53 protein-coding genes and 3 pseudogenes (1 of these 56 running past the window's edge) are annotated in these 57,671 nt (G+C 44.7%); 6 read left to right on the forward strand and 50 right to left on the reverse strand.

The annotated features are described in order from the left end of the window. The 13 genes from AN618_RS01885 to murJ all read right to left on the reverse strand — a co-directional run. Positions 1-799 (reverse strand): E3 binding domain-containing protein (locus AN618_RS01885; protein WP_187694861.1); only part of this gene is annotated, 799 nt, incomplete at its 3' end. A gap of 32 nt (positions 800-831) precedes the next feature. Then, complete coding sequence (locus tag AN618_RS01890) at positions 832-1,809, reverse strand: alpha-ketoacid dehydrogenase subunit beta (protein ID WP_066351392.1); 978 nt, start codon at positions 1,807-1,809, stop codon at positions 832-834. Between the two features lie 31 nt (positions 1,810-1,840). After that, positions 1,841-2,800 carry a pyruvate dehydrogenase (acetyl-transferring) E1 component subunit alpha gene (gene pdhA / locus AN618_RS01895; protein ID WP_066351393.1) on the reverse strand — a complete coding sequence of 320 codons (960 nt, stop codon included), beginning with the start codon at positions 2,798-2,800 and terminating at the stop codon, positions 1,841-1,843. An 88-nt stretch (positions 2,801-2,888) separates the two neighbouring features. Beyond that, complete coding sequence (locus tag AN618_RS01900; RefSeq protein ID WP_066351394.1) at positions 2,889-4,181, reverse strand: NAD(P)H-dependent oxidoreductase; 1,293 nt, start codon at positions 4,179-4,181, stop codon at positions 2,889-2,891. A gap of 23 nt (positions 4,182-4,204) precedes the next feature. After that, the gene (locus AN618_RS01905; RefSeq protein WP_066351395.1) at positions 4,205-4,576 is read right to left on the reverse strand and encodes a PTS glucitol/sorbitol transporter subunit IIA; all 372 of its coding nucleotides are present in this window, start codon (positions 4,574-4,576) and stop codon (positions 4,205-4,207) included. Between the two features lie 75 nt (positions 4,577-4,651). Continuing rightward, positions 4,652-5,650: a PTS glucitol/sorbitol transporter subunit IIB gene (gene srlE / locus AN618_RS01910; RefSeq protein WP_066351396.1), complete on the reverse strand. Its 999-nt coding sequence runs from the start codon at positions 5,648-5,650 to the stop codon at positions 4,652-4,654. Positions 5,651-5,663: 13 nt separating this feature from the next. After that, positions 5,664-6,188 (reverse strand): PTS glucitol/sorbitol transporter subunit IIC, encoded by a 525-nt coding sequence (gene srlA / locus AN618_RS01915; RefSeq protein WP_066351398.1) that lies wholly within the window; start codon positions 6,186-6,188, stop codon positions 5,664-5,666. 73 nt (positions 6,189-6,261) lie between these two features. Then, positions 6,262-6,654 (reverse strand): transcriptional regulator GutM, encoded by a 393-nt coding sequence (locus AN618_RS01920; protein WP_083514989.1) that lies wholly within the window; start codon positions 6,652-6,654, stop codon positions 6,262-6,264. A gap of 94 nt (positions 6,655-6,748) precedes the next feature. Beyond that, positions 6,749-7,720: a sugar-binding transcriptional regulator gene (locus AN618_RS01925; RefSeq protein ID WP_245628347.1), complete on the reverse strand. Its 972-nt coding sequence runs from the start codon at positions 7,718-7,720 to the stop codon at positions 6,749-6,751. Positions 7,721-7,757: 37 nt separating this feature from the next. Then, positions 7,758-9,173, reverse strand: coding sequence for an ATP-binding protein (locus AN618_RS01930; protein WP_066351407.1), 1,416 nt, complete (start codon positions 9,171-9,173; stop codon positions 7,758-7,760). A 168-nt stretch (positions 9,174-9,341) separates the two neighbouring features. Next, the gene (locus tag AN618_RS01935; protein ID WP_066351409.1) at positions 9,342-9,569 is read right to left on the reverse strand and encodes an amidohydrolase family protein; all 228 of its coding nucleotides are present in this window, start codon (positions 9,567-9,569) and stop codon (positions 9,342-9,344) included. A gap of 29 nt (positions 9,570-9,598) precedes the next feature. Then, positions 9,599-11,146: an ATP-binding protein gene (locus AN618_RS01940; protein WP_083514990.1), complete on the reverse strand. Its 1,548-nt coding sequence runs from the start codon at positions 11,144-11,146 to the stop codon at positions 9,599-9,601. Positions 11,147-11,195: 49 nt separating this feature from the next. Continuing rightward, positions 11,196-12,755 carry a murein biosynthesis integral membrane protein MurJ gene (gene murJ / locus AN618_RS01945; protein ID WP_066351411.1) on the reverse strand — a complete coding sequence of 520 codons (1,560 nt, stop codon included), beginning with the start codon at positions 12,753-12,755 and terminating at the stop codon, positions 11,196-11,198. 226 nt (positions 12,756-12,981) lie between these two features. Here murJ and AN618_RS01950 point away from each other — a divergent pair, with 226 nt between their 5' ends. The 4 genes and pseudogenes from AN618_RS01950 (at position 12,982) to AN618_RS01960 (ending at position 17,761) form a co-directional block, all read left to right on the forward strand. Continuing rightward, a complete protein-coding gene (locus tag AN618_RS01950) occupies positions 12,982-14,469 on the forward strand; it encodes an AAA family ATPase (RefSeq protein WP_066351413.1) in 1,488 nt (495 codons plus the stop codon). Positions 14,470-14,650: 181 nt separating this feature from the next. Further along, positions 14,651-15,835: pseudogene (locus AN618_RS01955) on the forward strand (ATP-binding protein); the annotation flags it as partial. A gap of 128 nt (positions 15,836-15,963) precedes the next feature. Continuing rightward, complete coding sequence (locus tag AN618_RS14125; RefSeq protein ID WP_425402667.1) at positions 15,964-16,053, forward strand: hypothetical protein; 90 nt, start codon at positions 15,964-15,966, stop codon at positions 16,051-16,053. A gap of 37 nt (positions 16,054-16,090) precedes the next feature. Further along, positions 16,091-17,761, forward strand: coding sequence for an AAA family ATPase (locus AN618_RS01960; protein WP_066351417.1), 1,671 nt, complete (start codon positions 16,091-16,093; stop codon positions 17,759-17,761). 36 nt (positions 17,762-17,797) lie between these two features. On the opposite strand, the gene AN618_RS01965 is transcribed toward AN618_RS01960, so the two are convergent. The 28 genes and pseudogenes from AN618_RS01965 to AN618_RS02100 all read right to left on the reverse strand — a co-directional run bounded on the left by AN618_RS01965 (position 17,798) and on the right by AN618_RS02100 (position 52,147). Next, the gene (locus AN618_RS01965; RefSeq protein WP_066351419.1) at positions 17,798-18,067 is read right to left on the reverse strand and encodes a hypothetical protein; all 270 of its coding nucleotides are present in this window, start codon (positions 18,065-18,067) and stop codon (positions 17,798-17,800) included. Continuing rightward, complete coding sequence (locus AN618_RS01970) at positions 18,039-18,431, reverse strand: hypothetical protein (protein ID WP_066351423.1); 393 nt, start codon at positions 18,429-18,431, stop codon at positions 18,039-18,041. Before AN618_RS01970 ends, AN618_RS01965 begins: the two co-directional genes overlap by 29 nt. A gap of 25 nt (positions 18,432-18,456) precedes the next feature. Then, positions 18,457-18,720: a DUF3467 domain-containing protein gene (locus AN618_RS01975; RefSeq protein WP_066351425.1), complete on the reverse strand. Its 264-nt coding sequence runs from the start codon at positions 18,718-18,720 to the stop codon at positions 18,457-18,459. Between the two features lie 52 nt (positions 18,721-18,772). Continuing rightward, positions 18,773-19,204 (reverse strand): annotated as a pseudogene (locus AN618_RS13940) (polysaccharide biosynthesis protein); the annotation flags it as partial. A 7-nt stretch (positions 19,205-19,211) separates the two neighbouring features. After that, positions 19,212-20,111 (reverse strand): LCP family protein, encoded by a 900-nt coding sequence (locus AN618_RS01985; protein ID WP_066351434.1) that lies wholly within the window; start codon positions 20,109-20,111, stop codon positions 19,212-19,214. A gap of 18 nt (positions 20,112-20,129) precedes the next feature. After that, the gene (gene fcl, locus AN618_RS01990; protein WP_066351648.1) at positions 20,130-21,062 is read right to left on the reverse strand and encodes a GDP-L-fucose synthase; all 933 of its coding nucleotides are present in this window, start codon (positions 21,060-21,062) and stop codon (positions 20,130-20,132) included. Beyond that, complete coding sequence (gene gmd, locus AN618_RS01995; protein ID WP_066351436.1) at positions 21,055-22,107, reverse strand: GDP-mannose 4,6-dehydratase; 1,053 nt, start codon at positions 22,105-22,107, stop codon at positions 21,055-21,057. The genes fcl and gmd overlap by 8 nt, the downstream gene beginning before the upstream one ends. A 17-nt stretch (positions 22,108-22,124) precedes the next feature. Continuing rightward, positions 22,125-22,871 (reverse strand): WecB/TagA/CpsF family glycosyltransferase, encoded by a 747-nt coding sequence (locus AN618_RS02000; protein WP_222926234.1) that lies wholly within the window; start codon positions 22,869-22,871, stop codon positions 22,125-22,127. Beyond that, positions 22,871-24,065: pseudogene (locus tag AN618_RS02005) on the reverse strand (glycosyltransferase family 4 protein). Before AN618_RS02005 ends, AN618_RS02000 begins: the two are co-directional and overlap by 1 nt. Further along, positions 24,065-24,964 carry a glycosyltransferase family 2 protein gene (locus tag AN618_RS02010; protein ID WP_066351438.1) on the reverse strand — a complete coding sequence of 300 codons (900 nt, stop codon included), beginning with the start codon at positions 24,962-24,964 and terminating at the stop codon, positions 24,065-24,067. The pseudogene AN618_RS02005 and the gene AN618_RS02010 overlap by 1 nt, the downstream one beginning before the upstream one ends. A gap of 88 nt (positions 24,965-25,052) precedes the next feature. After that, positions 25,053-25,970, reverse strand: coding sequence for a glycosyltransferase family 2 protein (locus tag AN618_RS02015; RefSeq protein ID WP_066351440.1), 918 nt, complete (start codon positions 25,968-25,970; stop codon positions 25,053-25,055). A 106-nt stretch (positions 25,971-26,076) separates the two neighbouring features. Beyond that, positions 26,077-27,357, reverse strand: a complete 1,281-nt coding sequence (locus tag AN618_RS02020; protein WP_066351443.1) for an O-antigen ligase family protein — start codon at positions 27,355-27,357, stop codon at positions 26,077-26,079. A 337-nt stretch (positions 27,358-27,694) separates the two neighbouring features. After that, positions 27,695-29,053, reverse strand: a complete 1,359-nt coding sequence (locus AN618_RS02025; protein WP_066351445.1) for a UDP-glucose dehydrogenase family protein — start codon at positions 29,051-29,053, stop codon at positions 27,695-27,697. An 81-nt stretch (positions 29,054-29,134) separates the two neighbouring features. Continuing rightward, entirely contained in the window at positions 29,135-30,685 is a 1,551-nt protein-coding gene (gene wbaP / locus AN618_RS02030; protein WP_066351447.1) for an undecaprenyl-phosphate galactose phosphotransferase WbaP, read from the reverse strand. A 12-nt stretch (positions 30,686-30,697) separates the two neighbouring features. Next, positions 30,698-31,405, reverse strand: coding sequence for a CpsD/CapB family tyrosine-protein kinase (locus AN618_RS02035; RefSeq protein ID WP_066351450.1), 708 nt, complete (start codon positions 31,403-31,405; stop codon positions 30,698-30,700). Next, the gene (locus AN618_RS02040) at positions 31,405-32,118 is read right to left on the reverse strand and encodes a YveK family protein (RefSeq protein WP_083514993.1); all 714 of its coding nucleotides are present in this window, start codon (positions 32,116-32,118) and stop codon (positions 31,405-31,407) included. The genes AN618_RS02035 and AN618_RS02040 overlap by 1 nt, the downstream gene beginning before the upstream one ends. Positions 32,119-32,158: 40 nt before the next feature. After that, positions 32,159-32,956, reverse strand: coding sequence for a tyrosine-protein phosphatase (locus tag AN618_RS02045; protein ID WP_066351453.1), 798 nt, complete (start codon positions 32,954-32,956; stop codon positions 32,159-32,161). Positions 32,957-33,205: 249 nt separating this feature from the next. Beyond that, positions 33,206-34,606, reverse strand: a complete 1,401-nt coding sequence (locus AN618_RS02050; protein ID WP_066351455.1) for a sugar transferase — start codon at positions 34,604-34,606, stop codon at positions 33,206-33,208. 90 nt (positions 34,607-34,696) lie between these two features. Beyond that, on the reverse strand, positions 34,697-35,833 hold the full coding sequence (locus AN618_RS02055) for a glycosyltransferase family 4 protein (RefSeq protein WP_066351457.1): 1,137 nt from the start codon (positions 35,831-35,833) through the stop codon (positions 34,697-34,699). A gap of 269 nt (positions 35,834-36,102) precedes the next feature. After that, positions 36,103-37,278 (reverse strand): glycosyltransferase, encoded by a 1,176-nt coding sequence (locus tag AN618_RS02060; protein ID WP_066351459.1) that lies wholly within the window; start codon positions 37,276-37,278, stop codon positions 36,103-36,105. Next, the gene (locus AN618_RS02065) at positions 37,275-38,402 is read right to left on the reverse strand and encodes a glycosyltransferase family 4 protein (RefSeq protein WP_066351460.1); all 1,128 of its coding nucleotides are present in this window, start codon (positions 38,400-38,402) and stop codon (positions 37,275-37,277) included. Before AN618_RS02065 ends, AN618_RS02060 begins: the two co-directional genes overlap by 4 nt. 202 nt (positions 38,403-38,604) lie before the next feature. Next, positions 38,605-39,861, reverse strand: coding sequence for a glycosyltransferase family 4 protein (locus tag AN618_RS02070; protein ID WP_066351463.1), 1,257 nt, complete (start codon positions 39,859-39,861; stop codon positions 38,605-38,607). A 30-nt stretch (positions 39,862-39,891) separates the two neighbouring features. Further along, complete coding sequence (locus AN618_RS02075; protein WP_066351466.1) at positions 39,892-40,674, reverse strand: ABC transporter ATP-binding protein; 783 nt, start codon at positions 40,672-40,674, stop codon at positions 39,892-39,894. Then, complete coding sequence (locus AN618_RS02080; RefSeq protein ID WP_066351469.1) at positions 40,675-41,451, reverse strand: ABC transporter permease; 777 nt, start codon at positions 41,449-41,451, stop codon at positions 40,675-40,677. A gap of 61 nt (positions 41,452-41,512) precedes the next feature. After that, complete coding sequence (locus AN618_RS02085) at positions 41,513-44,473, reverse strand: O-antigen ligase family protein (protein WP_066351471.1); 2,961 nt, start codon at positions 44,471-44,473, stop codon at positions 41,513-41,515. A 278-nt stretch (positions 44,474-44,751) separates the two neighbouring features. Further along, positions 44,752-50,406, reverse strand: coding sequence for a S8 family serine peptidase (locus AN618_RS02090; protein ID WP_066351474.1), 5,655 nt, complete (start codon positions 50,404-50,406; stop codon positions 44,752-44,754). 255 nt (positions 50,407-50,661) lie between these two features. After that, positions 50,662-50,988, reverse strand: a complete 327-nt coding sequence (locus AN618_RS02095; protein ID WP_066351478.1) for a hypothetical protein — start codon at positions 50,986-50,988, stop codon at positions 50,662-50,664. Continuing rightward, a complete protein-coding gene (locus AN618_RS02100; protein WP_066351480.1) occupies positions 50,975-52,147 on the reverse strand; it encodes a S8 family peptidase in 1,173 nt (390 codons plus the stop codon). The genes AN618_RS02095 and AN618_RS02100 overlap by 14 nt, the downstream gene beginning before the upstream one ends. A 110-nt stretch (positions 52,148-52,257) precedes the next feature. Between AN618_RS02100 and AN618_RS02105 the strand changes: the two genes are divergently transcribed. Then, entirely contained in the window at positions 52,258-52,641 is a 384-nt protein-coding gene (locus tag AN618_RS02105; RefSeq protein WP_066351482.1) for an SAM-dependent methyltransferase, read from the forward strand. Between the two features lie 159 nt (positions 52,642-52,800). Here the strand turns inward: AN618_RS02105 and AN618_RS13000 are convergent, their stop codons facing one another. The 9 genes from AN618_RS13000 to AN618_RS02145 all read right to left on the reverse strand — a co-directional run bounded on the left by AN618_RS13000 (position 52,801) and on the right by AN618_RS02145 (position 57,450). After that, positions 52,801-52,941, reverse strand: coding sequence for a hypothetical protein (locus tag AN618_RS13000; RefSeq protein WP_157081598.1), 141 nt, complete (start codon positions 52,939-52,941; stop codon positions 52,801-52,803). Between the two features lie 23 nt (positions 52,942-52,964). Then, the gene (hepT, locus tag AN618_RS02110) at positions 52,965-53,399 is read right to left on the reverse strand and encodes a type VII toxin-antitoxin system HepT family RNase toxin (protein ID WP_066351484.1); all 435 of its coding nucleotides are present in this window, start codon (positions 53,397-53,399) and stop codon (positions 52,965-52,967) included. A 15-nt stretch (positions 53,400-53,414) separates the two neighbouring features. Then, a complete protein-coding gene (locus AN618_RS02115; RefSeq protein ID WP_066351488.1) occupies positions 53,415-53,858 on the reverse strand; it encodes a nucleotidyltransferase domain-containing protein in 444 nt (147 codons plus the stop codon). Positions 53,859-53,884: 26 nt separating this feature from the next. After that, on the reverse strand, positions 53,885-54,796 hold the full coding sequence (gene galU, locus AN618_RS02120) for a UTP--glucose-1-phosphate uridylyltransferase GalU (RefSeq protein WP_066351491.1): 912 nt from the start codon (positions 54,794-54,796) through the stop codon (positions 53,885-53,887). Between the two features lie 16 nt (positions 54,797-54,812). Then, complete coding sequence (locus tag AN618_RS02125) at positions 54,813-55,178, reverse strand: nucleotidyltransferase domain-containing protein (protein WP_157081599.1); 366 nt, start codon at positions 55,176-55,178, stop codon at positions 54,813-54,815. Next, positions 55,126-55,497: a HEPN domain-containing protein gene (locus tag AN618_RS02130; RefSeq protein WP_222926240.1), complete on the reverse strand. Its 372-nt coding sequence runs from the start codon at positions 55,495-55,497 to the stop codon at positions 55,126-55,128. Before AN618_RS02130 ends, AN618_RS02125 begins: the two co-directional genes overlap by 53 nt. A gap of 147 nt (positions 55,498-55,644) precedes the next feature. After that, positions 55,645-56,808: a tRNA pseudouridine(13) synthase TruD gene (gene truD / locus AN618_RS02135; RefSeq protein ID WP_066351500.1), complete on the reverse strand. Its 1,164-nt coding sequence runs from the start codon at positions 56,806-56,808 to the stop codon at positions 55,645-55,647. A gap of 12 nt (positions 56,809-56,820) precedes the next feature. Further along, positions 56,821-57,117 (reverse strand): HepT-like ribonuclease domain-containing protein, encoded by a 297-nt coding sequence (locus AN618_RS02140; RefSeq protein ID WP_222926262.1) that lies wholly within the window; start codon positions 57,115-57,117, stop codon positions 56,821-56,823. Positions 57,118-57,162: 45 nt separating this feature from the next. Then, positions 57,163-57,450: a nucleotidyltransferase family protein gene (locus tag AN618_RS02145; RefSeq protein WP_066351503.1), complete on the reverse strand. Its 288-nt coding sequence runs from the start codon at positions 57,448-57,450 to the stop codon at positions 57,163-57,165. A 156-nt stretch (positions 57,451-57,606) separates the two neighbouring features. Between AN618_RS02145 and AN618_RS02150 the strand changes: the two genes are divergently transcribed. After that, positions 57,607-57,671, forward strand: partial view of a nucleotidyltransferase domain-containing protein gene (locus AN618_RS02150; protein ID WP_066351506.1) — the beginning only. 364 nt of this gene lie beyond the right edge of the window; 65 of the gene's 429 nt are visible here — the first part of the coding sequence; it begins with the start codon at positions 57,607-57,609; its stop codon lies beyond the right edge, outside the window.

Below are 57,671 nucleotides of genomic sequence, written 5' to 3' on the forward strand. Positions count from 1 at the left end.
TCATTTCCTGCACTTTCGGGGCGAGCTTCTCCCGGAGTTCCAGAACTTTACTCATATCAACTTCCAGTGTGAGGTAAAAGTGCGGAATTTCTTTCTTTGACTTCGTCATCTTCTCGGAAATCGCCTTCCTCATTCCGGTCCACGGGATCACGCTGTATTCCTGCTTTGCGCTGGAGGCGGCTTCAACAGCTTCCATGACATCCCGCTTCGTAATCCTTCCCCCTTCGGGCTTTTCTATTAGCGAAAGGTCGATACCCTTTTCCTGCGCGATCTTTTTTGCAACGGGCGTCGCCCGAACCTTTCTGGACTCTACAAATGCGAGCACATCTTTTTCAACGATGCGGCCGTCGGGCCCTGTGGGAGTCACCATCCTCAGGTCCACTCCGTGCTCCCGGGCCACCCTTTTTGCCGCCGGCGATGCCTTTATTTTCCCGGCCATTTCATCATCTCTGGCATCGGTTTCATCCAGCACCGGCTGATCTTCCGTTCCAGATACATCTGCCCGGGCTTTTAGCAGGGCATTCGGCCCGCCAGCTTCTCCTAGTTCTGGGAGGGGTTCGTCCTTTTCCGCTATTACGGCTATCTCTTTCCCTACCTCCACCACCGAGCCTTCAGGGGCCAGGATCTTCCTCAATATCCCGGATGCGGGCGCTTCCTCCTCCAGATTTACCTTGTCGGTCTCTATTTCCAGAAGGGGTTCGCCCTGCCTGACTTCCTCCCCTTCTTTCTTCAGCCACCTTAATATGGTGCCTTCAGTCATCGTAAGTCCCAGTTTCGGCATCCGAACTATTTGGCCCATTTTCTCACTCCCTTAAATTTTTTGCCCGCAACTTATCGCAATAAGTCTTTGACGGCTTTTACGATATCTTCCACCTGAGGTACCGCATGCCTTTCAAGATTGGGATTATAGGGTATGGGGATATCTAGACCCCCTAACCTCTTCACCGGAGCATCCAGATAATCGAACGCCTCGCTCCCGACTATTCCTGCGGCTATTTCCGCTCCCCATCCGAAGCTCACCGGGTCGTCCTCCACTATCAGGACCCTCCCGGTCTTCTTGACGGAATCGATGATGGTCTTCATGTCCAGAGGCTTCAACGTCCTGGGATCTACGACCTCCACGTCTATTCCTTCCTTTTCCAGTTCCTTTGCAGCCTCCAGTGCCCTCAAGACCATTATGGAGCCCGCCACGACGGTGACGTCATTCCCTTTCCTCTTTACGTCGGCCTTGCCCAGGGGAAGTACATATTCATCGTCGGGCACTTCTCCCTTTACCCTGTAGAGCAGTTTGTGCTCGGCAAAGAGCACCGGGTTGTCGTCTCTTATCGCAGCCTTTATGAGCCCCTTTACGTCGTACGGAGTGGAGGGCATCACCACTTTGAGCCCCGGGAAATGGGCGAAAACCCCCGGGAAGCTCTGGGAATGCTGGGCCGCCGCACCGGTGCCGCATCCCATCGGCGCCCGGACCACCATCGGCACCTTCGCCTTGCCGCCGAACATGTACCTTATTTTGGCCCCCTGGTTTATGAGCTGGTCCATGGCCAGGGTCAGAAAGTCGAAAAACATTATCTCAACTACCGGCCTCATGCCGGCGACGGCGGCTCCCACCGCTATCCCCGTAATCGCCTGTTCTGAAATCGGGGTATCTATTATCCTCTCCTCTCCGAACTCTTGGACTAAACCCTTCGTAACCCCAAAAGCCCCTCCATATATGCCGATATCTTCGCCGAGTAGGAAGACTTTCTCGTCTCTCAACAGCTCCTCCCTCAAGCCTTCCCGCAGAGCTTCTATATATAACTTTTCAGCCATGGTTATTTCCCCCTTTTATTGAAGAAAATCTCTATGCATATACGCCATCGGCGATATCTTCTACGGAAGGTTCCGGGCTATTTTTGGCATACTCTATAGCTTCTTGAATCTCCCCTTCGACTTCTTTTTCGATTTTGTCCAGCTCTTCTTCGGTGGCGACTCCCTCTTCTACAAGTTTTGCCCTGTACCGCTTTATCGGGCACTTCTTCTTCCATTCTTCTATCTCTTCCTTGGTCCTGTAAACGTTGGCATCGCTCTTGGAGTGCCCCAGCCAGCGGTAGGTCTTGGCTTCAATAAGCGAGGGCCCTTCTCCCCTTCTTGCTCTGTCCACTGCTTTTTTCACCGCAAAGTAAACCGCCTCCACGTCATTTCCGTCGACTATCTCGCCGGGCATGTTGTACGCCGCGGCCCTGTCCGCTACGTTTTCCGCCGCGGTGGACTTTTTGAAAGCCACGGACATGCCATACTGGTTGTTTTCGCAAACGTAGACCACCGGCAGTTTCCACAAAGACGCTATGTTTAACGATTCGTGGAAGACCCCCTGGTTGTTCGCCCCGTCACCGAAAAAGCAAAGGGTAACCTTGCCGTCCTTTTTCATCTTGGACGCCAGGGCGGCGCCCGTGGCTATGGGTATGCCGCCGCCTACTATGCCGTTAGCCCCGAGGTTGCCCGTCTCGATATCGGCGATGTGCATCGACCCTCCTCTGCCCCTGCAGTAGCCCGTCTCCTTGCCCAGAAGCTCTGCAAACATCTGGGGGAGCTTCCCGCCCTTCGCTATGCAGTGGCCGTGTCCCCTGTGGGTGCTGGTAATCATATCGTCCTTTTCCAGGGCCGCAATCGCACCAACGGCAGTGGCTTCCTCGCCTACCGAGAGGTGGCAGGTGCCCCATATCATGTTGGCCTTGAAGAGCTTATCCACTTCAAGCTCGAAGCACCTTATCTCGTACATTTTCCTGTACATCCAAAGCTTTTTCTCCGCAGTCAATTCCATAGCCATATCACCTCTGATTTTTAATCTAAAATTTACCCGATCAAAAATAGATGTGGAGCAATTTTCATGCCATTTTACATAGCTGACCTTAACCTATCAACTTTTCCTGCAGCCTCCTAAGCTGCAAAATCAGTGAACTTTCATCTAACTTTACCGCATCGTAGGTTATCACTTCGCCCTTTTTCACATCTTTTGTCATAACTACATTTTTATTAACAAGTCCTATAGGTAAAGCTCGTTCTTTTTTAGCATTCTCGTATGTGTCTATAATTCCGTAAACCGTAAAGCCGCCTATGCCGTCCAGGTGCTCTCCAGCTTTCAAATCCTTTTTGGCCACCGCTATGGTCTCGGACACCGGCGCCCCTTTGGGAGCTATGGTAGGCTCTTTGTAAATATAGGCCCTTGCTGCAGAAAGCGGAGTCTCTATGCTGGCCAGGTGATAAGGACGGTAAAAGACGTAATTGGGTCCCGGCCCCATGGAAAGGTAGGCCATCTCTTCCCTTATCGCTTCGAGCTTTGTTGTAACTATGACGAAAACGCCCGGCGCCACGCCGTTTACGTATTCCACCACTCTGTAACTATCCAGGATGCCGCCTTCTTCCTTCAACCTGAATATCTCCGGCAGCTCCTTAACCGTCGCCGAAGGCCCTATTAGTCCCCTCCTTGTGGGAAGAAAGCCCGTTGCGTTGGAGACGGCGGTGAGCTCCACCATGGTCTTGGTGCCGTCTTTGAAGGATGCCAGCATCTTCGGGTTCATCTTCTTCTTTTGGGCCTCTTCCCTTACGGATTCGGGATTGGCTTCCAAATCCACAGGGTTGTTCTTCCCCTTGCCGGCGACCAGCACCTCAAAGCCCATGGCGTCGGCAAAATCGTAAAGCTCCTTTATCGCCCCGGGTTCGTCACCGGCAGATACAGTATATACCACGCCGGCGCTGTCCGCCATCTTCTTCAAGATCGGCCCCACGGTGACATCCGTCTCCACGTTCAGCATGACAATGTGCTTCCCGTTATATATGGACTCCAGGGCAATCTTGGCCCCCACTTCTGGTATTCCGGTAGCATCGATCACCACATCTATCGGTATGCTTTTAGTTACCGCGCTGAAATCCTCGGTCACCGCATACTTCCCCCTGCGGACGATTTCCTCCACTTCCGAAGGGGTCCTTGCCGTCAAAATGTCGTCCGGCGAAACACCTGCCAAAATATACGCCTTTTTTGCCTCATCCAGCCGGATGTCGCAGACCGCCGCAACCCTCATTCCCTTCATGCAGAAAACCTGGCTCACAAGGCCTATCCCCATCTGCCCTGCGCCTATCAGGCCCAGGTTTATCTTTTTTCCACTCTTTTCAAGCTCGAGAAGTTTTGAATTCAGATTTAACATCTTAATCTTGCCCCTTTCCTTTGTTAATCTTCTTGCCCTTTTACTATATAAAACTCCTCGCCCACCTTCAAATCCGGCAGGGCCTTCTCTTCCAGGTGGATATTGCCGGGCAGTTCCGCTTCTGCTTTCCCGTCGAATTTCAGGCACACGTGCCCGATGTTCTTCAAATTTTTGTTGGCCACCTCGCCAACGGCCGTTATTCTGTATCCCGACGCCCCTATAAAGAGGAGGTCCCCCGGCATCACTTCGCCTTGAAACTTCCCGCCCCGGTGAACCACCGAAATTTCTTTCAGCTCTTCCGGGGCGCTTTCGTCAAACAGGATTATCATGTTCTGATTTTTAAACTCCTCCACCATGTCCCCTATTGAAACGATGGTAGCTTCAAACTTTTTCATAAAAGTCCTCCTTCATCGAAGTTGTCTTTCCAAAGGTTATGGCGCCGCAAGGCGCCATAAACCAAATCACATTATTTAACCGTAAAGGCCGAAACTGAAAAGATACGCGATCAACACCGCCAGGGGACCCGTTATTAGGCGCGATATCAATATCGCGCCCACGCCTATCTCGACGGTCTCCGGCTCCGCCTCCCCGAGGCTGAGGCCCACGGGGATGAAGTCGCAACCCACCTGAGGATTTATGGCAAAGAGCGCCGGCAACGCGTACTGCGGCGGCACGTTGCCCTTGCCTATTTCCACGCCGACCAGCACGCCGACGACCTGCGCTATTACGGCTCCCGGCCCCAAGAGAGGTGAGAGCACCGGAAGCGCGCATATGACGGAGATCAGTAAAAGTCCCGGGAGAGTGCCGGCAAGAGGCGAGATGACGTTGGCTATCCAGTTTCCTATGCCGGACTTCAGTATTATACCGATGAGCGTCGCCACAAATGCCATAAACGGCAGGATATTTTTTACAATCTGGTCAATGGTTTCCCGGCCGGCCTGGTACATTATGCCCACGACTCCGCCCATCCCGCGGCCGATTCTCTCGATAAATCCCATGGGTTTTTTCGCGGCGCCGCCTACGTTTTGCGGTTTCTCCGCGGCGGCCTTTTCCGGTTCACCGTCGTTTCCTCGCACTACCGCATATTGCACCTCATTGCCTTCAGCCAAAGTTATGTTCTCCGGTTTTACTCCGGAGACGTATATGTCAGCTGTGATGTACTGCGCCAAGGGCCCCGCCTGTCCCACAGGAGTGAGATTTATAGTGGGTATCCTCTTTTTCGGGTAAACGCCGCACCTTGCGGTGCCTCCGCAGTCTATAACCACGCAGCAGATCTCCCTTTCGGGGACGGATGACTTAAAGCCGTCCACAGCTACCCCACCGGTGAGCTCTGCTATCTTCTGCGCTACGGGGTCGATACCTCCGCCGGTTATCGAAACTATTTTGTCCCGGCCTTCTTCGGGCTTTATTATAAGCGGACCACCCCAGCCGCCGGGACCCTTTTCCACCTTTACAGCCCTGTAATCCATACTCGCAAACCCCCTATACAAGTTCTCTCTGCCTCATCATTCTCAGGGTAAGCCTTTCCGTCACCAGACCGCGTATGAATATAACTATGACGCCCACTATAAAGTACCTGACGGCCAGATCTCCTAAGGGCAGTCCGAGCTGCTGAATCCCCTGCGCTATGCCCATGTATACGAAAAGTTCTGCCGGGTTCGCATGCGGGAAAAGCCCGGTTATGGGGTGCACGAAGGAAACCGCGGCGTCGTAAAACGCGGGCTTGTACTTTTCGGGCAGGAACCTGCCGAAAGTGTAAGCCATGGGGTTGGTGAGGAAAAACACGGCCATCACCGGCATTACGGTATAGCGAAGCAGAGTGTATTTACCTAAATTTTGAGCAATGCGGTTTATCCTCTCCTGGCCTACGAATTTTATAAATGCGTTTACTGCGGTCATCAAGGTTATCAAGGTAGGTAAAATGCCACCCGCAAGGTTCAAAAACACCTTTCCGCCTTCCTGAAATAGGCCGATGAAACCCTGGGCAAAATTCGCCAAAACGTCCATTCAACTTCACCTCCAAAAAAATTCTTACGGCCGTTTTCGCTTAACTTTTAAAAGTTTGGATATCACCCCCAATTCAGTTTTTTTCCTTTAGCATTTCGAGTGCATTTTCCAGGGCTTTTTTCAAACTGCCGCTTTTTTCGGAACTCAAATAATAAGAAACCTCCTGCAAATACAGTCCTTTTATCTCATCAAATTCCCTGAACCTGGCAAAAACGGTCATGCCGCTCATCCTGTAGGCCTCGACTATTTTCCCATCGTCGTCTACTGCAATCAAAACTATGCTACCAGGCGAAAATCTCCCCTTTGAACTCCCTAGGCCCACCCGACCCTTCTTCTTCAGTTCCCTTATTTTATTTTGCAGATTTCGCACTTGAAAATACGTCAAGACTCCCTGCAAAACCCATAGTATGGCGATGATTCCTAAAATTTTGAGCGTCATCAAATCCTCTCCTGAACATTTGTTCATTTTAATAACATATGTTCTTTAATAAAAAAATAGCATATTTAATTTATTATGTCAATAGTTGTGAAATTAATAACAATTTAAAAAGGTCCTGAACTCAGGACCTTATATATTCCGCCACCAGAGAATAAGCAGTCTTTTCATCTGTAATCAGTACATCAAGGTATCTACCCTTCAAAGCGGCCAGTATGGCTCTTTGCTTTTCCTCACCGCCGGCTATCCCCACCACCAGTGGAATCTTTTTTATACCTTCCAAAGTTATGGCAATCACCCTGTCATTTACCTCAGGGCAACAAGGATTTCCATCTTCATCGAAAAACCGTGAGCACATATCGCCGCAGGCCCCCGCTTGCCGGAGAATCTCCAGCTCCCTTTCCGAGAAATAACCCGTTTCAAGCATGGTAGAATTCGGAGCGAAAGGCGAACCTATCCCTATCAGTGCGATATCCACCTTCTCCGCCATTTCCAGAACCTTTTTTATATTCCTGTCGGAAAGGAGCGTATTTTTGACCTCGACGCTTTCTACCAAGGCTGGCGCGTGTAAGAGCTGCCACTTTCCGCTAAAGCATTTGGCCAGATTCATCACTATCTGGTTTGAGTGAAGGTCCATCCTTGTCTGTCCGACACCACCCACCAGGGGTATAAAAGTGACATCCATCTTCGGGGCGTTTTTTATGTACTCTGGCACATAGGCGAGAGTGGTCCCCCAAGAAACGCCCACCAGGTTTTTTTCTCTTATCGTTCTCAAGAGGAAATCGGCCGCCGCTTCGGCCAGGTACCTTTTCAGTCTTTCTCCTTCGTCAAAAGGAGTTACAATAGCTTCTTTCAAGCCGAAGCGCTTTTCCAGGATGTCTTCGAGCTTTGCGAAGCTCCCCTCGTAATTTATCTTTATCTCGACTATCCCTTCCTCCCGGGCCTTCTGCAGGAGCCTGGAAACCGAAGGCCTCGAGATGCCTAGCTTATCGGCAATCTCCTGCTGGGTCTTATTTTCATCGTAATACATGTGGGCTATCTTAATTAAAAGCCGCCTGTCCCTCGATATATTCAAACGCGCCACCCTCTTTATCATCGGTTCATAAAATAAGAAAATGTTCAATTTATTATAACTATTTATCGTTGTCCCTGTCAATTGCTTCGGTTTCGTCAAATTGTTGAATTAGCAGGACATTATTATTATGCTTTGCAAAATTTATCACATCATCCGCAAAACCACTTTTTGAAAACAGCACATAGTACTTATCATCGCAATCAAACAATGCACTCTTTTCTATTAAATCGTTCAAAACAGTTATATCGACCTTCCTATTTTGCCACTTGCACTCGCCGAATATCGCGCTATTCTTTCTTAATGCCACAATATCGATTTCTTCTTCTCGTTTCTTATAAGGATTGTTCCCCCACCACTTGCCTATCTTTTCAAAAATAAAGGGCAGTTTCTTGTTTTTATTTAAAATTTTAAGGTAATCTATGCATATTTCCTCATAAACTTCTCCAATAAATTCATTCATAAAAGGTTTAATCTTATTTTCCAGAACTTCGTCAATCAATCCTTGTTCGATTAAAGCTTTGTTGCTAAAGACAAATCTATACCAAAACCTAAAGAAATTATCTTTAATTTTATAAATGCTCTTCCTGCTCCTTTCCCTCAAATCAACAGGAGTTATTTTTTCCACGATCTTTAAGTCTATTAATGTAGAAATGTATTTCGAACATTTATCAGTTTCTACTCCCACTTTTGTAGATATCTCGTTCAATTTGCTGCTCCCACCGGCTATTGCTTCAATTATCGAATTATACAAAGCAGGTTCCCGCACTTCCTGCCTCAACAGCAATTTCGGTTCTTCATAAAGGTATGATGCTTTGTCCAAAATTTTAGTTTTAATATTTTCGTATACACCTTTTGAGCCGTCAAAGTTAGCCAAATACTGAGGGACTCCTCCTAAAACTCCGTACGCAACCACTTGATTTTCAAAATCGTAATCAGGAAAAAATTTTCTAGCATCAAAAAAATTAAATGGTTCTACTACAAGCTGTGCAGTTCTTCTTCCATAAAGCGGACTTTTATAGCTCAAAACTTCTTTTTCAATAAAACTAACGGAAGAGCCGCAGACAATCAAAAAAAGCTTAGTATCCTTTAGATGATGGTCTATTAAATTTTGCAAAAGTGATGGAATACTTTTATTCGAATTAACAATATAAGGAAATTCATCAATCACAACAACCAGCCGTTTGTCCTTTGCCTGCTTTGCTAAAAATAGAAACGCCTTTTCCCACGACTCGAATCTACTCACTAATCCGCCAAGTCCAAAATAGGACAATATTTTATCCGAAAAAGACTCAAGAGCGATTTTATCATTGTATTCTTCAGCGACAAAAAATATAGACGGCTTATCTTTACAGAATTCCATCAACAGTGTCGTCTTTCCCACACGCCTTCTCCCGTATATAACAACAAAATGAAATCGGTCTTCAGCATAAAGTTTATTTAATGTACCCAGCTCGTATTCCCTGCCGACAAACATAACGTTTTCCTCCCAAATTACTAACTCACAAGTTACTAACTTATAAGTTACTTACTTTGGAGTTAGTAATATTTTCTCATATTATACCACAAAGATAAACTTTTATGCAAATAATTAAAAGGGCAGATCCCCTACTCTGCCCTTACTCGCAATCCAAAATCTCTTAAATTAGTTTTCCTTGACAATTTGACCTTCTTTAACGACCAGCCGTATTTCGCGTACAGCTTTAATATCCTCAAGGGGATTGCCGGCGACTACGACCACGTCGGCTAGCTTACCCGGCTCCAGGGTACCAACCTTGTCGGCAATACCGAGGAGCTCGGCGCTGACGCGTGTTGCGGCTTCCAGGGCCTGCATTGGGCTCATGCCGTGCTTTCGCAGTTGTTTTTTTAACATGAAAAAAAGCTGCTTTTTCGACGGGCATTTTATATTTTAACCTTCTCCACATCAAACCCAACAATATTCCTTTTTTCCTTGCTGAATTCCACACCTATAAGGTAAACTTCGTTAAACTTTGCGACATATTTTTCATAATATCTTTTGTTCTTAAGCTGTTCAATAGCCCTGCCTTCCGGAACATATTCCACCACTTTGAATTCAAATATATATACCCTGCCACCCAAAAACACGCTCATATCAATTTTGCCATAGTTGGTGGCATCTTCTGCAATTACCTTAAAGCCTAGAGAAGAAAAGTAACAGTAAAATATGCTCGCATAATAACCTTCATATCCGGCCAGGTCGTTCTTTCTATACCACTCAGCGGGTATTGAAGCAAAAAAGGAATGAAATGCTTCTTTCATCTTTTCAAAATCGTTTTCCAGAACCGCCTTATAAATCAACGTCCTGTTTATTTCTTTCTTCCTGTAATCTTCTACAAGATAGTTCAACAAATAATTGGACAAACTGTACTTTACTTCCAAATTGGGGAAGCCCAATTTGTACCTTATCAGGCCTTCCCTGCCTTCCTTGCTTTTTATAGTAAGGTATCCCGCTTGAAACAAAAGATTCTCGACGTAAATGTGATCTAAATCAAAACTCCCGATAAGCTCTTCCCCTACCTCTAAATCTTCAATGGATGGTATGTAGTATTTATTCTCAACCATAAGCTTTATCAAAAAAGTAGGCGTCCCCGTCTCGAACCAAAAGGCCCGGAAATCTTTTTCACTGAGGAACAAGAGTACATCAAAAGGGTTATACACGGGCTCTCCAACCCAGCTGTAGCCGTTGTACCACTCCATTAATTTTGTAAGGTCAATCCCCTCTAATCTATCCCAGAAAACCTTTTCCAGTTCTTCCTGAGTATACCCGCAAATCACCGCGTACTCGGGGTTTAGCGTAATGTCCTGCAAATTATTTAAACCGCTGAAAAGGGAGACCTTTGAAAACTTGCTGACGCCCGTGATAAAAACAAACTTTAAATACTGGTCCGCATCTTTTATGACCGAATAAAAATTTTTAAGTTCCTCTCTTATCTCTATCGCCAGGTCTCTATCGGTTATCCGATCCAAAAGGGGCTTGTCGTACTCGTCAACAAGGACAACCACCGGGGCATTATACTTTTCGTATATCTTTTGTATCAACTCAAAAAATCTTCCAGTAATCGTCTCAAATTCTAACTGAATGCCGTATTCTCTGCTATTTCTTTCCAGTATTTCTCTCTCAATAGTCTTTAACTCATCAAGGTTTCTAACAGCTCCGCTGCCGAAGTTAATACTGATCACAGGATATTTTTTATCCCAATCCCAGTTATTTTCCAAATACAGTCCTTTGAAATATTCCTTTTTCCCTAAAAATGCCCACTTTAAAGTGTCGACAAATAAACTCTTGCCAAACCTTCTTGGCCGGGATAAAAAATAATACTTGCCGTTGTCGAGTAGCTTTTTGACAAAATAGGTTTTATCCACATAATAATAGGGTTCTTCCCTCATGACTTTAAAACTCTGGATACCTATCGGCAATTTCTTATACACTCTTTTCACCTGCTCTTCAATACTCCAAACTCCTTTTTGGTTTATTATATCATTTAAAAATACCGCTCATCAAATTGTTGAATGTAGAAAAAAGCCACCTTGCCTCTTCCACTTTTAAAAGATAAATCAGCGCAAAATAAAATAACGCGCCAAAGGTGATCATGAGCCCTAATGCCACAAGACTCAATAATTTCCCCGCACTTTCAATATAACCGGCAAAATTCCTATATAGCAAAAGCACCAAAAGCCCCATCGCTGCCGACGAAAGGGCGCTTTTTGCGAAAACCCCGGCAAGCTTTTTGCCCCCTAGCCCCCCTAACTTCTTCCTGAGGTTAAAAATAAGAAGCACCGTGGTCAAAGCCGCCGACAGGCTCGTCGCCAGGGCAAGGCCGCCATGCCCCATCTGCCTCACCAGTATCAGGTTCATCGCTATGTTGAACGCCACGGTCATCATGCCGTTCACCATCGGCGTCCTGGTATCCTGAAGCGAATAAAAGGCCCTATTCAATACGTCCCTCGCTCCGTAAAACACCATCCCGAGCGAATAGTACACCAGCGCCGACGCCGTCATAGCCGTCGCCCTTCTTGTAAACTCTCCCCTTTCGAAAAGCAAGGAAACTATCGGGAAACTTAATACCAGAGCTCCAGCAGTTATAGGGAGGATGATGAGCATAATGACATTTAATGATCTAACGAGCTTGTCCTTGAAACCTGCCAGGTCCTCCTCTGCCTTGAGCCGGGAAAGAAGGGGATATATCACCACCGAGATGGACATGCTGAATAGGCCGTAGACAAAGCCGTTCAGCCTGTTTGCAAAATTTAAAGCCGAGATGCTGCCTTCCGGAAGGCTTGATGCCAGCATCCTGTCTATCGTAGTGTTGAGCTGCTGCACCGCCGTCCCCATCATGACGGGTACGGAAAGAGACGCTACTTTTATCAGGTCCGGGTCATTAAGGACGAAGATTTTTTCAAACCTGTATCCTTTTTTGGCAGCCCCGAATAAAAGTATCAAAAGCTGCGAGAGGGCCCCTAAAAGCGTGGCAATCACGAGTCCGTAAGGCCTTGCGCTGCCCAAAAAAATCATCGCAAATATCAAAATGAAGTTGTACGGTATCCCTATGAACGCCGGAATTGCAAATTCACCGTTAGACTGCAAAAAGCCCTGAAAAATATTGCTCAGGCCTATGAATAATACCATCGGGAAGGCTATCCTGGTAAAAGAAACCGCAAGTCTTAAAGTTTCGCCCTCGAAGCCCATGGCGATAAACGAAACTATCGGCCTTGTAAAAATCAGGCCGAGAAAAGTGAAAGCCAAGCTTACAACGAGCACCGCATTTACTACTTTATTCGTAAATTTGACCGCCTCTTCTTCGCCTTGGCCAATCTTAATCTTCGAATAAAGGGGTATGTAGGTGGTGGCTAAAGCCGCGGTCACTGTCGCAAAGAGCACCTGGGGTATAGTCTGTGAAACCAGGTAGGCGTCGGTGATGTAAGTCGCACCGTAGGTGCTCCCGAGGACTATTTCCCGCAAAAAGCCGGTGATTTTGCTAAGAAGGGTTATCACCATTACTACGACGGCTGCTTTTTTGTAGCTTATCTTATCCTGCACAGCAAAACCCCCCAATGTAAAACCACTACTTACACATATATACTCTTGTTGCTTCGCGCACTTTGACTTTACCCTTAGTTATTATATCACAAAGCGTTCTAAGGTTGTCCACATAATAAAGGGTTTACTCCCTTTTCGGCAGGAGAACAGCGCAATTCAGATTGGGGCCGATTAGTTTTTGTGATATAATATTCTTAATCTTATCCTGACTTACAGGGGTGATATCTTGCTTTTGCCATCCGGGATAGAAGACTTCAAAGATATTATAGAAGGCAATTACTACTATATAGATAAGACAGGGCTCATAGGCGACCTTTTGCGCGACGGCGCAAACGCCATCCTCATCACCCGCCCCAGAAGGTTCGGAAAAAGCCTCAACTTCTCTATGCTCAAATACTTCTTCTCCAACGAAAAGGATTATTCATACCTCTTCAAAGGGCTAAAAATCGAAAACGACGAAGTTGCGAGAAAGCACCAAAACAAATACCCGGTCATACATATAACCTTCAAGGATGCAAAATTTCAGGATTGGAACATGGAATTTGAAATGTTGAAAAAGATAATAAGCAGGACTTACACGGAGAAAAAATACCTCCTGGAAAGCGACAAAGTGGAAAGATGGGATAAAAACTTTATTGAAAAAATCATCGAAGGAAAAGGGGAATATGTGGACTACGCCGAGTCGTTGCAAAGGCTAATAAGAATGCTTGAAGACCATCATGGGGAGAAAGTAATCCTTCTCATAGACGAATACGATGTGCCGATAGAGAGCGGATACGTGAACGGATATTACGAAAAAGTCGTGGACTTCATGAGGTGCATGCTCACCGCAGCCCTCAAGGGAAATAGCTCCCTCTTCAAGGGACTCCTTACAGGAGTTTACAGAGTCGCAAAGGAGGACATCTTCTCCGGTCTCAATAACCTTGTGGTCTACACCATCCTCGACGACTTCTACTCCCATTACTTCGGCTTCACCGAGGAAGAAGTAAAGAAAATGCTCTCCGACTTTAACATGGAGGATAAATACGAAGAAATAAAGGAATGGTATGACGGCTACTTCTTCGGAAGCGCAAAGAGCATCTACAACCCCTGGAGCGTTATTGAATTCGTGCGCCGCAAGGTCGCACAAGCCTACTGGATTAACACCTCCGGAAACGACCTCATCAGGGAACTTATTCTAAAGAGCCCTTCCCACGTAAAGCAAAAGATAGAAAAACTACTATCGGGCGAGGGCCTAACGGAGATGATAGAATCCACCTGTGCTTTGAGGGATTTGAAATACGAAAACGGCTCGATAAACGAGAGCGCCATGTGGGGCTTATTCCTGTTCGGCGGGTATTTAACTCCAAAAAGCAAGAAAATAGACAGCACCTTCGGGCAGTGGGTGTGCGAGCTTTATCCACCCAACAAAGAAGTGCTGGCCTTTTACAGGACGACTATAATAAACTGGCTCAAAGGCCTCGGTTTTGAATATGGAAAGATAGAGCAAATGTTAGAGTATCTTTTTGAAAAGAAAGGTGAAGCATTTGAAAGGGAGTTCAACGAAATTCTCCTGAAGGTGTCAGAAGATGACCCCGAAAAGGATGCGCAAAAGGCGCTTGACCAGATAGAAAATAAAAAATACGAGACAGATTTAAGGGGCAGGGGAATCAGAGATATCGTGAAAGTAGGCATAGCCTTTAAAGGAAAAAGCTGCTCCTGCAGGATGGCATGAAAAAAGCTCTACCACCAAGCTTTATCCCATGCCGGGCGCACATAAAGAAAGCCACGCATAATTGCGTGGCTGTTTGTTATCCTTCCTTATATAGTTAACGATTATTATACTTTACATTATTATAATTTTGGGTATAATAATTAATAGCAACATTGCAACATTATTCCTTGAGGTGAACAAAATGTTTGTCGGCAGGAAACAGGAGCTGGAAATTTTAGAAAAAGAATACCAGAGGCGCGGGGCTTCTTTCGTAATTATCTACGGGCGAAGGAGAATTGGAAAGACTTCTCTTATCAAGGAATTCATAAAAAACAAACCCGCTTTGTATTTTCTAGCAACGGAGGAAATAGAAGATGAGAATATGAAAAACTTTCAAGACAAAATCACATCTCATTTTAACCTGGAGTTATTTAAGGACGTTTATCTGAAAAACTGGGAAAAAATTTTCCAATTAATCCCTGAGACGAAGGAAAAATTTATAATCGTGATAGATGAATTTCAATACCTCACCATGACAAACAAAGCTGTCCCCAGCATCTTTCAGAAAATATGGGACGAACTTTTGTGCAATAAAAACATTATGCTCATACTCTGCGGATCTTACGTAAACATGATGGAGAATCTTGCCCTCTCCTACAGCAGCCCCCTTTTTGGCAGGAGAACAGCGCAAATCAGATTAGGCCCTCTTAATTTTTTTGAGGCCAAATTGATGTATAACGACGAGAACACAGAAAAAAACATAATACGCTACAGCATCACCGGCGGTGTGCCCAAGTATATAGAGATGTTTGATTACAAAACTCCCGACATATATAAGGCCATAGCCGAAAATATCCTGAAAAAAGGAAGTTTCCTCTACGAAGAGGCGGAATTCCTGCTGGAAAAAGAAGTTGAAAAGAATATAACTTATTTTTCAATATTAAAGGCAATAGCAATGGGCAACCACAAATTGGGCAAAATAGCCTCGACACTTTCCATGCCCGTATCTTCAGCAATAAAATACTTAGATACTTTGCAAAAAATGGATATAGTGGAAAGGACAGTTCCTGTGACAGAAGAAAACCCGGAAAAAAGCAAAAAAGGCCTTTATTTTATAAAAGACAATTTTTTAGACTTCTGGTTTAAATTCGTCTTCCCTTATAAGTCATATCTAGAACTAGACAAAGTAGAATACGTGTTAGACATAATAAAAAACAGGCTCATTGAGAGCCACGTTTCCTATACATTCGAGCAGGTCTGCCGCCAATTTGTCTCTTATAAATTCCCTATAACATTTCCCCTTATAGGAAAATGGTGGGACAGCTCGGACGAAATCGATATAGTTGGCCTAAACCACGAAGAAGAAATCTGCCTTTTCGGCGAATGCAAATTTTCCAACAACCCCATCGGCTTGGAATTGCTTTTCGAACTAAAAGAAAAGGCAAAAAAGGTAAATATTAATACAAACTACAAACCCTACTACGTCTTTTTTTCAAAAAATGGATTCACAAAAGAATTGATAGACTATGCAAGAGAGAAAAAAGAAGTATTTTTATTTACTGTAGAAGATATAAGTTGAATCTTCCCGGTAAACTTCTGATATAATATTCTTAATCTTATCCTGACTTACAGGGGTGATATTTTGCTTTTGCCATCGGGAATAGAGGACTTCAAAGACATCATTGAGGGCAACTACTACTACATCGATAAAACAGGGCTCATAGGGGACCTTTTGCGTGACGGCGCAAATGTCATTCTCATAACCCGGCCAAGAAGGTTCGGAAAAAGCCTCAATTTCTCCATGATTAAATATTTCTTCTCAAAGGAAAGAGATTACTCATACCTTTTCAAAGGACTTAAAATTGAAAAGGACCCCCTTGCATTGGAATACATGAACAAATACCCGGTAATACATATTACCTTCAAGGATGCAAAGACAAGTTCGTGGGAAGAAACCTACGATGTATTAAAAAGCATTATATCAAAAGAATACGACAAGCACTCATATCTTTTGGAATCGGAAAAACTTAGGGAACACCATAAAAAATACATAGTAAAAATTTTGGAAAGGCGGGGCGAACCGGTAGATTACAGGGAAAGCCTCTATAACCTCACATACTTTCTCGAAACCCACTTTGGAAAAAAAGTAATTCTTCTCATAGACGAATACGATGTGCCCATAGAAAGCGGATACGTAAACGGATACTACGAAAAGGTAGTGGACTTCATGAGAGGAATGCTCACAGCTGCCCTCAAGGGAAACACCTCCTTATTCAAAGGGCTCTTGACTGGAGTATACAGAGTAGCAAAGGAGGACATCTTCTCCGGCCTAAACAATCTCGTGATCTACACCATCCTGGACGACTTTTACTCCCATTACTTCGGCTTTACTACGGAAGAAGTAAAGAAGATGCTCTTTGACTTTAACATGGAGGATAGATACGAAGAGATAAAGGAATGGTATGACGGCTACTCCTTCGGAAGCGCAAAGAGCATATACAACCCATGGAGCGTTATTGAATTCGTGCGCCGCAAGGTCGCACAAGCCTACTGGATCAACACCTCCGGAAACGACCTCATCAGGGAACTTATTCTAAAGAGCCCTTCCCACGTAAAGCAAAAGATAGAAAAATTGCTGTCAGGCGAAGGCTTAACGGAGATGATAGAATCCACATGTGCATTGAGGGACCTAAGATACGAAAACGGCTCGATAAACGAAAGCGCCATGTGGGGCTTATTCCTGTTCGGCGGGTATCTGACCCCGAAGAGCAAGAAAATAGACAGCACCTTCGGGCAGTGGGTGTGCGAGCTTTTCCCGCCCAACAAAGAAGTGCTGGCCTTTTACAGGACGACTATAATAAACTGGCTCAAAGGATTTGGTTTTGAATATGGAAAGATAGGGCAATTGTTGGAATACCTTTTTCAAAGGGATGGCAAAACTTTCGAGAGGGAATTTAGCGATATTCTCACAAAAGTTGCGAGTTATCACATGTTTGGCGATGAAGCCGAAAGGGTATATCAGGCCTTTGTCCTCGGGATGCTCAGCGTGCTTACCGAGCGTTTCGAGGTAAAATCCGAAAGGGAAAGTGGTTTTGGCAGGTATGATGTGGTCATAATCGATAGAAAAGCTCCAAGGGCCATCATAATGGAGTTTAAGGTATCGGAAGGCGACCCTGCAAATGACGCGCAAAAGGCCTTGGAGCAGATAGAAAGCAGAAAATACGAGGCGGATTTGAGGGACAGGGGAATAGAAAACATCGTGAAAGCAGGAATAGCGTTCAAAGGAAAAAGTTGCTCCTACAGGATAGCATGAAAAAAGCCCGCCATTAAAGGCGGGGCTCGGCTATTTTTAATTAATTATTTTGGAGTCAACATAATCAAAATCTACCTCAAAAGGTAATATTTTCTTTAAAAATTCTTTATCGCGTTTGCTGTAATCCAAAATTGACGCGCCTATAATTGTATCAGCAAGTTCATCGATAAAAATATACACACCATAATATATTTCTTCAGAGGTTGCAGGATCAGGTTTATCGATAAATATATTTAGTATATCGTATTTTCTGTCGTAATCATATGCTAAAGCCTCTTTAGGAATTCTTACTTTTGTACATATCATAAATTACACCACCAATTAATTTAATTTCACTTGCTTTTCTCAAAATGTAATTAGTAACGACCTCGCCTTTATTTTCCGAGGTAAATTCAACTATAGTTTTCATAATATACAAACGCTGGATTTGAGAATTCTTAAATAATCCTATGTAATCCTGTCTTGTTTCATCTACTATAAGTTCTGAACTCCCATCTTTCACAGGTTTGACATTTTTCAATATGAAAACCGGTTTCTCTATATTCAATCGAATATCATCAGGTGTAGCTTCGCTATGCTTGCTAATATGATTACTCCATGTATCGCTCTTTAATATTATTTGTCTATCCAAAGGATCGTATGTAGAAAAAATAATATTTCCATCATTCATAGTATTTTGTCCCTCTCACAAAATCTCATATTTCCTTTCTGTTTTGATCTTCACTTGGCGGAAGTTTTATTTCCCCAAAAATTTCCTCATAATGCTTTATATTCCGCATCAACAGATTAGCAAATTCTTTTGCATGTTGCGGACTCATGATAATTTTTACATCTATATCTTCATCGGTAATTTCCGGAATTCTTTTCTTCTTTTCTCCAAAGGAAATCCTTATATCATAAAAGCCAAGTTCAATTTGAGCTAAATTTGCATAATAACTTCTTTTAATTTCGTAATCCATAATCAAACTCCTTCGTAGTACTATATTATATCAAAAACTTCATTAAAAATCTTCAAGGCAATATCGTAATCTTTTTCCCATCCTGCATGAAAAGCTTCGCGTCAAACTTCGAGAACATCATTTTCACTTCAGGGTCGGAGGGCATGAAGGTGTTTATTAGGTGTTCCAATTCCTCTTTATATTCTGAAAAACTTTTATCAGCTCTTGCAAGATATATCTTTTCAAACTCCGTTCTGACTACATCTTCTTTTTCATAAAACAACTCTTCATGGAGCTTTTCCCCTGGCCTTAAGCCTATGAACTCTATCTTTATGTCCTTTTCCGGCTCAAGGCCGCTAAGCCTTATCATCTCTCTTGCAAGTTCGAGTATTTTAACCGGCTCTCCCATGTCTAAAACAAATATCTCGCCGCCTTTTGCCATAGCTCCCGCCTGAATTACAAGCTGTACAGCTTCAGGTATTGTCATGAAGTAGCGGGTCACTTCCGAATTGTTATGACCCAATCATCTTTCGTATTTCCTTTAAGTGCTCTTCATCCAATATCCAGTAGCTAATCCCATTGATATATTGACCCTTCCCCTTAAGGAGGACACTTTCCAGCTTTAACTTTTCGAGTTGCTCTGAGTTCTTTAAAAAAGCTATAATTTCGCTTAGAGAAAAATTGGTAGTTAAAACTTTCGGATTTTCAACTATATAATCCAACAGCTCAGTATAAGCATGTTCTTGCTTTATTTCAGAAAATACACTCTGTAAAAACTTTTGCTGCCTTTTTATCCGCTCTATATCGCTGTCCCTAGCATGGACATACCGGAAAGCCTCCTCGCCGGTAAGCTTTACATGACCAGTAGGTATTGGCTTTCCAATATTGAATCTGTTGTTTATATCTTCTTCCACATCAAGGGTAACGCCCCCCAGCCGGTCCACCAACTGCACAAAAGCCGAGTAGTTCAACACCACAACCCTGTCGATTTTTATATCGAGAAGTTTTTCTATCGTTTTTTGCATCAATTCTGCGCCACCGTATGCATAGGCATGGTTAATCTTCGTTACCCCATGCCCCGGGACTTCCACCCGTGAATCCCGGGGTATAGACACTTGAATTATTTTCCTCTCAGCCGGACGGACTGCAAAAAGCATAATTGTATCTGCCCGTCCCCGTCCCTGACGGTAAGTTCCCATAAACTCCCCTGAGTCAACTCCCAAAAGTAGAATATTCACCGGCTTTAGCGGTCCAATCTCGGTTTCCTTAGGCGGTAGAGCAATCTCTTTTTCCATGTTTTTTAAGCTTTTGTATATCTGGTAATACTTAAATCCGGCATAACTTAAAATAACAGCTGCTATGAAAAAAGCTACTATTATAAAGAACCTCTTTTTTCTTCCCAGAGGCTTCACCCTTTCACCATGTGGGGGTTAACAATTGTAGTTACGGACAAACCATTCATACGTGGAGCGAATCCCATCTTCCAGGCGTATCCTTGGCCTCCAGCCTAAATTGAATATCTTGCTAACGTCTAGGAGCTTGCGCGGAGTCCCATCAGGTTTGGTCGTGTCGAATACGATTTCGCCTTGGTACCCTACTATTTCCTTAATTAAATTAGCAAGCTCCGCAATGGTCAGGTCTTCGCCAACCCCAATGTTTATAATCTCAGAGGAATCGTAATTATTCATCAGAAAAAGGCAAGCATTGGCCAGATCATCCACGTGGAGGAACTCTCGGCGTGGCGTACCCGAACCCCAGATAACGACGTGCGGCGCCCCGGCGACTTTTGCCTCATGGAACTTGCGGATCAAAGCCGGCAGAACATGGGAGGTTTCAAGGTCGAAGTTGTCCCCCGGCCCATAAAGGTTGGTCGGCATCACGCTGATAAAGTTTGTGCCGTACTGCTTGTTATAGGCCTGGCACATCTTTATACCCGCTATTTTGGCTACAGCGTAAGGCTCGTTGGTTGGCTCCAGTGCACCGGTCAAGAGGTACTCTTCCTTTATCGGCTGCGGAGCAAACTTGGGATAAATGCAGGAAGAACCCAGGAAGAGAAGCTTTTTCACCCCGTAACGATAGGCTGCATCAATAACGTTGGTCTGGATGAGCAGGTTTTCACGGATGAAATCGGCCGGATAAGTGCTGTTGGCGAGAATCCCGCCTACCTTGGCTGCCGCTAGGAAAACGTATTCCGGGCGTTCAGCCTCGAAAAATTGGTATACTGCCCGCTGGTCGGTAAGGTCTAACTCTTGGCGAGTCCGTGTAACTATATTCGAATAGCCTTCGGCCCGAAGCCTCCTTAAAATGGCTGAGCCTACCAACCCTCGGTGCCCCGCCACATAAATTTTAGCTTCCTTATGCATAGGCATTGGCCATCCCCCTCAGCGCCACCGCGTATCCTGCGTCCTTCAACAATTTTTCTTGGCGCGCGAGCTCAAGATCATGTTCCACCATCATTTTGACCAGCTCCTTAAACGTAACCTTGGGCTTCCACCCGAGTTTCTGCCGAGCTTTAGTAGCATCTCCCAGCAAGTGCTCGACCTCCGTCGGGCGGAAGTAGCGGGGGTCAATCTCTACGTACTGCCGCCAATCCAGCCCCAGTAACCCGAAGGCTTCTTCCAAAAATTCGCGCACCGAATGGGATTCCCCCGTGGCAATCACGTAATCATCCGGTTCATCCTGCTGGAGCATGAGCCACATGGCTTCTACATAATCCCCCGCATAGCCCCAGTCCCGTTTTGCATCAAGATTTCCAAGATAAAGCTTGTCCTGCAGACCGAGCTTTATCCTAGTAGCAGCTCGGGTGATCTTGCGGGTTACGAAGGTTTCCCCCCTCCGTGGCGACTCATGGTTGAACAGAATACCGTTACAGATGAACATGCCGTAGGCCTCGCGGTAGTTCACAGCGTACCAATAGGCTGCCACTTTAGATACCGCGTAAGGGCTGCGGGGATAAAAAGGTGTTTTTTCGTTCTGGGGCGGAGGAGATGCCCCGAACATCTCCGAAGAACCGGCTTGATAGAATCGCACCTTATGTCCAGAGACCTTGATGTAATCCCTTAGGGCCTCCAACAGTCGCAATGTTCCAGTAGCAACCACATCCGCAGTATATTCAGGCTGCTCGAATGAAACTTTGACGTGTGATTGGGCCGCAAGATTATATACTTCGTCGGGCTGCACCTTCTCCAGAATACGCCGCAGGCCCGTGCCGTCCGTCAAATCGCCGTAATGAAGGAACAGGCGGGCCTGTGGGTCATGGGGGTCGCGGTAAATGTGATCGATGCGGTCGGTATTAAAAGTCGAAGCACGGCGGATAATACCGTGAACTTCGTAGCCTTTATTCAACAAAAATTCAGTCAGGTATGAACCGTCCTGTCCCGTGATTCCAGTGATAAGTGCACGTTTCATGCTATCTCCTCCTGAAATTAATATCGCTTGCCAACTAATTGCAAAGCAAACAGAATTAAAAACCGGGGATTGTGTTTAAAATAGCGACGCCACAAGCGTCGTGGTTCCATACACAGGCGGAAAAACCATTCCATACCTATGTTCTGCACCCACCGCGGAGCTTGACGAATCCTGCCGGCGTGAAAATCAAAGGCCGCACCCACTCCGAGCATAACCGCTGGAATTTTACCTCTATGCTCAGCCATCCAACACTCCTGCTTAGGGCAACCAAGACCTACAAATAGTATTCTCGCTCCCGAAGCAGCGATCTGCTTTGTCACGGCAGCATCCTCCTCAGCTGTTAAGGGACGGAAAGGTGGAGAATATTGATAAGCCACCCTTAAATTAGGAAAACGTTTACTTAAATTCTTTACCAAAGCCTGCAGCGTGTCGGGACTTCCCCCGTAAAATCCCACGGGGACGCCCTGGGAAGCTGCGGCCTCGCATACATGCAACATAAGTTCAGGCCCGCAGACCCTCTCCTGGCCGCGCATACCCAGCAAACGCAACCCATAGGCTAGAGGCATTCCATCAGGTACAACCAGATCCGCATTGTTTACAACTTTTCGGAAGGCGGGAGAATCGTATGCTTCCATAACCATGTGCACATTGGCCGCACAGACGTATCGAGATTCCCCTGTTCCTGCCCACTTCAAAATGAGCCTAGTGGCCTCTTGGAAGCTTGTGGCATCCACCCGCATCCCCAGAATATAACGGTGTTCCATCAGCACCTCCCCTTTGCCCGTGAAATGGCCAAGTGATATATATCCATCAACATCTCATAATTCCGCTCAGCCGTGTACTTCGCCTCGTACTCTGCCCGAGCCTCGCGGCGCATCTCCGCCAATTGACGTGGGTGTGTCCAAGCCCACTCTACTTTTGATGCTAGGTCTTCTGGATCGCCAGGGCGGAAGTGGAAGCCGGTGCGGCCCGGGTCGACAAGCTCAGCCAAAGCCCCAATAGCCGAAACCAAAACTGGCGTTCCCTTAGCGAAAGCCTCAATCACCACCCGTCCAAATGTTTCATAACATTCTGATGGCACAAGAACTAAAGAAGCCTCCCCCATTAGGGGATATATATCTTCGATGCTCTTTCGTCCCACCCATTCCACTCCAGGCACTCGCCGCGCCGCTTCAGCTACTTGTTCTGCCATAGGGCCATCACCCGCAATTTTAAGCGGCACCATCCCATTAATTAATTCCCAGGCCTTAAGGAGCGTACTCACTCCTTTCTCGGGAGAAAGGCGCCCCACGAAAAGTACATATCCACCCTTACCTCCACCAATACCGGGATCGGAATAGACAAAATTAGGTTTCACAATTATTTTTTCAGCTGGAAATCCAGCTTCGATAAATTTTCTCCTAGCAAACTCGGTTAGAGCGATGTATACGTCAACCATGCGGCTCCAAGTTCCTAAAGCACGATGAACCGTAAGCATGGTTGCAACTGCGCAGGAAGCCGCTATACTTCCCCTGTAGCAACGGTGCACCACTCCTGACCAAGGAACAAATCGACCCATGCAATCCTCGCAGACATGCCCCTCACGAAAAAAAAAGAGCATCAGGGCATATCAGGCGGTAGTTGTGCAAGGTCTGCACAACCGGTACACCCTCAGCCTTAGCCGCATAATAAGCCGCTGGAGAAATGAGGGGAAAAGTATTATGGAAGTGGGCCACGTCCGGCTTATCTCTCCGAATCAGCGACCGCAGCTCACGGTACACCGCATTGTTCCAAATAGTGGCGAAGGCAAGCGCTAAAGGGTTTATACACTGGATCAAATCATTGTGTATCGTGTAGCCTACCAGATAATGGCCTTTGGATTTAAGTAGTGCAGACTCTGTAGTAAAAACTCGATCCTCTCCACCAGTTTGTTTGTAATAATTGTGAACTATTAAAATAAAATTTCTTTGTAATGTCATCATTTTACTGCTCCAATGTGATTATCTAGTTTCTGCAACAATACCCTATATTTTTGAGCTGTTTCGCAATCTAAAAGCCTAACTCCAAATTTTAATAATTTTCGCTTGCATATATACCAAACGTATTTAATCGGAACGATAAAGTTAAGGTAGAATTTCGTAGGAAATGTTTTACAGAAAAGATCAAAATCCATTTTGCCCCCATCAAGTACATAATCAGCATAATGTTTATATAGCGCATTTTCAATAAAATATTTCCATGTAACAGTTAGACCATTTACACGATATAAGGTTAACGGCTCGTCAATTATCTTAAAACGCGTATTGCGATGGATCCTCCTATAAAATTCATAATCCTGAGCACGGTTAAGACTTTCTTGAAATACACCGTATTGCTTGAATAACCTAGCTCGAATCATGGCTGAAGCATTAATAATTGGCATGTCTTTGCGTGCAAAAGATTTACGTATTTCTTCTTCTGTAATTGGGAAAATTGATTCAAAAAACATTGTATAATCGTCGTTGAAGGCAACGACTCTGGAACATGACACAACCCCTATTTCAGGGCTTTCCTCTAAAATTCGTACCTGCTTTTCAAGTCGATTGGGCAATGAAATATCATCAGCATCAAAAATTGCTATATATTTGCCTCTAGCTATTTCTATACATTTATTGCGGGCCTTGCCTCTTCCACCATGTTGTGCCAATACGATTTTTATTCGTGGATCAACACCAATATACTTCTCTAATATTTGAACTGTACCATCAGTACTACCGTCATCTACTATTATTAATTCCCATTGTGGATAAGTTTGCCAAATTACACTTTCAATTGCGTTACGAACATACTTTCTAACGTTGAAAGTTGGCATTATCACTGACACAACTGGATTTTTCAAGCTTCCCACCTTCTTAAAAAATGTACAAAACATTTCTGTTAGGAAATAACTCGCATATAAATTCCTCACTAGGGAACATCCAGACTACTTACTTATATTCGGCATACCGTATTCCCACTACGCCACTTAACTGACCCATACCTTGCAAGATATATACTAATGATTTAACAAGGCTATGAAAGCCCACTAAAAACGAAGGCGGCAATAATACTACTCCAAAAGCAATGCGTACCAAAGCTTTTGCTATACGAAACGTTAGGGTTGTCGGTGCTTTCAATAATTCTCTTTCACATAATGCTAAGGTATTTCCAACTCTATAAGCCCGTCTAAGAATCCAATGTAAATTAGAACGGCTCTTCGGTACTTCTTCATAAACCACAGCATCATCTGCCCATATTATTTTACCTCCTGTTTGCAGCAATCGCATAAAAAAATGGGTATCCTCCCCGCCGCTCAATGCGAATTTTTCATCAAATAAACCAATTTGTTCAAACACTGACGCTTTAATTAGTGCATTGCCTGTTCGCCCGTACTTTATAGACGTACCTGTAGGATATCGAGGTCTTTCAAAGAACCTTCCTTTAATCACCCAGGAGGGCGTGGTGGGATCATAATAAGGTAGTACCGGCCCTAATACTACTTCACTATTGTATGTACGCTGAACTTCCAACAATTCATCTAGCCAATATTGGTGGGGCCATTCATCGTCATCTATAAACGCCACATAATCAGCACCTTGCGATAGTTGCACTGCAGCGTTGCGAGCATATGAGATACCTCGCCGGGGCTCTACGTAGTACCTTAACGGCCACTTGCCAGAAAACCGAGCCGTTTCACATATTGTACAGGCCGAACTTGCAGGATCATTATCTACGACTATGATCTCTAAGTCTACGATTGCAGGATCGATCTTACGAAAGGCAATTTCGTTGAGCGCAGAAAGTAGCCGCGCTAGTCCATTTGGCCGTTTATAAGTTGTTATACAAACGGCAACACGAACACGCATTCTCTATCCTCCTTTGTAAACTCCGTGGCCCTTACATATAGCTATAAATTCATTTATAGACTCACCTTATGAGAGGACAAAAGCTTCTGCTGGCGGGAGCAAGTGATCACTGTATATCAGTTGTAACTGCATATCGTTTTATTCCTTCCCGCTTCGCCCTTACATCAGTTCTATAACTCCCCCGATCTACTCCTAGAACCACTGCTACGTAAAGTACCCATAAAACACTATATTGTCGCAGAATACTACTCTCGCTTATGCTATATAACAACATAAATAATAGATAGATTGTAGGCCACAGTGCCAAATATTCCTCCGTCTTTTTCAGCGACTTAAGAGCTTGTCCAAGTGCCGTTAAATAGGAAATAGCAAAAAGCCCAATCCCGATAAATCCTAGTGTTAACCAGAGATCAAGAAAGCTATTATGAGCATGTGGTGCTTGGAAGGAAATACTTTGCCAAACCAAAGCTGATGGGCCATCCCACCCCAACCAGAATGCTTCATAGCCATAACCCAGCCAGGGGCGCTGACTGGCCATGAAAATCACCGCTTCCCATAAATATGTGCGGCCTGTAAGCGTCGCGTCTCTCCCCAATATTTCCAGAAGCTTTTCTATATTCGTACTTATGAACCATGTTAAAGCACCCGCTACCATTACAAGCATAATAAGCAAAGGTATTACCAAATCATAACGCATTCTTAAGATCTTGATTACCGGCAAGAAGAGCAATAAAGAGATTAACACAACAAGAGCCGTAGCCGAGCGCGACCCTAACAGCAGACCAATCGCTAAAATTAAACTACTCCACCATACATAACGCCGACGCGGTTCACTTCTGGTAAGCAGTAGAAAAACTATTGCAGCAAGCGCAGCCATCCTGCCCAACCCGTTTTTGTGAACGTATATGCCGCACCAAGCCTCCCCACGAGTATCTTCCATTATTCCCCAATCCGGAATCAAAAAGATAAAAAGATAGCTCAATACTACCGATATTAGTAGGGTCCACCCCAAAAGCCGCAAAAACTCCCCATGCTCAAAGCGGCTGGCTAGGTATATGCCAAACACGGTGGTTCCTAGGAGGGCAATTTCTCTACGTATGGTTACTTCTGGAACCTCTGACCAAAGTACAGAGAGGAGAGCCCAGCCCAGTAAGGGCCAAAGGAAAATACCGGCACGCAGGGTATCTAAAGTCCGGCGCGAACGTAAGATCAAAAGAAGAAAACTTACGGTAAAAATACCTGCAAATACGGCCCGCTGGAGAGGGTCCCCTTCAACGACACTAAAATCAAATCCGCTTATTCTGCGCCATAAAGGCAGCAGATCACTTGATAGAAGAAGGAGTGATATTAGAACAAATAATCTTTCTAAAGTGCGTAACCTTAACATGGCCAACACCCAGTTGTTATTCTTATTGCCTACAGTTAAGTTAATGTCTCCACTTTAGCGTAATCGGTGATAGAAAAACCTACAAGTGAACTCCAATGTTAATTATTGGCTTCAAAACTTCGCTCTTAACTAGAAACACTCATAAGGAAGCTTTTAGTTTTTCGGAACTTGAATAAAATTACTTAAGCTCAGTAAATAGCTGCCTTGTGGCAATATCCAAGTGGACTGAGCGTTTTATAAATACTTGCATGAGCATTCGTTACGCCTTCCGGCTGAAGAAGCCGATACACCAGATGGTTTCCAATAAAACCAGCCCCTCCAGTAACCAACGCGTGTTTCATCTTCCTACCCCCATGTAGATGAACCCTGCCCGTCGGACCTGCTCCGGATCAAAAAAGTTGCGTCCATCTACAAGCACAGGCTGGTTCATCCGCCTTGCAAGAAGAGCCAGGTCTAAATTCCGGTATGTTTCCCACTCCGTGGCTAAAATCAAAGCATCGCATCCTTCAGCCAGGGTATAAGGATCATCCGCATAATCAACTGGAAGCTCTTTCAAGGTCAATCTAACTTTAGGCATAGCGACCGGGTCGTGCACCTTTACGTGTGCCCCTCGCTCGATAAGGATGCGAACAAGATCCAGGGCTGGAGATTCGCGAATATCATCTGTTCCCGGTTTGAATGCTAAGCCCAATATACCTATAACCCGACCGCGGAGGATTTTTAGCACACTCTGCAACTTTTCCACTACCAGGGTGCGCTGCCTGGCATTTACAGCCCGAGCCGCTTCAATAATGGGCATGGTATAACCGTACTCAGCGGCAATCGCCAGTAAGGCAGCGGTGTCTTTGGGGAAACACGAACCTCCCCATCCCAGTCCTGCCTGCAAGAATCGGGGGCCAATACGGGGATCAAGGCCTATTCCCCGGGCTACATCTTTTACATCCGCCCCCACCTTTTCGCAAAGCCCGGCAATTTCATTAATAAAACTAATTTTAAGAGCCAAAAAGGCATTGGCTGCGTACTTTATCATCTCCGCGCTGGTGGGATCAGTTGTAACCAGGGGAGGCAGAGAATACCCTTCAGGGCGCGGTAAAGATAGCGGCGGAATAAATGATTGTTCTAAAATTGGCCTATATAGCCTTTGTAAAGCCTCTATTGCTTCTGTTGTTTCTGCCCCCACGACAATGCGGTCTGGATATAGCGTATCTTTCAATGCCATTGCTTGCCGCAAAAATTCAGGATTAGAAGCAACATAAACATTTGCTTTAACTCCTCGCTCAGCTAATGTTTTATTGATTATATGCATAACTCTTCTATTAGTCCCAATAGGTACAGTTGATTTTATAACTATTACGTAGGTCGCTCCGGAGACCATCCCCATAGCTGCTTGACGTGCTGCTTCTTCAACATAGCAGAGGTCTGCTTCTCCATTCTCTTTGGGAGGAGTGCCAACAGCAATCATAATTATATCTGAATCTGACACAGCTTGAGCGGTATTATCAGTAAAGCTTAGCCTTTCCTTGCATTGATTCAACAGTTCTTCTATCCCTGGTTCTAGAATAGGGCTCTCACCCTCTTGCAGCAGCTTCAGTTTTTGGGGATCTTTTTCTACACCTATCACATGATGCCCAATGTAGGAAAAAGCTACTGCCGCAGCAAGACCTACGTAACCCATTCCGACTACTGTAATGTGCATTTTTTAATTAACACTCCCTATAGAAAAGTTTTATATTGCGTTTCATGGTGCAAAATATACAATAAATGAAATGAATTAATATTAATATGCGCCTTTCTTCGACAGCACCACACCAACAGTGCGTATGAGGATGATAATATCAAGCCACAAGGACCAGTTGCGCACGTACCAGGATTCGAGACGCAGACGGCCTTCAAAGTCTATCTCGTTTCTTCCGCTAACCTGCCAAAGGCCGGTAATCCCAGAGCGGGCCAGCAATATAGTTTCCGCAAAATTATCCATACGAAACCTTTCTCGCGGAAGATAAGGCCGCGGCCCAACCAGACTCATTTCGCCTTTAAGGACGTTGAAGATCTGCGGCAGCTCATCCAGGCTGAACTTCCTCAGGAACCGTCCTACTCTGGTAACCCGAGGGTCATAACCTTTAAGCTTAGCGTATTTCTCCCATTCTTCTTTTGCCGCGGGGTTTGATGCTAAATATTTTCGCAGGATTTCCTCATTATTCAGGTACATCGTCCTAAACTTATAGCATTTAAACTCCTTCCCACCCCGGCCAATCCTATTGTGGGCAAAGATAACCGGCCCAGGTGAATCAAGTTTTATAGCAATGGCTATCAAAGCCATTATTGGCGCGCTGATAAGTAAAGCAATGCTGCCTACTATCAGGTCAAAAGCGCGCTTGAGGAACATATTGACAGGGCTTGCCAGATTGTTTCGCACTCGGAAGCCGAGTATTTGCTCGTCGAAGAAATAGTCTATTTCTGCACTGCTTACCGGGATACCGAAGAGATCAGGTATAACCAGCACTGATGCTGCAGCCCGCTGCAAGCGATTCACTAATTTCACAAGCTTTTGTGATGGCATTCCTGGTGCAGCAACCACCAGGTGGCGCACCCCAAGGCGTTGCATTACTTCGGGAGCATCGCTGAAATTCCCGAGTACTTTTAGTTTGGTACCATTTTTTACTGTGAAAATTTTATGCTTCTTACTAGGATCATCTTCCAAGAAACCTACCACTTCATAACCAAGGTAGGAATCTTTGCTTAAAGTTTTTGCAAGAAGCTCGCCAGTCTTACCTGCACCAAGAATCAATACTTTTCGGCGCCATAAGCCGAGTTTAGCAAAAAATGTTTTCCCCACATACCTGCATAAAGGTAATATCATAAGGCATAATATATATGAAAGCGCTAATACCGTTCTTGATACTTCATTGCTCAATTTTATCATGTAGATAATGGCAAAAACTATAAGGAAAGCCAGAGTGATACCCTTAACCAGGCGCCTTAATTCTCGCCAGAAAGGGTGCCGAGTAGTATATAAACCCTCATAAGCAAAAATGCCAAGAACGATCGCTATAAACCACCAGAAGTTGTTCACTAGTTTTTCGGGAACCGCTAAAGAGTAAAGCGGGCTAAGCACCGGTAAAATCCGAATCCTGACAAACAGTGCAAGGATAAAGCTAGCCGCAATCCCTATAAAATCCAAAGCTACTATTAAAGCGATTTCGAGTGCCCCCCAGAGGGCGTGAGCCAGGTCAACGGTCGGGGCTGGCCTCAAAGTAATTGTGGCTTCATTACTTTGAGGGATGATATTCCGGCCGGTTTTTCTTATCTCTACCTGGCCATTGCTCATTTTTTTCACCTTCTATCTTTTCTTTTTTCTTTTCTTAGTGCCCTCTTCACCGTAATAATAGTAATAATAGTAATATCCTCCATTTTTATCCTGCTTAATTTTATTAAGCACCACTCCTAAGATCTTTGCATTAACTTTCTCTAGCTGCTGTTTTGCAGCTATAGCAGCTTCTCTAGCCGTTACACCTGTTTCAACCACAAGAATTACCCCATCTACCAAAGTTGACAGTATTGCAGCATCAGCCACACTGTTAACCGGCGGAGCGTCGAGAAGGATCATGTCGTATTTGGTAGCCATTTCATCGAGAAATTTTTTCATTTTTGACGAACCCAATATTTCTGCAGGATTTGGTGGAATCGGTCCGCTCGTTATGATATGTAAATTTGCCATTTTGGTTATAACCGATTCTAGCGGAAGGTCTTCGGCGAGAAAATTCGAAAGTCCCTTATAATTTTCCAGGCGGAAGAGTTTGTAAAGCTTAGGTCTTCTAAGGTCAGCGTCCACCAGAAGGACCTTGCTCCTGGTGCTGGCAATAGAAACTGCTAAGTTTGCGGCAACAGTGCTTTTCCCTTCCTGCGGCATGCTGCTGGTCACAACCACTTTTTTTACAGGCTTGTCTATACTTGAAAATTGCAAGTTAGTCCTCAGCACCCTGAATGCTTCCGAAATCACCGATTTCGGATCATTCATTATGAATAGCTCGAGCTCCCTTTCTTCCATTAATCTACCTCTCCTTTTTCAACGTAAGGTATGGCGCCTATGACGGGCAGACCAAGATAATTTGCTACATCTTCAGGCGACTTTATAGTTGTATCAAGCGACTCTTTAAGAAAAGCCAGAGCAACCCCCATTATCAAGCCTACTACCAGCGAAAGCATCAAATTTAAAAGCGGCTTTGGCTGCACTTTTTCATAAATAGGGATGGCCTCATCTATCACCTGAACGTTTTCTACATTCATTATCCTGATGACTTGCCGTGAAAAACTCTCGGCAACTGCGTTGGCTATGGTAGCCGCCATTCCAGGATCATGGTCCGCTGCCCTTATTTCGATAATCTCGGTATTCTTGACGAGTTTTACCTTTACTTGTTCCTTCAACTTTTCATAAGTAGTATTCAGGTTAAGTTTTCTGATTACTTCTTCCAACGTGGAGCGGCTTTTGGCTATTTCACCGTATGTTGACACAAGTAAACGGTTAGTTTGAAGTTCCTGATAAGTAACCGGAGTGCTTGAATCTTGGACTCTTGGAACGGGTTTCCCGACCATTATGGTGGTATAGGATTCGTAGACAGGCTTTTTGATGAGGAAAGTATAGATTACCGCTACAGCTACGCATACGACAACTACGGCAGCTATAAGTCTTGACCTCTTTCTTAAAACGGCGATTACATCCTTCAGATTGATTATATCTTCTTCGTAGATAATTTCCTCCAAAGTTTTCGCCTCCGTCTTTACTTGCGATTTTTTAGATTTTTTATTCTTTAATGGTTTTTAAACTGTTAAATAAAAGGGTTATTCTTTCTACAAGACCGAATCGTTTCTCTCTACCTACTTCAACAGATGTTTCTACCTCTTTCCCTTCCATAATCAAAAAGGGATTTTCTTTAGCTAAAAGTTTCGTCGTCTTTTCGCCGATTAAATTCGCAGCCTTTTTAACTCTCGGAGCTCTAGAACGAGCGGTATGACAGTCCGTAGCTATGATGTGTGCAAGGCCAGACCTTACTATTTTTAAAGCAACCTTTTGACAAGTTCTTCCAAAAACACCGGTAAGGCTCAAGGAATTTACCTGCACTAAAGCACCAATCCTTACAAAATCGCGCAGTCTATTCACATCATTCGCTATCTCCATGTTTCTCTCCGGATGGGCTAGTATTACCTTTATTCCCCGGAGGTGAATTGAATGGATTATATTTAGGGCGTACTGGGGTATGCTCATCATGGGAAGCTCCACCAGCAGGTATTTTCCGCCGTCGAAAAGGGTAATAAGCCTGCCCTTATCGAGAAGCTCAGGTATTTCCGGCGAAAGGAATACTTCCTGCCCAGGGTATATTTCCAAATCGATACCTTTTTTTCTGAGCAGGTTGTTCAGTTCATCTACCTTCTCTAGGATGAGCTCTCTTTCAACTTCCCTCTCTTTAGGAATAAAATGGGGGGTTGCCACCATCTTTTTTATGCCTTCAGATGCGGCTATTTCGGCCATTTTTAAGGATGTCTCCAGATCCGGAGAGCCATCGTCTATTCCTGGCAATATATGGGCGTGTATATCTATCACCTATTCTGCCTCCTTTAGTTAAGTCTAGCCCTATCATGCCCCCTCAAATATTTATGCGCACATATTTATGTATGTATTTTGCTATTAGTAAATATTACTATATGTTTGTTTATTCGACATTAAATTAGTTTTTCCTGCCAAAAGTTGTGTTCTTAACCATATAACAGATTTCACGTTAATACTAGATAAAAAAAGTCTTCACAACATAGCAGGTATTTTTTAAGATTCTATGAGTTATTACCCTTTCTCTTATTTATTTTCCCTACTTGAAGACAGCTCTTCGCTGCAGAAGACTATCATATTCTGCCACTGTTCATCGACATCGATATTCTTTTTCTTTACAATGCCTTCCGCCAACAAAACAGTTTTTATGGTGAGGAAGAATATTTTTAAATCAAGCAAAAGGGAGTAATTGCTGATATAATACAGGTCATACCTGAGTTTATCCTCGAAGGAAGTATCATAACTCCCCATAACCTGAGCCAGGCCCGTAATCCCTGGCTTCACCAGGTGGCGATAATTGTAATAAGGATTGATTTGACAGTATTTCTCGACAAAAATCGGCCTTTCCGGCCTCGGCCCTATGAGGCTCATGTCGCCTTTGAGGACGTTTACAAGCTGAGGGATTTCATCAATCCTTAGTGCCCGCAGTATCTTACCCAGGGGGGTCAGTCGCGGGTCGTCTCTGGCGGCGATGACAGGACCGGTATGCTTTTCAGCATTGTTTTTCATGGTCCTGAACTTATAAAGTTTGAATCTTTTCCCGTACTGGCCGACTCTCTCCTGGACGAAAAAGACCGGCCCTTCGGAGGTCAGTTTGATAAGGATCGATATAACAGCAATTAGCGGAAGGGATAAAATCAAGCCAACCAGGGCGCAGACAAAATCCAGGGCCCTTTTAATTGCCTGCTGGCCCTTACTTATATTCCAGTTGGGGAGTTCAAAGACCAGTAAATCATCGAAGGTGACAAGCCTGGCCTTCGGCATTAATATTTCGTATAAATCCGGAATGATGGCGATTTTCTTTCCCTTTAATGAGGCGTCCACAATCTCTTTTTTTAAATTTTTAGCCGCCTCAGCCGTCAAAAATATGGTATCGGCCAGGTCTATAGCCCCTTCCAGCGTTTCCACCTCGTTCCCCAGTACCGCATACCTGCAGTCAACCCATCCGCGGTCTATCCTGGAAATGCTGTTTATAATCTGCTTTGCATCTTCCTCCCTGCCTACTATGAGCAATCGTTCCGGGCCGTGTATCTTTTTGTATAAATTTATTGCTATGTACCTTAAAATAACGATAAAAACCGTCTGCAGTATAAAACCACCGATAAAAACACTCCTCGGAAAGGCAAAACTCCGAAGGAAAAAGCTTGAAGCCATGCCGATAATATTTGAAAAGGAGAGCGCAATTACGCTTGAGATAGCCAGTTCACTTATGTTTCTTCTTTCGATGTCATATAAACCGTATATGTTGAATAATATCAAAGCCGTTATCGAAATTACAGGGATGACGGTAATGTATGCCTGTATATTCTCGGTTGAAAATTTACCTTTCCATAAATGGAAAATTAATAAATAACCCAAATTGATAAAAAATATGTCTAGTATTGCCAATAATAAGGAAGTTAAATTCTTTTTTGTTTTTCCATCCATAGAGTAGCTCCCCTATTACTTCGCTTGTCAATTATGACAATCAACCATAAGTTTCCAGCTGGAATTGTCAGCGGTTGACAACTTATACTGCTACAAATAACGCATGTAAATAGCTTCCATCTCATTAAGGACCCTGTCTAAGGAATAATCTTTAATCTTTTCACGACCCGCTTTGCCCATAGTTTTCCGTAACTCTTCGTTTTCGATAAGACTCTTAAGGGCAAGAAACAAACCTTCAGTATCCCCTAATTCTACCAAAAACCCTGTTTTCCCGTGTTCCACCAGATCTCGACTGCCGCGCACATTGGTAGCCACCACCGGTTTCCCGGCAGCCATAGCTTCCATAATAGACTTAGGAAGGCCTTCACGCTTTGAGGTTAGAGTGAAAATATCACTTTCCCGAAGGATCTGAGGCACGTCCCGGCAGTAGCCGAGGAAATACACACGGGGTATTTTTTCTTTCCTTACTTTTTTCTGCAGAACCGGCATCAGTTCTCCTTTACCCACCAACAGAAGGTGACAATGAGAGTATTCTGCCGATAGCTTCTTCCATGCACTCAAGAGCAACATGTGATTTTTATTGGGACTCATTTCTGCTACACAGGTTACAATTATATCGGAGGAGGAAATGCCGAGCTCCGCCCGTACGTATTCTCCTATGGAAGACAGAGATGTATAATAGCCAAGATCTACTCCTACACCATGCACGTAAAAAAGGTTTCTGCCCGGCTCAAAACCGAGCCGGCAGGCGCTTTCAAAATCTTCCCTATTGATCACGATGAGCCCTTCGGTCCAGCGGAAAGCCAGTCGCTCCAAGGGGTAATATAAGAGCCAGTTTTTTAAAGGTGCACCCCGGTAAAAGTGAAATCCATGAGCCGTATACAATACAGGACCTTGATTTTTAACTCTAGCTATAAACCTTCCTAAAAAAGCAGCTACAGGGGTATGGACATGGATAAGGTTAAAGCGGTAAGCCTCGAACAGGCGGCATAATTCTTTTAAAGCTCGCCAATTTTTAGGGCTATAGGGCGAACGTGAAAAGGGTATATCCCAACACTTTGCCCCTGTAGCCTCTACATCTTCTTTTCCTCCCCCATCCGGAGAAGCTGCTGCGTGTACTTCGTAGCCTTTATTTTGCAGTAGCTGCATAAAAGGTATATGAAAATAAGCAAGGTGAGTATAGACTGTGGCAAGGAATAGTACTTTGCCTTTTGAGTTAGTAAACATGAATCATTATCACCTGTGTATTGTCTTTTTTGAAAAGGAAGCAATTAAATAAAGAACCTAAGCTTAAATCCTGCCCATAGCCTATAGTAATTTACACTCAAAAACACAAATGAGTAGAACTTCCTCTAAATGCTACCTTTATAGTGGCTTATATTTTCTATAATTCCTCTCGCTTTCAGATCTTGCACTCGGCTAATTCCACATGCCGCTTTTTCTCATATGTGGTTTTAGTCAATGAAAGAAAAAATTCCACTAATCAGTATCATTTTTCATTTATTGTCCCTGAAAAGCTCAAACAATTTTTCACCGACTGCTTCCCAGCTATATTTCTCTTCTACCAGCTTGCGGCCATTAGCAGAAAAGGCGGCTCTACGGGAAGGATTGCACAGCAAGTCAATCACTTTAGCAGCAAATTCAGCCGGCTCATCTGCTACTTCCAAGTGAACTCCTGGGGTTACCTCCAAGCCTTCGCAGCCTAAAGAAGTGGAGACCAATGCGCGGCCAGAGGCCAGAGCTTCCAGGATCTTATTACGGATGCCAGAACCAAAACGTAAGGGTACGACCACTACTGAAGCTTGGGCCAGATAAGTACGCAGATCTGGCACGTAGCCCAAAAGCTCAACCCCGTGGATGTGTGCAAGCGATGCAACTTCGGGGGGTGGCTCTTTCCCTACCACCAGTAGCGTTGCTTCCGGAACTGCTTCTCTTATCAATGGAAAAACCTTTCTGCAGAACCATATAATCCCGTCAGCATTGGGCGGATATCGCAGATGACCCCAGAAGATCAAAGTGGGTTTTCCTGGATCTGGAAGTGGCTGGAAGTAATCTAAATCTACCCCATTTGGTAAGATAGCAACACGCGTTCTCGAAGTCATTCTCGCCAATTCTGCTGCATCTACTGGAGATACTAAAAGCACCAAATCAGCTAATCGGGCCACCCATTTCTCCCAGTAGGCCAGACGGTACGCCTCAACCGCATCAAAAGCCTTTCCCAACCATGAAGGTGCAAAACGGAGCATACGGCGGCGAAAGAGGCTCACCATATCTGTAAGGTCAGCTACACGTCGGCGGGTAGTGCAGTACCTTAGGTACCCGGCCATCTTTAACTGGCAGGCAAAGGAAATATCATAATCCTCACAGGACGTCAGGTGGCGTAGCAGCTGTACCATACGGGCTGATGTCCGCGCGGCCATCGTAACCGGCAGGTGTGGTAAGCGCAGAACGTTTATTAGCATTTGTCCTCTGCTAAGCGGCACCGTATAAACTGCGTGGCAGAGAGATGATAATAATTCCCGCCACTTACCATACTTTTCTTCCGGTGGACAGAAGCACACAAAGGTTACCTCATGCTTCGTCGCAATGGCTTTTAGTAAATGAAAGTTTCGTACTTTATCTCCCTGGTCGAGTGGCCAAGGAGGCTCAGCAGTTAAAAAAATAATCTTCATTTTGTATCATCCATCACTTTACGGTAAATCGAAAGTGTATCTTGTGCACACCGTTCCCAAGAGAACTCTTTTGCCCTGAGGATTCCCTTCCTAGCCAATTCAATACGCAGTTCGGGGTTATCGAGAAGTTGTTTCATCTTAGCACTCAAATCACTAATACTATTTGGATCTAACTTTAACGCAGCTTCGCCAGCTACCTCAGCAACAGAAGTAGTTCCGGAACATATTACAGGCGTTCCACAGGCCATCGCCTCTAGTACCGGCAATCCAAAACCTTCGTAGAGCGAAGGGTAAACAAAGAAAATGGCATGTCGGTATAGAACAGCAATTATCTCATCCGGCAGGAAACCAAAAAGGTGAACTCCTTCTCTGGCTAACGGGGCAAAAACTTCTGGTTTTTCTATACCTGCCACCACCAGAGCTACATCTGTATTTGTTTGAGAACGCAGCTGGTGATATGCTTCGAGAAGTTTTGCCGTGTTCTTGCGTTTGTCTAACGCTCCAAGAGCAAAGATATATTTTTGTGGTATACCTAACAAGGAGCAGGTTTTCTCAATATTACCAAGTGAAGCGTGCGAAATTGTCGGCGCTTCATAAGTCACCGTAATTTTTTGAAGTGGGACTTTTAAAATCTGGGATATATCGCGACGCGAATATTCTGATACCGTGATAATCGCATCACTTAGTCGTGCTACATATGGTAACACACCCATTCGATATGCCCGACTTAAGCGGTGTCGAAGGGAAAGTTTAGTATCACCAAACTCACTACGTCGGAATTCTATCACGTCGTGGATGGTAGTAATTAGGGGACATGGCTTAAACAGTACTGGTGCAATATTACTAGTACAGTGGAGGAGATTGATTTTGTCTCGCCAAGCAGCCAGTGGCAGTGCCACCTGTTCCCACCAGGCTAGGTTAATAGCAGAGAGCACTCGGATAGTAAAGGAGCTTTGCCGAAATTCTTCCACCACTTCTGGATCCGCCGTCTTGTCCACGTAGAGAACAAACTCAAACCCTGGAGGCTTCATCCGGCGGAATTCAGATAGAAGGTAGTAGATGTAGTTTCCTATACCTCTACGTTTTTTTCTCAGACCATAACGAGCATCGATGCCTACTAACATTACCTTTGGCTCCTTGCTCATTCAAATTTCTACCCAAACTTAATTTAAACTTGTTTGTTAATTTAAACTTAGTTGATATAAAAATCTAAAAAGCTACGAAGTTCTTTCTACGAAGTTCTTTCTAAGCACTTACCATAAAGCTTGGAGTCCATTCTAACAATATATACTTCGCCTATCTTTCTGATAGATGCTGATATACAACTTATAGAACTGAGGAATAAGCTTTATATAGTTTCTCGATATAATTTTCCATACTAAATAGCTTTGCCCTCTCTCTACCCTTTGAGACCATTTTTTCTCGCAAGTCTCTATCGCTCAAAATTTTCTCTAATTTTTCTCGGATATCACTTACGTTATAGGGATCGACATATAAGGCAGCATCACCGCATACCTCAGGCAACGATGAGACGTTGGACGTGATTACAGGACATCCAACTGACATTGCTTCAAGCGGCGGTAAACCAAATCCTTCATAAAGGGAAGGAAAGACAAAACAATAAGCTCCCGCGTATAAGTAACTGAGATCTTTAGAGGGCACATTTGATAACCATTTAACTCCTTTCTTTTTTAACAAAGGCTCAACATCTTCGTACATCCATCCTTTCCTTCCAACAATGGCAAGAGGCATATTTGTCCCGACTAAATTATAAGCACGTATTAGTCTAGCTACATTCTTTTTAGGTTCTATTGTTCCAACGAAGAGAATATAATCCCCATATTTAAGTCCATAGGATTTGACAACTTCATGGACCTTCTCGTGTGAAATTTGGGGAAGAAACACAGGTTGATAAGTGACGAAAATTTTATTAGGGTCAATTTCATAAGCCTCCAAAATGTCATTTTTGGTTGATTCAGACACAGTTAAAATAACTGCAGAGGATTTAAGCGCGCTTTTAACGTTGCGATAAAACACTTTTTTATCATCAAGTGTTGCGTACGGAAGCCGCAAAGGAATAAGATCGTGAATTGTAGTAATTCTTTTTGCCCCTTTTATTTGTAGAGGCACAGGGTAGGTTGTGTGCCATATATCAATGCGTTCTGGAATTATTGCAGTAGCTGATGGATAAATTTTCTGCACCAAATACGCAATGGTATAGCACCTAGGTAAGGCAAAAACATCTACAGAATCTAAGAATGCCTCATCCTCTCGATCTTTTGGAATTACAAAACCAGCGCGTTTTATTTTCGATGCTTTCCAAAGTATACCACTTACTGCTTTTATTCCGCTAATAAAAAGAGAGAACCTATTTAGAGGTGAATTGTTAGATGTATCGTACCAAAGAACTTCACTGAGAATTGGCTCTTTTGTAGCTAGATTTTTACTGGTTAATATTTTTACATTTGCTCCAAGAAGCTGTAATGCTTTAATAAGCGTTTTTCCATAAGTCTTTATCCCAGTAGAATATGGTAACTCCAAGTTGTATGCATCGATTAAAACATTAACTCCTTGCAATTTCACTCTTATTCATCTCCCCCGAATTAACAATCCTTACCTTTCTTTCCCACTTACATACCTTGCATACGCCTCTGCTACCTCTATAGCCGAACCCTGCATTTTCATTTCCCCTTTGTCAAGCCATACGGCCAGGTCGCATAGATCTTGTATTTGTTTAGGGGAGTGAGTAACTAAGATGATAGTAGTCCCCTTTTTCTGTAGTTCCTTTATCTTGGCCAGGCACTTTTCCTGGAAGGCAAGATCTCCTACAGCTAGGACCTCATCGATAAGAAGAATTTCTGGGTCTACATGGACAGCCACAGCGAAGCCCAGCCTCATGTACATGCCTGAGGAGTAGTTGCGCACAGGATTATCGATGAAATCTCCGAGCTCCGAAAAAGCGATGATGTCGTCGAGTCGCTCCTTTATCTCCTTCCTACTCAGGCCTAGGATGGAGGCATTGAGAAAGATGTTCTCACGCCCGGTGAAGTCGGGGTGAAAACCTGCCCCTAGCTCCAGAAGAGTGGAAACCCGGCCGTTTATTTTCACCTCTCCCCGCGTTGGATAAAGAATGCGGCTTATTATCTTAAGTAAAGTGCTCTTTCCTGAGCCATTGCGGCCTATAAGCCCTACAGTACTGCCTTTAGGAATGGTTAGGTTTATCCCTTTTAAAGCCCAGAAATCCTCGGCCTTACTTCGTCCCCAGAATATAATCCTTTCTTTCAAGCTATAAGTTTTTTCGTGATATAGTCGGAATTTTTTCCATACATCTTTCACTTCTATAGCTATTTCGTTAGATATTTCCTGTACCAACCCAAACCCTTCCTCCGTTTTCATTTATATTTCTTCTGCTATATCCTTCTGCCATCGCTGGAATGCCAAGAGGCTTAGCCAAAATAAAATCAGGCAGCCCAAACCGACGTATAAAAGGGCCTTCCAATCTGGCCACATTCCTTCATAGAATATATCGCGGTAGGCTTCGATGATATGTGCTGCTGGATTTAATGAGAAAAATTTCTTTGCATTAGGAGGCACCGTGTCGGCCGAGTAGACCACCGGAGTAAGGAAAAACCATGCAGTCATGAAGACTCCGGTTATATGCTCTAAGTCCCTGAAATAAACATTACCCACTGAAACCAAAAGGGTAAGTGAAGCTACAAGTACAGTTTCTACTAAAAGGACTAAAGGAAAGGCTAAAAGAGCCCATGTCAGCCGAATTTTAAAGAGCATAAGGGCCGGCATAAGTATCAACAGGCTTAAAAGGTAATTTATTAAATTTGCTAGCACAACCGAAAGAGGCAGCACTTCCCTTGGAAAATACACTTTTTTTATCAAAGAAGCATTCTGAACAAGGCTAGCCGCCCCCTGTAGGATGGAGCTAGAAAGATAATTCCAGGGCAGCAAAGCCACAAATAGGAACATGGCGTAATTTTTAATTCCCGATCTCATTACAAAAGAGAAAACAAAGCTATAGACAATAAGCATCAAGAGGGGATTAAAAAAGGTCCAAAAAAACCCTAAAATTGACCCTTTGTACCTTGCCCTTAGTTCTTTTGATACCAAATTTTTTAGCATTTCTCTGTAAGCGTATATTTCTTTTATGCGCTGCCACATTTTTTTCTTGTCCTTTCTTTTTGCTTTTTTCTTTCTTCTTGTTTTTTATGTTGGTGAAAATTTATTTTTTATACACTAAAAACCCTCTCAAATATACATCGCTTTTGGGGTTTACAAATACTCTAATCCTCGTGTCTTTTCCTTCTATATCATTCGGTGTAACAAATTCTCCTTTATCAGCCGACAAATTAAATACTTCGCTATTGTCAGCGATTACATCTATTTTATATCCTCCCTTGAGAACGTCTGCTTCCAGCTCAACCTCGTAAGGCTCATTAGGTTCAAGATTTATACCTTCCGCAAGATATAAGGTAACGTCCGATTCTCCTGCAGGCTTTATGCTTGCGAATCTGTCTGGATCAATCTTTATTTCTCCTTCGCCCCATACATCCCACAGGTCAGGCCGCCCGTCTTCGTTGAGGTCGATGCTGAAGTCTGCCGCAAAGACTAGATCCTTTAACTTCTTTACGGTTTCGCGGTTCGGGCTTTCCGAAAGTTTTTCCGCTTTTGTGAGGTATAGCATTAGATTTTTTGTAGCTGAAAGTTTTACTACGCCTGGATCGCTCTGGGGCGATTTCCGGTTAAGTTCAATTATCTTCGATGGAATATCAACACATTTTCCAAGGAGCTCTTTTGCCATGTCAGCTTGGTTTTTCGCTATATATACTTCCGCTACTTTTTCGTATCCTTCCGCCAGAGTTTCCCAGACATTCATGTTATATGGATTAAGCCTTGCCGCTTCCTCCAGGAGGGATAGACCTTCTTCCAGCCTGCCTTCTCTAAGGTAGATTTCAGCAAGCAAACTCTTCAGGTTTGCGTTATAAGGCTCCATAGCGGCGGCTTCTTCTCTTAGTTTTACGGCTTTATCTTTGAGCTCTTTGTTTTTCCCCTGCTCGGCTATTATATCGTAAATCTGGGAAAGGTCGGCTTTGAAAGAGGCAGTAAGGGGATCGTACTTCGAAGCCTTTTCAAAGGCTTCCATAGCCCCCGCTATATCGCCGCTCTGGAGAGCCTGAACGGCCTCCTGGCCGTAAGAGTAACCGCTGTAAAGCATCCCCGATCCCACGATGAAAAGGAGTGTTATTCCACCTGCGACCCATACTGCGTAAGATCCTGTGGCAGGCTTTCTTCTTTTCGCCGTTTGGGTGGCCGTCATACCGTCCGCTGCTGCAAGGCCAAAAAGAGCCCACAGGTATATCGCAACGGCTGCAAGAGAAAGGTTGAAATCTACGGCGCTGTGCCCCAGGAGCGCTGTAGCGGAGGAAAAGACAGCCCAATTTACAGCACCGCGTGCCGGGTCGTCCGTTTTATTTATAACTAAATTCCTGATAATCAGCACCGGTATGGCCAGGAAGGCTATAAGGCCGATTATGCCTGTTTCCACCATGAGCTGAAGGAAGAAGCTGTGTACTTCTGTGGTAAAGTAGCGGTACGACTGGTATGCAAAATACGCGGACTTCCACCCACCCCCGCCCATTCCGAGTATTGGATGTTCCTTTATTATTTTCAATGCATCCCGGTAAAAGCTGAGCCTGCCCTGAAAGCTGAATTCGCCGAAGCTTATGCTTGATAGTCTCTGCGCAACAGCCTCAGGGATGTACTTGTATGCCAGGATTATTCTCCGGCCTGCGGCTTTGTCATTTGCTTCAAAAATTTCTGCGTTGCTAAAAGTGGCGGAAGTACCGGGGAAGTTGTTAGCGAAGCCTATACGAAGCTTTGCAGTGTCTTTTAGCGATTTAAATGGAATTTCTATCAATTGATGGTCTAGGGCTTTATTGAAAAATTCACTTTTGATATCGGTTTCTTTATTGTTCTTATCGACACTCTTTATCAGGACAGCCCCGCCCCATCTATCCTGTTCCAGTCCGGGCCTTGTCGATACTGTGACTTTTAGGACGTATTCGGTATCGGGCTTTACGTTACCCACGGTATACCACGAAGTTTTCCAACTTTCAGGCTCGTCAGGGCCATGGGCCAGGGTAAGGGGTTTTTCTGTTGTAAGAGCTATATACGCAGCGGTACCCGCTATTATCGTCAGAATTACGAAAGCAGAAATCAATGTGACGGGTTTTATTCTAACGGTAATGCGCTCGCTAAGCTTTTCGAAAATATAAAATACTACTACGGCGAAGATGAGCCCCGCCACGTACCATAGCCATACTTTGCTAGTTTCCCCTCCGGTTATTCCCGAATCAAAACCCGGCGATGCGAAAATTCCTGCAGCGAAGGTTTGCAGTGAATACCCAATGACTTTCATTTTATACGATCCGGGTATGCCAACAATCAGAATAAGATAAAACACCGGGAACATCAACCATGCAGCTCTGGAAAGCGCAAAGATAAATGCCAGAAAAAGGGTGTAGTTTACCGCCGCAAGGACAGTTTTTTGCCACAGCTTTTCAGAAGTAACCTGGAGCCCAAACCCAAGCATTAGGGCAGCGGTGAGGTATGCGGCGAGGGTATTAGGATACTGCAGAGTTGAATTTATCCTGCCACCAACGAAAGCTCCGGGGTAGTTTACAGTGCCCGCCGCCGCACCAATGCCCGCGAAGGCTACACCTGCAGCTGAAAGCACCATAGCCCACAGGATGATCCTTTTATCCCTTTCTCTCCTGGCTATGTCCGAAACCAGGTAGTATACGATGAAATAGTTTATATACTTCAATAGCTCTCCGACAGCGTAGCGAAGGTTTACCGAGACAAATAAGGAGATGAAATACGCTCCAACTACGGCTAAAGCGGCGTAATCTATAGGTGACCTGAAGAATTCGGTTTCCTTCAGGGTCGTACCCTTATACATCATCCACAGCAGAAAGAGAATTCCGCTATATATATGGGTGGGCAAGAGCTCCCTGTCGAAAAACAGTCCCCTGAAGTAAGGGGGGTAAAAGAGAAGAAGCAAAAGCCCGGCATATATTATGTAAGATAGGATGTTCCGTTCATTTGACGTTTTATCCTGGAAAACGGCTTTTTCTGTCGATACTATTTTCCGCTCTTCTTTCAGTCTTTTTTTGCGTCCCAATCGCATTCACCGCCTACTTTCCATAATTTACGCTAGGGGGTATCCCGATCTTTTCCAGCGTACACACCGCCCATTATGCTCAGTGCCTTGTTGGGCATTTTTTGCATAAATGTACGAAGGGCTTTTAGCCCTTACCTGCAATAAAATTTTTTCGACATTATTTTTGTTCTACACTAAAAATCAATTTTCCTCCTTTCTGGAAAATTTTTTTGCTCTTCTTGTACAGGGCAGTTTTTCCCCTTTCATGCATAAAGAAAAAAGGCCGGGAAATCCCGGCCTTATATTTCACCCAGCGCTTCCAGGAGCCTCAGGATGATTACCGCAGCCTGTGCTCTTGTGGAGTTTGCCGCAGGTGCAAACGTGTCCGAGGTGACGCCTTTTATTATTCCTCCGGCAAGTGCTTCATTTATATCCTGTTTCGCCCAGTCGGCTATTTGGTCTTTGTCGCGGAATTTCTCAACCGTGGGCATTATGCCATCCTTCGGCAGGGCTCCTTTTGCCCTCAGAACCCTGGCAACCATTACCGCCATTTCCTGGCGGCTTACCGGATCATTGGGCCTGAACTTGTCGCCAAAGCCCTTGACAATACCGTATTTGGCCGCCGTCTCCACGTAGGGCTTAAACCAGTCGCCGGGCTTTACATCGGAGAAAGCCTGCCCAACGTTCTCCGGCTCAAGCCCCAGAGCCCTTACCAGCAGTGCCGCAAACTCCGCCCTAGTTATATTTTTCTCGGGCAGGAAGTTCCGGTCGTCGACGCCTTTTACGATACCCCTGGACGCCAGTACTTCGATCTCCGTCTTTGCCCAGTGGGCCTTTATATCTTCGAAGGTCCTGTCATGGGCGATGAGCGCATACAATGAGAAGTTTTTGGCTTTAGCCGAGATCGACTTGGCCTTTGCGTCCACCTTTCCGCCCAGGTATTCCCACGTTCCTGTCTTTTCGTCGTAATGGTATACCGCTATTTTCCTGGGGTCTATTGACCCGATTTTTGCGGGATCGTAGTAAATATGCAGCGTCACAGGATTTGCAAGTTTTTCGATTAGAGTCTCGTTTTTACCGGAAACGGCTTTAATTGCTACGTCCATTACATCAGAACAAATTTTTCCTGTAGTGGCAGGGACGTTATCTACTTTCTTGAATTCTACAGTTACCTTTTCTTTTCCCGATGCTGCGTTCTTTATATCCCTTGCGGCGTCTTTATCTATTTCCATAGATATAGAGGCGGTCTTCATCAGCAGTGTGGATTCGGAGCGGGCAAGTTTATCCACAATGTCGCTTCCGAATTCAACAATAACCACTTTTTTGTCATAGCGCGAAAGGTCTACAACAGCCTGGCCCTTCTCCTCCGCCGGAATGATCAGTTTTTTGGCGTCCACCATCAGCCTTATTTCGTTCTCTCCAACAACGGCCTTACCCGCAGAAGTTTCGATCGTGGTTTCAGGCGATGCTGCAGACCCGCCACCTCCGGAACCCGTCTCCGACCTTTCGCTCTTCTTGGGAGTTACTTTTATTTCATTTCCCTGAGATTCATTATCCACATCGTCGACCGTGGTCACTTTTACAGTATACTGCTTACCTTCAGTCAATCCCTCCAGGCTCGCCTTCATTACGCCTTTTTGGACTTCACCGTAAAGCACGCCATCCACATAAACCTTCACTTTGACAAAATCCAAATCATTCGGATCTTTCCAGAATATTTCCGCCGCACCTTCTTTTTCGACTTTGGAAAGGTTGGTTACCTCGGACGGAGGTGTAAGGTCGAGTTCAAATACAAAGGAGAGCATTTCGTCCTGAAGCAGGATTTCTACAGTATAGCGACCTTCGGGCCAGTCGGCACCTACCGGTATTTTTGCATTAAATAAACCTTCAGTGTCGGTGGTTACTTTGCCTTCATAAACTACAGTTCCATCATGTTTTATAAAAATCGCCAGTTCTTCTCCAGCCAGGGGCGATTCGTCGTCACCAGAGAGAACAGTACCGGTTATGAGGATCTTATCCTTAGCGGAGTACTTGCCTTTAATACCTTCGGCCTTTAGTATCTTGTTCAGCGTCCTGACATCGATATAAACCCCGGCAGACTCATTGCCCACATCATCGACGGCCGTGAGTTTCAGTTCGTAATCTGTACCTTTCTGGAGGTTGTCGATTAATGCGTTATTTGTCCCTTTTGGAACCTCTTTATTCAACACGCCATCAACATATATCCGCACTTTTGCAAAGTCAGAGTTATAAGGTTCTTGCCAGGAAAGGATAATGGATTTTATACGAGCTTCAATACTTACATTTGTTACTTCACCAGGGGGAAGCGTGTCTATGACGAAGGTCTTTGATGCAACTTTGCCGTAAGACTCAGCTGAGGCCGTGTAGCTTCCCATACCAATTTCCTTGGGAACCGGCCAGTCAAGTTTGAAGGCGCCTTGCTCGTCGGAGATAACTTCCTCAATAAAGATTATCCTTCCCCTGCTGTCTTTTATTGAGATTACTGCAGCTTTCTGAGCCATGCCATTGCCGGATGCATCCGTAATTCTTCCTGAAATTTTTACTATGTCATTAGGACCGTATTTTCCTCTGTCCAGATTCAAAGAAATATTGACGTTCGCATCTGCATCTTGCGGCAAAGATTTTACCCTTACTGAAACGGTGTTAAGTAGTTCTCCATCCGCACTAGCCTTCAAAATCGCAACATAATCCGACTCGCCAGTTGGTACTGGAATTTTCATTACAACATCTGACACTGATTTGTAATTGATCGCCATTTCGGCAGGATCCGCAGCAATGCCAATACCCGGCACGGCATCGCTTTCGTTCAATATCCGCTTGGTATACTCTATAGTAGCCTTCCCGGAGGGTGTGGCGAAGTTCACTATCTGTATAGCGTAATTACCAGCCGGCAGGTTTTCGACCTTTATTTCCTCGTCGGCATCGCCGTCAGCCGAGTATGCATATTGGTAATAATATCCGTCCGGACCCTCTTTGTACAGGTACAGGTCGTAGTCGTCCTCTTCAGGATTGGTCAGCGATTTTATCGAAGCTTCGAAGAGGAAGTTGGCATTGTCTTCTTTAATTGTGAAAAATTCTACATAATCCTCGCTGTATATTTCGTCATCCGGGTCAGTATTTTCCACATCAAATTCAAGGTACTTTGTCTCTCCAGGTGTGTTAAGATCTACGAAGCCGCTGCCTTCCAGCTTAACGCTGAGTTCTTCACCCATCAGGTTCACTATCTTCAGGTTTTTCTCCTGCAGGGTACTGGCCGGGGCGGTGATGTCCACTTTATCAGGCTCGAACACCAAACCTTTTAAGGTCGCAATTGCTTCATACGGAGCGGGACCTGGTTCCATGTTGTTCGATGCCTGCAAGTTTCTCTGGGAGGGAGAGGCGTAGATGTTTATTTCCCACACACCAGGCTTCGGGTCCGGTATGCTGTAGTAAAGCTCGTTCGTTTCGGAACCTAGCCCGCAGTAACCTATGTAATAATCGTACTCCAGGCCGTCCGGGTCGTGGAATATGGCCCTGAACCTGCCGTTATTTTCCGGAGCGAGCAATCTCAAATTTAGTTCCTTCGCGCCTGCCGGCACCTTTATGAAGTACCTGTCGTACTCTGCCGCTTCCAGTTCGCCAGATAATTTTATTTCGTAATTGTTGTCAGCGCTGAACTTTTGCGGGACGACGATGGTGACCGGTATCTTCAGAAGCTCGCCGCGGCTTTCTTCCGAAATGGTTATGAAGTCGCTCAAGAGCCTTTCGGCGGAATTTATCAAGCCGGTGTCCAGCGATACCTCAAAATATGCCTCCTGCTCGCCCTGGGGGAAGGTCAGCTCGTTGGTGGAAGGCCGTATCCAATCAGGAGCATCGATTTTCAGGTTAAGTGTCTCCGAAGTATTCTCCCTGTAAAGGCTGATACCTATTTTTTCTGGAATCTCCTTATTTCTGATGTAGATCCCCGTGGCATACGGGAGCTTTTCGCTGTAGTCGACAAAAGCGTGTAGCCTGATAATTTCTTTATCGTGATTTTCAACTACATATTCATAAGCCTTTACAACATCTACGAGCCCTCCGCCCACGTCAACGGGCAGGTATTTCTCGCCGATGGGCCTTGCCGTTTTCTGTAAAGCCTCAGCCAGGAAGAGCGGATGTATCCTGTCGTTTTCGTAATTGGTTACTCCGTCTTCCCTCGCTTTTTGTGTTAGAAGTGCTATGATGCCGGCCGTATGGGGAGAAGACATGCTGGTGCCTTGGTAAAGATCGTAAGCGTAGGTTTCGCCGTACATCCAGATGGGTACGCTGGATATGGCCGAACCTGGTGACACAATGGTGGGTTTCAGGAAACCGTCCTCTCTTGGCCCCCTCGATGAGAAGTACCACAACCCCTTGCCGGGCACGTCGTAGCCGTACTCCGCCCAGGTATCACTTTCTATGTAAGCACCTGAAGTTATGGCCCAGGTGGAGTCCCCGGGGGTTCCTATGGTGTTTATGCCGGGGCCGTTGTTGCCGGCCGATATGGCAAAAGCGGTGCCGTAAATTTCGCTAAGTATATCGGCAACGATCGCTTCCAGGCCCGTACCGTCGTTTATATCTGGAGCGGAGCCCAGCGACATGTTGACCACATCGGCGCCGTTTTCGGCGGCGTAAATCATGGCCTCGATTATATGGGACATGGCGCCTCCTACGTTGCTGCCAAGTACCTTGAGAGCCATGATTTTAGCTCCCGGGGCCACGCCCACGAGGCTGCCGTTGCCTGCTGCGATCCCCGCTACATGGGTGCCGTGGCTGTTCCCGTCAAAGCCTATGTTAATCTTCTCTACCGAGCCTTCTTCGTTATAATAGATCTGCGTTAGTACAAAATTTACTTTTCTTGTCTCATCATCTGCCGCCGCCGGGAAGGAAGCAAAGATTCTCTCGCCTTCATCCACGCCTTCCTTATAAGGTCTCAGCAGGAACTCATCGGAGAAGTCGTGGTCGGTATCGGTGTCGATCATGGCGGCGTCATATTTCCCGTCGCCGTCCTCATCAACCACCACCGCGTAGTATTCATCTTCTTTATCGCCGTCCAGGTTAAAGTCGAACCCCGTTTCTTCAGGGTCGGGTGTATATCCGAACAGCACTTCATTGGGGAGGATTTCTTCTACAAACGAACCCACATAGACCGTTTTCTCGAAGTAGTTTTCAGGTAGAGTGAAAGTAATATCATCCCACTCAAAGGCAGCTTTATAGACAGAGCTGTATACAGCATCGTACACCATTTGGGACACGGTGACCGGTGTATCTGTTATTATATCTCCCTCTGTGGTGAAGTCCTTCCAGTCTATTATCTTTATGTCTCCACTGCTGGTGTACCTGAGCATTTCGTGGTCGGGCTCCACGCCGGTATCCAATATGGCTATGACCACGCCGCTTCCGTCGGCACCGTATTTTTCCCTGAATTCAAGGACATTTGTGTCATCAAGGGTCGTCTCAAGGTTGGGTCTAATCTCATCTATTTTTGCCTTGATTTCATCAAAGCCCTTCATTTCCCTGGGGTCCAGTTGGTATATTTTATCCAGGGAGATTTTCTTTATGCCCTTGATGGAAAGGAGGTTTTCCGCCTTTGCCTTTGGTATGGTTATGCTGTAAAGGTCAGAAGCGATTCTCTTTACAACTTTCGCACCGGCTTTAAAAAGTTCACTGGTAATGTCGCGCCCATCGTTCATTATGACGAGCCTGATTTTATCCGGGCTTAAAATCTCGTATTCTCTTTGAAGCTGCTCGTGGGCCCGAATGGCGGACTTAAGCTGCAGGTCAAGCCCACCCGCAGGCCTCTTTGGCAGGACCAGATCCCTGAAATCCTTACCGCCTTTGAAATCGGCCGCTTCGGCTTTAGAGGAAAAGGAAAAGATGATAGAAAATACCATAAAAAAGATTACTAGCGGTATTATCTTTTTTAGTTTCTCCAATATAATGTATCCCCCTTTCTTGTGACTTACCTAAATTACTAAAACAGATACCCAGAGACCCGGCTTATCCCCCCTTTTTTTTCAAACAAAAAAACCGGCCGCCACGGGCCGGTTGCTCCTCCAACTCACCATGCCCCATGGAGCCCATCTCAGGGCATGGGTCATCATCTTCCCGTTAGTTACAAATATTAGTTTTTTTGTTTAATATTAGTATACGACGTTATTTCGAAAAATCCTTCTATATAATTTTAATTTTTAGTTTCTTTTTCCTTCTTCCTTCCATGATAGGAGAAATTCCTTCAAATCCTCCGGCATGGGTCCGGCAGGAATGTACTTGGATAGTTCCAGTGTTAAGTCGGCCATTTGTTTTTTGAGTTCCGGCGGGATGCTGTCGGAGATTTTTTTAAGCATCTCGGAAATTTTTTCCGGAGTTAAATCTTCAAGGCCCGCTTCTTCTAGAAGCTTTCTTGCAAGTTCCGGATTATCCGGGGTAAGGCCAAAGGACGAAAAAATCCGCGCGATTTCTTCCGGAGTCTTCCCGGATTTTTCTATTTCCTTCCTGATTTCCTCAAATTCCTTCATCTTTCTCCCTCCTGACTTTATTTATGCTCATTATCGCCTTTTCGACATCTACAAGGCCCGCCCCCTGCTTTTCTTCAGGGAAGCCAAGGTCCTTTGCAGTGTCCTTTAGAATTTCTTTTACTTGTTCGCAAGTAATTTTGTGAATCGAAAGAAGTAAGGCTGCCGCTCCCGAGACGTGAGGCGCGGCCATGGAAGTGCCGCTCATCAGCTTGTACTGGCCATCTTTGTAGGTGGAGAGGATGTCGACCCCGGGTGCAGTTATATCCACTTCGGGCCCGATACTGGAAAAGCTTGCTGGTCGGTCGTCCCTATTGCAGGCCGCTACTGCGATAACCTCGGGATATTTGGCGGGATAAAGCACCGAATTTTCTTCTCCTGCGTTGCCCGCAGCTGCTACCAGCACGACGCCGCTTTTGTGCAGGGCTTTAACCGCCCGCCGGAGAGTGATGCTGTTGTTTTTGATGCCGAAGCTCATGTTGACCACTTGGACTTCCTTTTCAAGGCACCAGTTCAAAGCTTCCACGATGCCGGAAACGGTGCTTTTCCCGTTCTTATCAAAGGCCTTGACCGAATAGATTTCCACCTTCGGCGCTACCCCTACCACCCCTATGTCGTTGTCCAGGGCTGCAATGGTCCCGGCCACGTGGGTGCCGTGGCCGTTGTCGTCGATGACGTTTTTGCAGTCCAAGACACCGTAGGCCTCCTTGATATTGTCCTTTAGATCCGGGTGGGATAGGTCCACGCCGGTATCCACAATGCCCACGCGCACTCCCTCGCCTTTTGTTGTCTTCCACACCTGCTGGGCCGAGATTTTTTTGACCCCCCACGGTATCTCCTGGCCTTTGAGCTTTACGCTTACAGCGTAAGGCATAACCTGAATGGCAGCCTCGTAGTCGTCTTCGATGTATTCGATGAAGGGATCTTGGGAAAGCTGCTGGATTCTGACATTATGCGGCTCCACCTCGCAGAGGCAGGCATCTACAAGCGGCAGTTCTTTTTTAATCTTTATTCCGTAAGTTTCGAGAATATTCCGGGACTGCAGTATTCCCATCCCTTCTTTAAAGCCGACTATCTTGTATCGCTTTTTTTTGCCCTTTTTGCTTAAGGCTCCTAACGCCACGGCAAGAAACGAGTAGTATAAAAAAAGCGCCGGAATCACTCAAAGTCCCCCTTTCGCAAAGTCTAATATTACATTATTCAAGGGGGCACTTGCTGGTGAATTAGCATATCATAAAGATGAAGAAAGCAATAAAGGGGGGATAAAGGTCGATGGAAGAAATGGAAAAAAATGAAGAAGTTAGGGAATTCGACGGGGAAAGAAAAAGTTCAAAGGAGAAAGATGCCGAAATTACCATGGAGAAATTTCCGCCGATGTTTAAGAAGGCCCTGCGGGAGGCAGTGGCAAGCGGCAAATTATCTCTCGCCCTGGGAAACGTCTCAGGTTCCCTGGAAGCTACAAAGTCGGCGGTGGAGAGCATGGCTCAGGTGGTGGAAAAAGCGAGGGAAATCTTGAGCAGTGCAGGCAAAAAGGACGGCATAGGAAGCGCAGCCGTTTTGAGCTCCGCCTGGCTTCCTATGGTCCTGGGACTTATGAAGACGCCGGAGTTTCAAAACCTCACAGCCTCGATGATTGCAAATATGCTGAAGGAATGAGGAAAGGCCGCATAAAAGCGGCCTTTCACAGCGTGGCGCAATTGTTTTAGTACCTTTTCTTCGTTCATGGTAACATCCTACCTTCTTTTATCCTCTTTTTGAGGTAATAATTATATTCATCGTAGATATGTTTTACATAAAAATATTGCTGAAGTGTTCTTACCTGAAAATTGCACCTGGCCTCGCGGTCTTTCTCAGATAAGCCGCTACAATTTCGGGCTTTTTTTCGAAAACGGCAGGAAGTCTTTCTATAGCTTTTGTCAATATATCTTTTGGTAGCTTTCTGCCGTATTTGATCATAGCAATTTCTCCCTTTCGAGAATTTAGCTTTTGGATTTTATCAATTCCCCGAGACTTCTTAGAAAGTTCTCTACATCTACTAAATCTTCCCGCATAATTTTAAGCATTCGCTTATCATCTATTTTCCCGTATCCATGAACCAATAAATTTCTGAATTTTGCCATTTGAGCTAAATTGATAGCTAATTCTCTTTCAATTAATCCACTTTCACCTAAAAGCAAAAAAGCTTCGGAATAAGTTGAAGGAACTTTATTTAACAATCTTGCACAAATATGGTTTGCTATATTCGTAGCTGCTTCGATCATTACAATAAAAGAATATCGAGCAGCCCCTATCGCTTCCTTATTATTTAAAAAGACTTCATCCTGTCTTTTTGCATATTCTTTAAGTGTTTCAAGAGATTCTTTTATGTCTGAAACTTTTTCGGCTATTTTTGAAAGGTTTAATCCTTTTTCCATATTAATTCCCTTCTTCTAAATTTCCAATAAATCCTTTAAACCATCTTCTATGAATACTTTAAAATCCATATATCTCATAGTGACATCTTCTCTGAATTCCCAGAATTCTTCAATGTCCCTAGCAAAAAGCAACCTTCCCTTAACGACCTCGTAGCAAAAGGTAATAGAACTTCTATTCAACCCATGAAGGTCGACGGGTATGGATAATTTGTTTGTGAGTTCTACGCTCAATTTAATATCCAATTCGTCCTGTTTTTCTTCGGATAAATTCTCATTGTAAAATACCGCCACATCTATGTCGTGAAAAGGAAGATCTGACAAAAACGAGCCGTGAAGAATCGCAAATCTTATTCCTTCTATCTTTTTCAATTCTTCGGTTATGAATTTTATAATCCCTTCTTTTTCCGTTTCATCAATTTTATAAACCCTTACATCAAAATCTTTTCCAAACTCCTGCATGGCAACTACCCTCTTTTCATAAAAATTTAACTCCTGCCATCTCCGGCGGCGGCTTCGCGGTAGCCGGGAAGGTCCTCTTTGACGAGGTCTATTAGGTATTTTTTGAAGTCTTCCTTCAGGTCGTCCCTCATCATGGCAAACTCCACCGTTGCGATAAGGTAGCCCAACTTGTCTCCAACGTCGTACCTCTTTCCTTCGAATTCGTAGGCGTATATGACCTCGTAGCTCAAAAGTTCCTTTAACGCATCAGTGAGCTGGATCTCGCCTCCGGTTCCCGGCTTTGTGTGCTCTAAAATTTCGAAAATCCGCGGCGTTATTATGTACCTTCCCAGAATTGCCATGCGCGACGGGGCCTTTTCTTTTTTCGGTTTTTCCACCAGGTCGTTCACTTTGTATATTCTATCTTCGATAAAGGCGCCGTTCACGATGCCGTACTTGCTCACGTCTTCCTCTCTCACCTGCTGGACGCCTAGGATGGTGCAGTTATATCTTTCGTATATTTCCATCATCTGCTTCAGCACCGGCTTTTCGGAGCACATCACGTCATCCCCCAGCATGACCGCAAAGGGCTCGTTGCCGACGAAGGTCCTGGCGCAGTAGATGGCATGTCCGAGGCCTCTTGGCTCCTTTTGCCGGACGTAGTGGATGTCCACCATGTTGGATATGTCCTCCACTATTTTCAAGAGTTCCCCGTTTCCCTTTTTCTTGAGCTCCAGCTCCAGTTCTACGGATTTGTCGAAATGGTCTTCTATGGCCCTCTTATTCCTTCCGGTTATTATAAGGATCTCTTCTATCCCGGAGGCTACCGCCTCTTCCACTATGTACTGGATGGTGGGTTTGTCCACTATGGGCAGCATCTCCTTGGGCTGGGCCTTGGTAGCCGGCAAAAAGCGGGTGCCAAGGCCTGCAGCGGGTATTACGGCTTTTTTTATCTTCAATATAAGTCCCCCCAATTCATTTTAATTCCACGGCGTATTTGAAAACTTCCGCAATAAAAGGTCTCTCGTTTTTTTTCATCTTATCTAATTCCTCTTCGGTATAAACGATGATGTTTACGTCAAGGGGAATCGCCCGGAAAAAATCCACATAGCGGTCCGCCCGGGCGAGGAAGGGACCATCCGCCCTATCCGTTATTATCATTAGGTCCACATCGCTTTCGGGCGTATAATCTCTTCTTGCAAAAGATCCGAAGAGGAAAACTTTTTTTACTTCAGGACAAGACTCATAAATCTTTTTTATACTTTTCTTCAGGGCTTCAATCAGGGCATTATAGTCCACCGACAATATTTTCACAGAACCGAATGATTTCTCCCGCAGCATAAAGAGCCTCCTTTGCTGTGGCCTTGTCAAAGTACTCCGATGGAGTTCCTTCGGGAAAACCATTGGGATACCTTGTCCCAATATAATACCTGTCTAAAATTCTCCCAAAGTGCAAAATCTCTTCAGATACATTATATAAATCCTTCAAGCCTTCAAGCATTTTAAAAATTGAATGACCTCGGATGGCCCTATTCAATATATAATATAGGGCTTTAACTGCTTTTTCTGCCGCCTGTTGAGAGGTAAAACAGCACCATTCATAGTAGGAATGTTCAAAATCTAATCGTGCCTTTTCGTAGTCTCTTTTAGCCTGTTTCAACCAATCGTGCCCTCTGTTCATTCTTTTCACTTCCCTGACATGATTTGAATTTCAACCCGCCATATGCTAATAGCCACTCTGACGCTACAGAAATTCATCTACCGGTATAATATCACATAATATCACAATTTTCCATAAAATAAATAGCTACACCCCCAAGGACTTCACCATCATAGTCGCAAAGGAGCCTGGAGGAAGCGTGAACTTCAGCGTGACCTTTTTGTAGCCCGGGTAAAGGTCGTCCTCCTCGAAGGGGCCTACATAAAGTCCTTCCGGGAAAACTATGGCAGGTCTCATGAAGGACTTAAAGAAAGACTTCCTTATCTTCTTCAGATTGAAGTCCGAAGGCTTTACTCCTCTTTCGGCGAGGACTTCATCGATGGCCTTTTTAACCTCCGGCAGGCATTCCGGAATCCGGGACGAGACCGTTGGGATTTCCATTTTCCTAAGGCATTTTAAGCTTCCATCGGGAATGGTCCTGTAAAAGTAATAGTCCATTATTTTGCCTTTTACTTCGAAGAACTCGGAAACATAGTTTGGCAAAAGTTTCTTTAAAGTCAGATTCCAAAGGAAGCTCTGGTAGGCGGAAAAGAACATGGAAAGTTCTTCCTTCGGGATGGCGTTTAATGCTGCTAAAAGACCTTTTTTCCCCGAATTTTCTATGAGTATCTTAACAATTTCCTTCTCGACAGAAGTCCTGCAAAGGGGAAGGATCGCTTCCCAGTTCCCCCACAGCCTATCTATTTCCATCTTCCTTTCCTTTTCCTTCTTGGAGTCCTCCGGATGAATTACCGTAAAGTACAGTTTCAAGGCACCGCTATAGTGTTTTTTTATTATCCTCTCGGCCAGAAATTCCTGCGGGTTTTCCACGCTGCCGAACCTCTGATCGTCGAAGAAGTTGGGGTAACCGAACCTCTCCACCTCAGGAAGCCTTTCTTTTATTTTTTCCTCCTCTTCAGGTTTTAGTTTCCTCAGCGTTATCTCGAAGTAATTGCCCTCGAGTATCGCCGGGGATACGAAGTCGTCTGCAAATCCCAGGAAGGTGAGCTTCACGTTGGGCCTTTCGAACTTGAGCTCATACTTTTTCGGCACCGATATGTACTGGCTCGTCAGGGCGTGGCGGTCCTTCCTGCCGCCCGAGCCTATTTTGGAAAGAGGCACTTTGTTTTCCCGGGAAATAAATTTGAGGGCGTCCATGGTGTTCCAGTGCCTTTTTTCAAGGAGGTATATGCGGTACGGCCCATCCGATGAGTACTTTATGTCGGCAAGTTCTTTTACTATGAAGTCTTCGGGTTTAACTTTTATTTTCAAGATTTCACCTCTTCAGCTTTTTTCTCTTATTTTCGCTAAAATATCCCTCAATGGCTTTTCTATTTTTGGCAAATCCTCTTGGATGGTATTCCAGACCAACTTTATATCGACGCCAAAATATTCATGAATAAGAATATCTCTCATCCCCGCCATTAGCTTCCAGGGTATTTCTGGATATTTTTCTCGAAACTCTGCCGATAACTTTTTAGTAGCTTCACCTATTATTTCAAGCCGCCTTATGACAGAATCTTGAAGCTGGACAGAGCTCGCAAATTCCTTAAAATCAACATTTTCAGTGTATTTATAAATACGTTCTCGACTCTATTATATGAAGCAAGAATATAGCATCATCTTTCAAATTATCACCCGCATTTCTTTTTCAATCACTTTTTTTATTAAAGGCGAGAGCGAATCATAAGTATTTATATCAACCTTAATTCTTAGAATGTTTTCCAATTCCTGTTGCAGTTTTATCAAATCAAATAAGGTTTTTATCTTTCCTTCTCTAAATTTAATAACTATATCTAAATCGCTACTTGGTTTTTCTTCTCCCCGCGCGTATGAACCAAATACGGCTGCATTCACAACATCGTTCTTTTTAAGCAAAGGCACGATTTTTTCTTTTAGATCCGCAAAATTCATAATCGCCACCTCTAGCGCTGGAAATTGCTGACTTTAGAGTATATTATACCATATTGCCGCGTCTGTATACGGTGATGTTATCAATTTTCTTGACTTTCTCATTTTCTGAAATAGAATTTTGTTAAGGGCTTTATATCAAAAAGGGGGAACTGAAAAATGCCCAGAGAACTTATCGAAATCGACCGCGAAAAGCTGAAGGCCTATGTTACGGAAAAACTTTA

The sequence above is a fragment of the Fervidicola ferrireducens genome, from assembly GCF_001562425.1.
Classification (GTDB): domain Bacteria; phylum Bacillota; class Thermosediminibacteria; order Thermosediminibacterales; family Thermosediminibacteraceae; genus Fervidicola; species Fervidicola ferrireducens.

What these genes read in the sequence shown, in the direction of transcription:
- AN618_RS01890 (WP_066351392.1), bottom strand. Translation starts at nt 1,809, where the DNA reads ATGGCTGAAAAGTTATATATAGAAGCTCTGCGGGAAGGCTTGAGGGAG.
- pdhA (WP_066351393.1), bottom strand. Translation starts at nt 2,800, where the DNA reads ATGGAATTGACTGCGGAGAAAAAGCTTTGGATGTACAGGAAAATGTAC.
- AN618_RS01900 (WP_066351394.1), bottom strand. Translation starts at nt 4,181, where the DNA reads ATGTTAAATCTGAATTCAAAACTTCTCGAGCTTGAAAAGAGTGGAAAA.
- AN618_RS01905 (WP_066351395.1), bottom strand. Translation starts at nt 4,576, where the DNA reads ATGAAAAAGTTTGAAGCTACCATCGTTTCAATAGGGGACATGGTGGAG.
- srlE (WP_066351396.1), bottom strand. Translation starts at nt 5,650, where the DNA reads ATGGATTACAGGGCTGTAAAGGTGGAAAAGGGTCCCGGCGGCTGGGGT.
- srlA (WP_066351398.1), bottom strand. Translation starts at nt 6,188, where the DNA reads ATGGACGTTTTGGCGAATTTTGCCCAGGGTTTCATCGGCCTATTTCAG.
- AN618_RS01920 (WP_083514989.1), bottom strand. Translation starts at nt 6,654, where the DNA reads ATGAACAAATGTTCAGGAGAGGATTTGATGACGCTCAAAATTTTAGGA.
- AN618_RS01925 (WP_245628347.1), bottom strand. Translation starts at nt 7,720, where the DNA reads ATGATAAAGAGGGTGGCGCGTTTGAATATATCGAGGGACAGGCGGCTT.
- AN618_RS01930 (WP_066351407.1), bottom strand. Translation starts at nt 9,173, where the DNA reads ATGTTTGTCGGCAGGGAATACGAGCTGGGTACATTAAATAAACTTTAT.
- AN618_RS01935 (WP_066351409.1), bottom strand. Translation starts at nt 9,569, where the DNA reads ATGTTAAAAAAACAACTGCGAAAGCACGGCATGAGCCCAATGCAGGCC.
- AN618_RS01965 (WP_066351419.1), bottom strand. Translation starts at nt 18,067, where the DNA reads ATGATATGTACAAAAGTAAGAATTCCTAAAGAGGCTTTAGCATATGAT.
- AN618_RS01970 (WP_066351423.1), bottom strand. Translation starts at nt 18,431, where the DNA reads ATGAATGATGGAAATATTATTTTTTCTACATACGATCCTTTGGATAGA.
- AN618_RS01975 (WP_066351425.1), bottom strand. Translation starts at nt 18,720, where the DNA reads ATGGATTACGAAATTAAAAGAAGTTATTATGCAAATTTAGCTCAAATT.
- fcl (WP_066351648.1), bottom strand. Translation starts at nt 21,062, where the DNA reads ATGCATAAGGAAGCTAAAATTTATGTGGCGGGGCACCGAGGGTTGGTA.
- gmd (WP_066351436.1), bottom strand. Translation starts at nt 22,107, where the DNA reads ATGAAACGTGCACTTATCACTGGAATCACGGGACAGGACGGTTCATAC.
- AN618_RS02000 (WP_222926234.1), bottom strand. Translation starts at nt 22,871, where the DNA reads ATGGAACACCGTTATATTCTGGGGATGCGGGTGGATGCCACAAGCTTC.
- AN618_RS02015 (WP_066351440.1), bottom strand. Translation starts at nt 25,970, where the DNA reads ATGCGTGTTCGTGTTGCCGTTTGTATAACAACTTATAAACGGCCAAAT.
- AN618_RS02020 (WP_066351443.1), bottom strand. Translation starts at nt 27,357, where the DNA reads ATGTTAAGGTTACGCACTTTAGAAAGATTATTTGTTCTAATATCACTC.
- AN618_RS02025 (WP_066351445.1), bottom strand. Translation starts at nt 29,053, where the DNA reads ATGCACATTACAGTAGTCGGAATGGGTTACGTAGGTCTTGCTGCGGCA.
- wbaP (WP_066351447.1), bottom strand. Translation starts at nt 30,685, where the DNA reads ATGAGCAATGGCCAGGTAGAGATAAGAAAAACCGGCCGGAATATCATC.
- AN618_RS02035 (WP_066351450.1), bottom strand. Translation starts at nt 31,405, where the DNA reads ATGGAAGAAAGGGAGCTCGAGCTATTCATAATGAATGATCCGAAATCG.
- AN618_RS02050 (WP_066351455.1), bottom strand. Translation starts at nt 34,606, where the DNA reads ATGGATGGAAAAACAAAAAAGAATTTAACTTCCTTATTATTGGCAATA.
- AN618_RS02055 (WP_066351457.1), bottom strand. Translation starts at nt 35,833, where the DNA reads ATGTTTACTAACTCAAAAGGCAAAGTACTATTCCTTGCCACAGTCTAT.
- AN618_RS02060 (WP_066351459.1), bottom strand. Translation starts at nt 37,278, where the DNA reads ATGAAGATTATTTTTTTAACTGCTGAGCCTCCTTGGCCACTCGACCAG.
- AN618_RS02065 (WP_066351460.1), bottom strand. Translation starts at nt 38,402, where the DNA reads ATGTTAGTAGGCATCGATGCTCGTTATGGTCTGAGAAAAAAACGTAGA.
- AN618_RS02075 (WP_066351466.1), bottom strand. Translation starts at nt 40,674, where the DNA reads ATGAAAACGGAGGAAGGGTTTGGGTTGGTACAGGAAATATCTAACGAA.
- AN618_RS02080 (WP_066351469.1), bottom strand. Translation starts at nt 41,451, where the DNA reads ATGTGGCAGCGCATAAAAGAAATATACGCTTACAGAGAAATGCTAAAA.
- AN618_RS02095 (WP_066351478.1), bottom strand. Translation starts at nt 50,988, where the DNA reads ATGAAGGAATTTGAGGAAATCAGGAAGGAAATAGAAAAATCCGGGAAG.
- AN618_RS02105 (WP_066351482.1), top strand. Translation starts at nt 52,258, where the DNA reads ATGGAAGAAATGGAAAAAAATGAAGAAGTTAGGGAATTCGACGGGGAA.
- AN618_RS13000 (WP_157081598.1), bottom strand. Translation starts at nt 52,941, where the DNA reads ATGATCAAATACGGCAGAAAGCTACCAAAAGATATATTGACAAAAGCT.
- hepT (WP_066351484.1), bottom strand. Translation starts at nt 53,399, where the DNA reads ATGGAAAAAGGATTAAACCTTTCAAAAATAGCCGAAAAAGTTTCAGAC.
- AN618_RS02115 (WP_066351488.1), bottom strand. Translation starts at nt 53,858, where the DNA reads ATGCAGGAGTTTGGAAAAGATTTTGATGTAAGGGTTTATAAAATTGAT.
- AN618_RS02125 (WP_157081599.1), bottom strand. Translation starts at nt 55,178, where the DNA reads ATGCTGCGGGAGAAATCATTCGGTTCTGTGAAAATATTGTCGGTGGAC.
- AN618_RS02145 (WP_066351503.1), bottom strand. Translation starts at nt 57,450, where the DNA reads ATGAATTTTGCGGATCTAAAAGAAAAAATCGTGCCTTTGCTTAAAAAG.